Origin of the sequence: Xanthomonas citri pv. citri (assembly GCF_000961215.1) — a bacterium.
Taxonomy (GTDB): domain Bacteria; phylum Pseudomonadota; class Gammaproteobacteria; order Xanthomonadales; family Xanthomonadaceae; genus Xanthomonas; species Xanthomonas cissicola.
The window spans coordinates 3,743,054-3,800,724 of sequence record NZ_CP008998.1; the positions used below are offsets into that span (position 1 = coordinate 3,743,054).

The following is a 57,671-nucleotide window of genomic DNA, read 5'->3' on the forward strand; positions in this document are numbered from 1 at the left end:
CACCACTGCCAACGCGCTGAGCAGGGTGAGCGGCTCGAACAGGCTGGAACGCGCCATGCGCGAGGCCACCGGCCCACCGGCCGCAGCCAAACTATCGGCAACGAACACCGCATCGAACTTCGCGGCTTCGGCAATGCGCACCATCTCGCGGTAATGGTCGAACACCAGCGTGTCGGCACTGGCCTGCGGATGACGCCACGCCGCCACATGGTGGCCGGTGGCCATCAGGAATGCGCCCAGCGACAGCTGACGTGGCGCGCTCATCGCAGCGCACCGCGGACGGCAGCCATGTCACTGCTCACAGCAACATCAAGAAACATCACACCCATTCGTCAAAAATCCTTATGCACTTGCAGCCCGACATAACGCTGATCGTCGCGTGGCACCAATCGATAGACGTTGCCGGTCGCATTGGCCAGCAACGGTGCATACGCGCGGTCGCCGAGATTGCGACCCAGCACCGCCACCCGCCAGCCATGCAGATCGTCGGCCAACGCAATGCTGGCATTCCAGATTGCGTAAGGGCCCTGAATGGTTTGTGCGGTCTGGCTGAGGTCGTACTGCACGCTGTCCTGCCAGCTCACATCGCCGTTGAATTCCAGCGCCAGACTGCCGCGCAACGGCACGCGATAGGCCGCGCGCAGGTTGCCCTTCCAGTCCGGCGAGAACGGCAACGGCTTGCCATCCACGTTGCAATTGGCTGCCGCAGCTGCCGGGCAGGCGAAGCGCTGGATGCGTGCCTGCGTATAGGCCAGCGACGCCGCCAGGCTAAGCCGCTCGGTGGGCCGATACTCCAGATCCAGCTCCACACCCTGCGTGCGCACCTGCCCGGCGTTGATCAGGCGCGTCACCACCTGCCCGGCCACGGTGTCGAAGAAGTTGGCCTGGTAGTTGGCGTATTCGGTATGGAACAACGCCACGTTCGCACTGAGGCGATCGTCCAGGGCGCGCGCCTTCAGGCCCAGCTCCCACGCGTTGGAGGTTTCCGGCTTCAGCGCCGGCGTATCGCGCGGCTGCATGTTGAAGAACACGTTGTAGGCCGGGCCCTTGTAGCCGCGCGAATACGTGAGGTAGCCGGTGGTTCGCGCATCGACGTCGTACTGCAGCCCCGCACGGCCGGAGACGCCGTTTTCTGCGGTGCTCCCGCTGCTGGCGGTGGCGGGCTGGATACCGGTGACCGCGCTTGCAGAGGTGGACACGCGCTGGTGTTGATAGTCGAGCGTGTCGCGGGTGAAGCGCGCGCCGAGCAAGGCGCGCAGATCCGGACGCCAATGCCAGGTGGCCTCGCCGAACGCTGCATAGGTTTCGGCCCGGGTATCGTAATCGGCCACGCCCACGTTGCTTGCGGTCGGCGAGGTCACCGTGCGCTGGTAGGTTTCGTCGCTGCGCGCGTGCAGGTAGTACAGGCCGGCCACCGCTTCCACCGCACGGTCGCGCGGCGTCTCGATGCGCACTTCCTGCGAGTATTGCGTATACCCCAGATCGCCACGGTCGTGCGAGGACGGAAACGTTGCGCTGCGTTGCGCGGTGCGGTCGCCATCCTGGAATTGGGTGTTGTCCCACTGCCGCCAGGCGCTGATGGATGTCAGCACTGCATCGCCGAGCTGCTGATCCAGCTGCAGCGAGGCGCCCTTGTTGGTGTCTTCCAGATGCGTGCGGTAATCGCTGTTGATCTGCCGGTTGTCGTCCCTGGCGATGACCGGTGCCAGCGCCGCGGCGAAGTCGGCACGCGTGCTGTCCACCACCACACCGCTGGGCGCGTCGCTGTGCGATTGCAGGTAGTCGGCCAGCAGCGTCGCGTTCAAGCCAGGGTTCGGGCTCAGGTCCAGCCGCAAGCGCGCGCCGGCGCGGCGGTAGCCGTTGACGGTCTGGCCGTCGGCCACATTGCGCACGTTGCCGCCGTACTCGGCCCACAATGCCGACACGCTGGCCTTGAGCAGCTCCGGCACCAGCGTGCCGCCGACGCTGGCACGCAGGCGGTCTTCGTCGCCGCCACCGAAGTGCGAATAATCCACATACCCGCCGAATACCTCCGGCGCCGGCTTGCTGACGATATTGAGTACGCCGGCGGAAGCGTTCTTGCCGAACAAGGTGCCCTGCGGCCCGCGCAGTACTTCGATGCGCTCGACATCGAGCAGATCCAGCGTGGCCTGGCCCGGCCGGCCCAGCACCACGCCATCGATCACGGTGGCCACGCTGGGCTCCACGCCCGGCGAGGTCGAAATGGTGCCCACGCCGCGCAGGAACAACGAGGTGTCCTTGTTGGAAGCACCGGTGCGGAAGGTCAGGCTGGGCACCAGTGCCGGCAGGTCGGCCACGTTGTTGCGGTTCTCGCGCTCCAGCGTTTCGCCCTGCACCACGGACACCGCCACCGGCACTTGTTGCAAGGTGGTTTCGCGGCGCGTGGCGGTGACGGTCACCGCCCCCAGGGTCTGCGCCGTGCGCTCCGGTGCTGCGTCGGCATCGCCCGCTTCGTCGGCAACGGCCGGCATGCAGGCGCATGCCAGGCTCCATGCCAGCAACTGCGGGGTCCCCCACCATCGGGAAGCAGAAACGATGCCCGCCGGGCTCCGGTGTCGCGCAATCATTGACGTCCTTTTGTATGGGCTGGTTGGTGCGCAGCGTTGCTGCGGCCGGCATGCGCCGTAGGGTCGCCGCGCCGCGTGGTTTACGTAGCGCCAGCCAAGCCGGTCTCGACCGCGCAATGCAATACGGCATGCTGTTTGCCGGCGTCGCGAGCGTCAAATAACCAATGTTTAGGTGGTTATTCACTCCTGTGGCGGATCGCGCCTGGCCGGCAGCCGGATAGCCCGTCGCGCAGCCACGCTGCGCAAGCCCAGGCGAGTGGCGATAATGCGCGGATGGATGCACTCAAGCCCTGGCACCTCTACCTGCTGCTGTGTCGCAACGGCAGCTACTACGCCGGCATTACCAATGATCTGGAGCGGCGCTTCCAGGCGCATCTGCGCGGCACCGGCGCACGCTACACGCGCGCCAATCCGCCCGTGCAGATGCTCGCCAGCCACCCCTACCCGGACCGCGCCAGCGCATCACGCGCAGAGTGCGCACTCAAACGCCTGCCGCGTGCGCGCAAACTGGCCTGGCTGCAGGCGCAGCCGCGCACCGTCCACGAGTCACAACCTGCTGACGCGTCGATCACGCGCGTCTAGCCGGGAGTTTCCTACGCTGCGCTGCCCTTGATCGCGGAGCCGCGCATGCACTATCAACTGTATTACTGGACCGGCCTGCAGGGCCGCGGCGAGTTCGTGCGTTTGGCCCTGGAAGATGCTGGCGCCGCCTACACCGATGTGGCGCGGGTGCAAGGCGACGAGGTCATGAATGCGTTTCTGGAAGGGGAACACGCAGGTGCGCAGCCGTTCGCACCGCCTTTTCTAAAAGCGGGTGACATCGTGGTGGCGCAGGTCGCCGCGATCCTGCACTTCATCGGGCCGCAGCTGCAATTGGTGCGCGATTCGGAGCCGCAGCGCCTACAGGCGCTGCAATTGCAGCTGACCATTGCCGACCTGGTGGCCGAGGTGCACGACACGCACCACCCGATTGCGACTGGCCTGTATTACGAAGACCAGCAAGCCGAAGCGGCCAAGCGTGCGAAGGACCTGCGTGAGAACCGCCTGCCCAAATTCCTGGGCTATTTCGAGCAGGTACTGCAACACGCCGGGGGCACGCATGTGCTCGGCACGTATTCGTACGTAGACCTATCGCTATTCCAGCTGGTCAGCGGCCTGGAGTACATGTTCCCCAAGCGCATGGCGACGCTGGCAAAAAACGTTCCGGGGCTGAAGGCGCTGCAGCAGCGCGTGGCCCAACGGCCGCGTGTTGCGGCCTATCTGGCGTCCGAACGACGTGTGGCTTTCAACACAGATGGCATCTTCCGTCATTACCCGGAGCTGGATGCGGCATAGGCAGGGCGCCTTGGTCGCCTTGGTCGAGGGTAGTACGCGAGCGCCACATGAGGGTGTGTCGCGGGCCGTATTGCTGATTGCTGCTTCCGATCATGCAGTAAAACCGCCCGCCGTCGATCGCGCTGTGCAGCATGAGTCGATGTACCGACGTACTCACTTATGTGCGAAAGCCGCACGGCAGTCTGGCGTGCGGGCTTTGGCGTCAGAGGAGTGGGACGCCAGCGGCCTCAGCGCCCCTGCAGCAGGGCCGTGCGAATCCGCTGCAGTTGCGTTTTGACTGCTGTCGCCTGCGTCGGTCCCAGCCGCAGCAGCGCCTTCTGCCCCACCGACAGCGACTCCAGCGATGGGTCGACGAATCGGTAGCGGCCACGGTCATCGCGTTGCACGGCGATCGGCTGCGTCGGCTCGGGCGTGCGCAGCAGGTGGTCGATCACATCGACGACGCGGTCGTTGAAGTAACGATCCGGCGCGCCCAGATCCGCGTACGCCTGCTGAAACAGTGGGTAAAAGCGCACATAGCTGCGCGCCATGGCTTGCGCGTCCACGCCGGTGAACGCGGCTACGTAAGGTGCATAGCGCGCCGCATTGGCCTGATCGAGCACCTGATGATCGCCTTCGCCAGAGACCTGCAACTCGCCAGGCACCGGCTGCAACACCGAGGCACGGCGGCTGATACTGGGCTGGGTGAGATTGTCGATCATCACCACCACGCGTTCGATCAGGTGCTTGCGCAACACGATCGACAACGCGTCATCGTCCTGCACCAACGCCAGCAGCGCTTGCCACGCGGCAGCGTCGCTTTGCGCCAACGCAGGAATTGCAGCATCCGCCGCGTCGTCCGACGCTGCCGGCACCGGGTGACGTGGCTCGCTATTTACGGGCGTCGGCTGTGGGCTGACCGCGGCGGCCACAGCACTGGCGGTACGGCTGATGGGTGCAGGCAAGGTGCCCTGCGGATCGGGCGGGCCGCTGAACAACCACCACGCGGCGCCAGCCATCAATGGGACCGCCAACAACCACGGCCAGCGCGAGGATTTGCTTTGCATCGTGGAACTCCTGACATCGACAACATCCCAAGGTGTGACCGTGGGATGCTGCGGTGGTTCCATCGATTTACGGTGTCGCTCGTTTAGCCGCTTGAGTTGAGGCGTAGCGCGATACGCTCGCGATTTCCGGGAAACGCAGCGGCCGGCTCGCCGCTGTGTGTGGGACGTCCTACAGTTCGACCAGTTCAATTGGTCCTTGCCTGCCCGCTATCGCGGCACCTTGTGCAGCATGGATGCCGCCAAGGAGCTACAGGGACGGACTTGCAGCGTGTCCTGCGATGGTGGGCGGGCCAGGGCCCGACAGCGAACCGGAAGAACCTCCGCTGCGCGATCCACTTCACTTAGCCCGCGAAATCCAACCGCGCATTCACCCAGGCCGCGACAATGGCAGCGGCAACCTGTTCGGCCTGCCTGGCCGGCATGCGCTTTTCGCTTGCCAGCCAGGCGGCTGTCTCTGCGCGCACCTTGGGCAACAGCGCGCGCACGGCGTTGCGCTCGGCTACCGGCCAGTCGCTGTCCTCGCCGGACCACGCAGCAATCGCCTGATCCGGATCGTTGCCGTAGCGCTTGCGCAATTCCGGCTGCAGATACAATGCCGGCGACACGGCAGCGCGCAGCGCGATGATTTGCCACTCCGCGTAGCTGGCGTAGCGAATGGTGCCCGCGTCCTTGCTCAAGGCTTCGATCAGCCCTGCAAACCCGGCATCCAGCTGTTTCCAGCTCGGTCGCGCGAACAGCCCACCAGGCGGCTCGCAGATCGGCGCGAAACTGTCGCGTGTCGAGCCATAGAGCGGACCGAACGCGTCATAGGCCGGCTCGCCCACTGCAGCGAAGATGAAGCAATGCACATACGGCCGCTCGGAACGATCCTCGCGCTCGATCCACATGCGCAACAGGGTCAGCACACGCTGTTGCTGTTGCATGGCAGGCGCGCCATCCACATCGTCGAGCAAGGACGCCGCGAAATCGTCGGTCTTGCGTAGCGCCTTGCGTGCGCTTTCAAAACGCGCGTTCGCCAACGCCGCATCCACGCCTGCGGCAGGCACGAAGTGATGCAGATACGCCAGCCATGCCGATGCCAGCGGCGCGTCGTAGCCCTGCAATTGGCGCGCAGCGTCCGCTGGCGTTTTCGGGATGCTGGCGATGATGCGGTCCAGCGTTTGCTGCTGGGCGTCGAGTATCTTGCCCAGCGCATCGACCCTGGCCTTCAAACTGCGTCGCAGGCAGTCATCCACCTTGGCGTCCTGCGCGCAGGCATTGCGCTGGCGCAACCAGGCGCGTTGTTGATCGCGTACTGCCGTGAGCGAGTCACGCGGCGCGGTATCCAGCACGCCGCGATACGCCTCATCCAGTTGATCGTCCAGTTGACCGAGCGCAGGCACGGCGCACAGCCGCCTTTCCACCGGCGTACCCGCCTGCTTGCAGTCGAACGATGCCGACCATGCGGCGCCAGCGCTCAGCACTAACGCACCACCCACAATGCACCGCACAACCCGCATCCGACCAATCACTGCAACGCCTCCTTGCGCGCTGGCAGCAGCGACAGCAACAACAGCGTCGCCGCCAGGGTCACATAGGCACCGACGAACTGCCAGCTGATCACCCGCGCCAGGCCTTGCAGCGACCACGGCAGATAGATGCCGCCGCGCGGGTCCACCGAATGGATCAGGCCGAACAGGGTCAGCCCGGCAGCCACCAGCAGGAAGACCGCGCCGCGTCGCAAGCGGCCATCGATCATCGCCGCCACCGTGGCGATCCACAGCATCGCGGTGATGATGAAGCCATTGCCCAGCGCGAAGATGACTGCCAGCTCCGGCAGGCCGTGGCCATCGACCTTGGTGGTCAGCGCGACCAGCTGATCCGGCGCAATCCAGCCCGGCGCCTTGATGGTCAGCAGGTACGCGACCGACGGCAGAAAGCCCAGCACCATCGCGCCGGCGTGCTGCTTGGGCGTGGCCTGAAATGCCTGGGTGGTGATATCGATGGAGACATACACGATGATCGGCGCCAGCACGGCCAGCGGCAGCCATTGCACCAGGCCGCTGATCACGCCAAGCATGCCGCCGATCCCGACGAACACCCCGGTCAGCAGCGTATAACCGGAGCGCGCGCCCATGTGTTTGTACGCGGGCTGGCCGATGTACGGCGTGGTCTGCGCGACGCCGCCGCAGACGCCGGCCACCAGCGTGGCCAAGGCTTCCACCAGCAGGATGTCGCGGGTGCGGTAATCGTCGCCTGCCGCGCGCGCGCTCTCGCTGACGTTGATGCCGCCCACCACCATCAACAAGCCGAACGGCAACAGCAACGGCAGGTACGCCACCGTGGCCGGCAGGCCGTCGATAAAGCCCAGCGTCGGCAGCGGCAGCACGATCTGCGGCGGATTCCACGCCGGCAAGGCGAAGCCGGGGGCACCCCATCCCGCCAGGCCAAGCCCGTAATACAACGCGGTGCCGATCACGAACGCCACCAGCACGCCGGGCAATTTGGTCGGGAGGCGGCCCTTGGCGAGCAGCACGTACAGCAGCAGGCCCAGGGTGACGAAGCCGGCCACCGGCGAACGGAGCGTTTCCAGCAATGGCAGCAAGCCCATCAGCACCAGCGCGATACCGGCGATGGAACCGAGCAGGGCCGCACGCGGCAGCGCGCGCGTCACCGCTTCGCCTGCGAACGACAGCACCAGCTTGAGCAGGCCCATCACCACCAACGCGGCCATGCCGAGTTTCCAGGTGGCGATCGCGGCGGCCTGCGGGTCCAGCCCCTGCGCCTTGAAACCGGCAAATGCCGGGCCGAGCACCAGCAGCGCCATGCCGATGCTGGTGGGCGCGTCCAGGCCCAGCGGCATGGCGGTGACGTCGTCGCGCCCGGTGCGCGCGGCCAGCCGCCGCGCCATCAAGGTGTACAGCAGGTTGCCCACCAGCACACCGAATGCGGTGCCGGGGAACATGCGCGCGAATACCACCTCGGCCGGGAACTGGAAGATGCCGACCAAGGCCATCGCGATGAAGCCGAGGATGGACAGGTTGTCGACCACCAGGCCGAAGAAGCCATTGAGATCGCCAGCGACGAACCAGCGCGGCGGGGCCGCAGGACGCGAAGAAGGAGCCGACATGAGAACCAAGGAAGCGTGGGGGTCGGCCGATGTTAGCCGCTGCACTGCAGGGGCGACAGCGGCGCGGTGGATCAGAGCGTGTCGTGGCCAGAGGCCATCGGGCTGTCCGCGAGCAGGCAGCCCGGCGCCATCGCCCGCTACTGCATCGCCGCATCCACATCGATCCAGCCCACGCTGTCGCTGCGGCCGGCACTGCGATAACGCACCTGCAGCCGCGCGCCATCGGCGCTGACGTCCAGCGCATCGGCCTGATCGCCGCGCACCAGATAGCGTTTGGTGGCGGTGGCCGTCGGCGTGGCGTACAGCGGCAAACGCGTCACCTGTACGTGCAGTTGCACCGGCATGGGTTCCTCGAGCGTGGTGCCGATTTCGCTTGCCACCTTGACGCCACGCGGGTCGTACATCGGCCACACCGACAACGGCATGCCATCCTCGCTTCCCGACTCCAGCAAGGTCTGGATCTGCGGCGACTCGATCCGCTGCTGCGTCCGCCAAACGTACAACCGCCCGCCAGCGTCGTAGCGGTAGACATCGGCATACCACATCGGCCCACCGCGGCAGGAACTGGTCAGACTGCGCTGCTGTTGATCGGCAACCAGATTGAAGAATCCTTCGCACTGCACCGCCGGGCGCGTCGGTGCAGCGAGCGCATGAAAGCGGCGCCGTGCAGGATCGAACACAAAGACCCAGACCGCCTCGTTGACCTGACCCAGCATCGCCGACACCGCAAGATCCGGGCGCCCGTCGAAGTTGTAGTCGTCGCTGCGCAGCTGCACGCCGCCTTCGCCATCGTCCACATTCGCGTCGAACCACTGTTCGGCATCGCCGGGAGACAGCACCACATGCAGGCGCTGGCCGACCAAGGCGGCGGTCGCACGGGTCTGCGCATCCAGTGTTAAGCGAAGGCGTGTGTCGTCTGCCGCAGCGCCGAACGCCAGCCCGCCTGCCATCGCAATCAACAGTGCGCAAGCGGCGCGGATGGAAGGCAAATGCAACGAGGTGAAGCACATGCGCAGCTGGTTCGGAACAGTGGGCAAACACCCGCACCCCGGCTGCGCACGCGATGGGCGCCAATGCCGAAGGACGCGCGACAGACGCCGATCGACGCTGGTGAGCGTGGCGGCCGGCAACCGCACGGACCTGGCAGTGCGCAAGCCGGCCAGCCGACTCAGAACGAGACCTCCACCGGCTGCCGCGACCACGGCACCGACTGGTGCCCGGTGGCCTGCTTCCAGGCCAGCCGGATCGCTTCGATGTCGTTGCGCCGTTGCGGGGTGTCTTCGTGCAGGATCACCAGTACCTTGGTCCCCAGCCGGTTCGGCTCCTTGGCGCCGCGGAACAACCATTGGCCGTAGGCGTCGAACACGGTCAGGCCATCCGGAAAGCGCGGTGTCACTTCCTTGTCCAGAAACGCGCGCCACTGGGTTTCGTCGATGGTGCGAGTCTGTGGGCGGTCGGCCGGGCCGGATTCTTCGCCCACGCCGAAATACAACTCGCTGCGCACCCAACCCCGTGCCGCCGCTGGCCGCGCCGCATCGCCCTGCAGGCTGGCAGTGGTCGCGGTCGGCGTGACGCCGGGCGTGGTGGCGCAAGCGGTCAGCGCCAACATGGCGGCAAGCAGGCAAGACGGCAGCAACTTCATCGACTTCTCCACAAAAGATCGGGGGGCGGGCGCAGGATTGGGGGGCAGGCTCATGCAAGGCCGATATCAGCTCATGCTGTCGCGCACGCACTGTGCCATCTCGCACCGCCCTGAACAACGCGATAACATTTTTCCATCCGGATGAATGTGGACAATCCGCCCCCTTGCGCCCAGCCCGGCCGGATGCCGACCGCGCGGCGCGTTGCAGTTGCAGGAGAGAGAACAGCATGACCCGCCCCACCCTTTCGGTGATTGGCATGGCCATCGCCGCCGTGCTCAGCGCCAACGCGCAAGCCCAGCAGGCCGATGCCGGCGCCACCACCCTGGACACCGTGATCGTCACCGGTACCCGTGCCAGCGACCGCACCGTGCTGGAATCCACCGTACCGGTGGACGTGCTCACCGCCGAAGACATTCGCAAGGCCGGCGTGGTCAACGGCGAGCTTGGCAGCGCGCTGCAGGCGCTGCTGCCCTCCTTCAACTTCCCGCGTCAGTCCAACTCCGGTGGCGCCGACCATATCCGCGCCGCGCAGCTACGCGGGCTCTCACCCGACCAGGTGCTGGTACTGGTCAATGGCAAACGCCGCCACACCTCGGCGCTGGTCAACACCGACAGCAAGATCGGCAAGGGCACCACGCCGGTGGATTTCAATTCCATCCCGATCAACGCGATCAAGCGCATCGAAGTGCTGCGCGACGGTGCCGGCGCGCAATACGGCTCGGATGCGATTGCCGGCGTCATCAACGTGATCCTGGACGACAACCCCGAGCGCGGCGAACTGGAAGCCAGCTTCGGCGCCTATAACACCGATGTCGCGCCGATCGACCGCCGCGTTACCGACGGCCAGACCAGCTATGCCAGCGCCAAGGTGGGCACGCTGCTGGGCGACGACGGCGGCTTCTTCAAGGTTGGCCTGGAGCTGAAAAACCGCGAGGCGACCAACCGCGCCGGCTTCGACCAGATTCCCTCGTTCGAAGAACAGACCCCGGCCAATCTGGCGCTGCGGGGCCAGCGCAATTACGTGCTCGGCGATGGCGCCACCAAGGGTCTGAATGCCTGGCTCAACAGCAAGGTTCCGTTCAGCGCCAACGGCGAGTTCTACGCTTTCGGCACCTACAACCAGCGCGATACCGAAGGCGCCAATTACTTCCGTTATCCGGACAGCAGCGCCAACTGGCGCGAGATCTACCCCAACGGCTACCGCCCGATTTCCGAAGGCGAGAATCGCGACCTGCAACTCGTGGCCGGTGCCCGCGGGCAATGGGGCAATTGGGATTACGACGCCAGCGTCAACTACGGCCGCAACGACTTCACCTACCGGCTACGCAACTCGCTCAATGCATCGCTGGGGCCCGGCAGCACCACACGCTTCAAGACCGGCGACTTCGCCTTCGCGCAAACCGTGGGCAATTTCGACCTGACCCGCGTGCTCGACGCCGCCGGCGCTACCCATACCTTCGGTACCGGCGCCGAGTTCCGCCGCGAGCAATACCGCACCCACGCCGGCGACCCTGCCAGCTACGCGGCCGGCCCGTTCACCGATCGCCCCACCGGCTCGCAGGCCGGCGGCGGGCTCACTCCGCAGGACGAAGCCGACCTGTCGCGCAACGTGGCCAGCGCCTACGCCAACGTCTCCAGCCAGTTCGGCGACAAGTTTTCGACCGACCTGGCCGGCCGCTACGAGCATTACCAGGATTTCGGCAGCCAGTGGACCGGCAAACTGGCCGCGCGCTACGCGTTCGCACCGGCCTTTGCGCTGCGTGGCGCCATCTCAAACAACGTGCGTGCGCCTTCGCTCAGCCAGATCGGGTATGAAGCCACGTCCACCGGTTACGACGCCGCCGGCCGTCTGACCCAGGGTCGCCTGCTGTCGGTCAACAACCCCATCGCGCGCGGACTCGGCGCCACCGATCTGAAGCCGGAAAAGTCGGTCAATTACAGCCTGGGCTTCACCAGCAAGGTGGGCGATCACTTCGACGTGTCGCTGGACTTTTTCCAGATCGATATCGACGACCGCATCGCGCTGTCCGAAGACATCACCGGCGATGCGCTGACCAGCTTCGTGCAGCAGAACTACGGCGTCACCGGCGTGCAGAGCGCCAGCTATTTCCTCAACGCCGCCGACACCCGCACCCGCGGTGCCGAGCTGGTCGCCAACTGGCGCCAGTACGCCTTCGGCGGCGACCTGCTGCTGACCGGCACCTACAGCTACGCCAAGACCGAGCTGGAAAACATCATTGCCACCCCGGCCCAGTTGCTTGCATTGAACCCGGAGTACGTGCTGTTCGGCGTGGAAGAAAGCAACACGCTCACCGACGCCGCACCGCGCACCCGCGCCTCGCTTGCCGCGAACTGGAGCAACGAGCACTGGAACCTGCAGACACGCGTCAACCGCTACGGCAGCGCCACCCGCGTATTCGATTTCGGTGGCGGCTTCGTGCCGCGCCAGACCTACGGCGCCGAGTGGCAACTGGACCTGGAAGCCGAATACCACCTGGGCACGCAATGGACGCTGGCCATCGGCGGGCAGAACATTCTGGACAACTACTCGGACCGTTCCATCGACGACATCGCCTACTTCGGCAACCTGCCCTACGACGTGCTCTCGCCGATCGGCAGCAACGGCGCGTATTGGTATGGGCGGGTGCGGTACTCGTTCTGAGCAACGGCGTTGAGCCCCTCTCCCCTCGGGAGAGGGGTTGGGGTGAGGGTACGGGCGAAGCCTCGCGTCATAAGTCACTACAGGAGGCTTCGCCCTTACCCCCATCCTCCCCTGCGGGGCACCTTCTCTCCCATGAAGGAGGACAATGCCCCAGCGGGAGAAGGAGCAATCCCCGCCGTTCCATAACCTGAATCTCACACCCCATTGCGCACACTAGCGCAATGGCAGACGCGCAATCCCCCCTACCGTCGCCGCCATTGCTGGACGATGCCTGTGCATTGTTTCTGGACGTGGACGGCACCCTCATCGACTTTGCCGACCGCCCCGAGGCGGTGCAGCTATTGCCCGACGTGCGCGAGGCCATCGGCCTGCTGAGCGAGCGCCTCAAGGGCGCCGTCGCACTGGTCAGCGGCCGGCCACTCGCCCAGCTGGATGCCCTGTTCGCTCCCTTGCTGCTGCCGGCCGCCGGTCTGCACGGGCATGAGCTGCGCAGCGATCTCGCGGCACGCGCGGCAATGCCCCAAGACACGTCCCAGTGGCTGCACGGCCTGCATCAACGCGCCGCGGCGCTGACGCACCACCACCCCGGCGTGCTGGTCGAAGACAAGGGCGCCAGCGTGGCGCTGCACTGGCGCGCCCGGCCGCAGGCCGGCCCCGAGGTGCTCGCCTTCGCGCAGCAGGAAATCGCACAGCTTTCCGGCTATCGCCTGCAGCCTGGCGACCACGTGGTGGAATTCGTTCCCGAAGGCAGCAACAAGGGTCTGGCGGTCGAGCAGCTGATGCAGCACGGCACCTTCGCCGGTCGCACGCCGGTGTTCGTCGGCGACGACCTTACCGACGAATTCGGCTTCGACGCCGCCAACCGGCTCGGCGGCTGGAGCGTGCTCGTCGGCGATCGCGCGCAGACCAGCGCGCGCTTTCGCGTCGGCGGCACCCCCGACGTACACGCGTGGTTGCAACGCAACGCACGCAGCCGCTGAGCACAGCGCACCTGCTCTCATTCACTTCAACAGGATCGTTTGCACTCCATGACCGAGCCAAACCTGGATCTGGGCGTCATCGGCAACTGCAGTTTCGGTGCATTGGTCGATCGTCAGGCGCGCGTGGTGTGGAGTTGCCTGCCGGCATTCGACGGCGACCCGGCCTTTTGCACGCTGCTTTCGCCCAAGACCGAAGGCGGCGACTTCGCCGTGGAACTGGAAGATTTCGCCAGCAGCGAGCAGCACTACCTGCCCAATACCGCTGTGCTGCGCACGGTGTTGCGCGATCGCCACGGTGGCGAGCTGGAAGTCATCGACTTCGCGCCGCGCTGGCGCAACAACGGGCGCTTCTATCGGCCGGTCAGCATCATCCGCCAGATCCGGCCATTGAGCGGCAACCCGCGCATCATCGTGCGCGCGCGCCCGCTGGCCGACTGGGGCGGCCGCACGCCGGACACCACCTGGGGCAGCAATCACATCCGTTGGGTGTTGCCGGAATTCACCTTGCGCCTGACCACCGATGTGCCGGTGCGCTTCGTCCGCGACGGCTTGCCGTTCGTGCTCAGCCATCCGGTGAGTCTGGTGCTGGGCGTGGACGAATCGCTGACCCGCTCGCTCACCGGTTACGTGCAGGAAGCGCAGGAACGCACCGAAGAATACTGGCGCGAATGGGTGCGCTACCTGTCCATTCCACTGGACTGGCAGGAGGCGGTGATTCGCAGCGCGATCACGCTGAAGTTGTGCCAGTACGAAGACAGCGGCGCGATCATCGCGGCAATGACCACCTCGATTCCGGAAGCGCCCAACACGCCGCGCAACTGGGACTACCGCTATTGCTGGCTGCGCGATGCCGCCTTCGTGGTGCGTGCGCTCAACCGGCTCGGCGCAACCCGCACGATGGAGCAGTTCATCGGCTACATCTTCAATATCGCCACCACCGACGGCACCATGCAGCCGCTATACGGCATCGGCTTCGAATCGCAGCTGGAAGAACACGAAGTGGACACCATGGCCGGTTACCGCGGCATGGGTCCGGTGCGGCGCGGCAACCTGGCGTGGATCCAGCAGCAGCACGATGTCTATGGCAGCGTGGTGCTGGCGTCCACGCAGCTGTTCTTCGATCTGCGCCTGAAGGATCAAGGCGATGCGGATACCTTCCGCCGGCTTGAGCCGCTGGGCGAGCGTGCCTATGCATTGCATAACGTGCCCGATGCCGGCCTGTGGGAATTTCGCGGCCGCGCCGAAGTGCATACCTACACCGCCGCGATGTGCTGGGCGGCATGCGATCGCCTGTCCAAGATCGCCGACCGTCTGGTGCTGCCCGAGCGCAGCACCTACTGGCGCGAACGTGCCGACGGCATCCGCGAGCGCGTGTTGAACGAGGCCTGGAGCGAGGAGCGCGGTCATTTCACCGACACCCTCGGCGGCCATCGGCTGGATGCCTCGCTGTTGCTGCTGGCCGATATCGGCATCGTGGCCAATGACGACAGCCGCTTCGTGCGCACGGTCGAGGCGGTCGGTCGCGTGCTCAAGCACGGCGATGCGCTGTACCGCTACATCGCACCGGATGACTTCGGTGAGCCGGAAACCAGCTTCACCATCTGCACCTTCTGGTACATCGACGCACTGGCCGCGATCGGGCGCAAGGACGAGGCACGGGAATTGTTCGAGCGCATCCTTTCGCGCCGCAATCACCTCGGCTTGCTGTCGGAAGATCTATCGTTCGAGGACGGCGAAGCCTGGGGCAATTTCCCTCAGACCTATTCGCATGTTGGCTTGATCATCGCAGCGATGCGCTTGTCGCGGAGCTGGCAGGAGGCGTCATGAGTCGTTTGGTGGTGGTATCCAACCGCGTTGCGGTGCCCGGCGAGAACCGCGCCGGTGGCTTGGCGGTTGGCTTGTTGGCGGCGCTCAAGGAGCGCGGCGGTGTGTGGTTTGGCTGGAGCGGCAAGACCGTGCGCGGCGACAGCGGCGGCATGCACGAGCAGACCGAAGGCGACATCACCTTCGTCACCATGGACCTCAACAAGCGCGACATCGATTCGTACTACAACGGCTTCGCCAATCGCACGCTGTGGCCATTACTGCACTTCCGCCTGGACCTGGTCGATTACGACCGCGCCACGCGCGAAGGCTACATGCGCGTCAATCGGCTGTTTGCCGAAAAACTCGCGCCGCTGCTGAAAGACAGCGACACGCTGTGGATCCACGACTACCACATGATTCCGCTCGGCGCGATGCTGCGCGAGCTGGGCGTGGGCTGCAAGATGGGCTTCTTCCTGCACGTGCCGATGCCGTCGGCCGATCTGGTGCAGGCCATGCCCGATCATGCGCGTTTGTTCAGTACCTTCTACGCATACGACCTGGTCGGCTTCCAGACCCAGCGCGATGCCGAACGTTTCAAGGCCTATGTGCGCCTATTCGGCGGTGGCCGCATTCTGGAAGGCGATCTGGTGGAAGGCCCGGGTGGGCGCCGCTTCACCGCCTCTTCGTTCCCGATCGGGATCGATACCGACCTGATTGCCCACCAGGCCAAGGCCTCTGCCGGCAAGCAGGCGGTGCGTGATCTGCGCGAAAGCCTGCGTGGCCGTCAGTTGGCCATCGGTGTGGACCGCCTGGATTATTCCAAGGGATTGCCGGAGCGCTTTCAGGGTTTCGAGCGCTACCTGGAGCGGTATCCGGATCAATCCGGCAGCCTGACCTACCTGCAAATTGCGCCGGTTTCGCGCGGCGATGTCACCGAATACCGTCAATTGCGCAGCCAGCTCGAACAGATCGCCGGCCACATCAACGGCGGACATGCAGAGCCGGACTGGACGCCGCTGCGCTACGTCAACCAGAACTTCAGCCATGCCACGCTGACAGGCTTCTATCGTGCGGCCTCGGTGTGTCTGGTCACGCCATTGCGCGACGGCATGAACCTGGTTGCCAAGGAATTCGTGGCCGCGCAGGATCCGGCAGACCCGGGTGTGCTGGTGTTGTCGCTGTTTGCAGGTGCAGCCGACGAAATGAAGGAAGCGTTGCTGGTCAACCCGCACGATCTGGATGGCGTGGCCGACGCGATCGCCACAGCGGCAAGCATGCCGCTGGCAAGCCGCATCGAACGCTGGCACGCGATGATGGATCACCTGCGCAAGAACAACATCAACCACTGGCGCCAGCGCTATCTGCAAGCGCTCTCTGAGGTGTAGAGCGACGACCCGTCTCCTACCGGGACTTGTCCTCCTTCAGGCGGACAAGGTCCCCAACAGGCAGAGGACGACATGGCCGCCATCAGCGTGAAGTCTGCGGTTTCCAGAGCGTTTGGCTGCCCGGCGCCGACGCACCGAGCAGCTGCGCCCCCTGACCATGCGAACCCTGATTGCAGTGGGAAAAGACGTCGGAGGTCGACAGTGTGCAGGTGCTGTGCAGGTGCGATCGACGCGGCAGTAACCGGCCACAGCACGTGCGCCGCAACGCTCTGCCCTGCAATCGCGTGCGCGCTCGGCACAAGCGCATATCAACTTCGTCTGCAGGCAACGCACCGCACACTGCAAAGCGTTCAACATCCGCATGTTTCCAGTGTGCCAAACGTGCAGGTTGGAACGCTGGTTCCTATTCCGTCACGGACAAAGGGCGTCCGGGGGTCTAAAATATTCACATGATTAGCGCTGAGGACCCTGGGAGGGGCTGCGCGTTCATAGCGTTCGACGTGTGTATCTAGATCCGGCCCGCGTGATGGCGCCTGCGATCGCTCTCCCTCCACGACTCGCCACCGCTCGCTGGTGCCTGAGTCCTTCCTGACATCTCAAAATGACTGATCAATCCTCAAAACGTGGGCTAGGCACCTGGTTGCTGGTGGCCTATGCCGTGGTGATCGCCGTGCTTGGCGCGGTGCTCGCCTACCAGGGCGGCCGCCTGGTGGCCGTGGGCGGCTCCTGGTATTACCTGATCGCGGGTATTGCCCTGTTCCTGGCGGGCGTCCTGCTCGCGCTGGGCAAGCGCGCCGGGCTGTGGCTGTTTGGCGCCACGCTGGCCGGTACCATCGCCTGGGCGCTGTGGGAAGTGGGCCTGGATGGCTGGGGCTTGGTGCCGCGCCTGGCCATGATGTCGGTGCTGGGGCTGGTGCTGCTGCCGTTCTGGGGGGTGGCGCGTCGTCGCATGCAGCCGTTGTCCGGCCTGAGCTATGCGCTGGTGACCGGCGTGCTGCCAATCCTGGGCGCCGCGCTGATCCTGTGGCCGCTGCTGATGCCGCGCAATGTCGAGCTGGCCGATGCCTCCAAGTTGCCGGCCGACAGCGCCACGGCCTTCAGCCGCGGCACCGTGCCCAGCCCCGACGGCAACGTCGCGGCCAATCATGACGCCAGCAACTGGACCTCCTATGCGGGTTCCAACCTGTCCAACCACTACACGCCCGGCGCGCAGATCACGCCGGACAACGTGAAGAATCTCAAGGTGGCCTGGGAATTCCACACCGGCGACCTCAAGCCCAAGGACTCCAAGCTGGGCTACGCCTTCCAGAACACCCCGCTCAAGGTCGGCGACCTGCTCTACATCTGTACCCCCACCCAGAAAGTGATCGCGGTGGAAGCGGCCAACGGCAAGGAGCGCTGGCGCTTCGATCCGCAGACCAACCCAAAGGCGATGGCGGGCGTGGCTGCCACCACCTGCCGTGGCGTGTCGTACTACCAGGCGCCCGAAGGCACCGCCGAGTGCCCGACCCGGATCTTCTGGCCGATGGTCGATGGCCGCCTCGGCGCGCTGGATGCGCAGACCGGCAAGCTGTGCACCAGCTTCGGCAACAACGGCTATGTCGATCTGAATGCGGGCACCGGCAACACCAAGCCGGGCTTCGTCGGCCCCACCTCGCCGCCGGTGGTGATGCGTGGTGTGGTGATCCAGCCGACCGGCCAGGTCCGCGATGGTCAGGAAGGCGATGCGCCGTCCGGCGTGGTGCGTGGCTTCGATGCGCTCACCGGCCAGCTGCGCTGGGCCTGGGACCTGGGCAACCCGGCGATCACCGCCGAGCCGCCGGCCGGCCAGACCTACACGCGCTCAACCCCGAACGTATGGTCGCTGATGGCCGCCGACGACGAGCTGGGCCTGGTCTATCTGCCCACCGGCAATGCATCCGGCGACTTCTTCGGCAAGGGCCGCACCCCGCAGGACGAGGAATACACCGCCTCGCTGGTTGCGGTGGATGCCGCCACCGGCAAGGAACGCTGGCACTTCCGTACCGTCAACCACGACCTGTGGGACTACGACATCGGCCCGCAGCCGAACCTGGTCGATTGGCCGGTCGCTGGCGGCGGCACGCGTACTGCGGTGATCCAGGCCACCAAGTCCGGCCAGGTGTTCGTGCTGGACCGCGCCACCGGCGAGCCGATCATGCCGGTCAAGCAGATTCCGGTACCGCAGGGAACCGACCACGGCGACTGGACCGCCGCCACGCAACCGATCTCGCCGGGCATGCCCAACACCGTGGGCGCGCCGAGCCGTGAGTTCGAAAAAATCATCGAATCCGATGCCTGGGGCATGACTCCGTTCGACCAGTTGGTCTGCCGTATCCAGTTCAAGCAGCTGCGCTACGAAGGCATGTTCACCCCGCCCACCCTGCAGGGGTCGCTGGCCTTCACCGGCAACCACGGCGGCATCAACTGGGGCGGCGTTTCGGTGGACCTGCAGCGCGGCATCATGGTGATGAACAGCAATCGCCTGCCCTACACCTTGCAGGTGTATACCCGCCAGAAGATGGACGAGCTGGGCGTGGTGTCGGTGTTCGACGGCAAGAGCAAGACCCCCGGCTACATGGCGCAGAAGGGCCTGGCCTACGGCGCCCGCAAGGAGCCGTGGATGTCGCCGCTCAACACCCCGTGCGTGGCACCGCCGTGGGGCTACATCGCCGGTGTGGACCTGCGCACGCAGCAGGTGATCTGGCGTCGTCCGCTGGGCACCGGTTACGACCAGGGTCCGATGGCCATCCCGTCCAAGACCAAGTTCGAGATCGGCACGCCCAACAACAGCGGCTCGCTGGCCACCGCTGGCGGGGTGACCTTCATCGGCGCGACCCTGGACGACTTCATGCGCGGCTTCGACACCCTTACCGGCAAGCAGGTCTGGGAAACCCGCGTCCCCGCCGGGCCGCAGGCAGCGCCGATGAGCTACACCATCAACGGCAAGCAATACATCGTGGCCGCCGTCGGTGGACACGACCGCATGGAAACCAAGTCGGGCGACAGCGTCATTGCCTGGGCCCTGCCCGACGATGCGCAGGCCGCGCCTGCCAAGTAACGGCAGTGCTGGAAGCCTCATGCGGCCAGGCGGTGCGCTGATGCGCACAAGCCCATGCAGTCTGCACTGCATCGGCCGCTGCGCCTCACCCGCCCGGCAACGCTCTGGCGCATGGGCTACCTGCCGTCGGTCCAGGGCCGACGGATGCACCAGTCAAACCGGTCGTCGCGAGACGGCCGGTTTTTTTATGCGCGCGCTTCACTGTGCGGCGAAGGCACATCAGGTCGAAGCCGGCGATGTCAGCCGAGCGTATGACGCGCGGCCGAGGCGCACTGGCTCTCAAAGCTGAGTTTCAGACGTCCGAACCCAGGCCGAGCTCCGAAGCCGGCGATCCCACGCAACAGTCCAAGGACTGCGCGACTACAAATCCAGAGCGCACCCTGCCGACAACCGAACCAGCCCCACGCTCGGATGGATGTGTCCGTTCCAAATTGCAGGTCGCTGACATTGCCGGGCACTCGCGCAGGCATTTTTCACGCGAAATTTACAATCGAGTCGTCGTGGTGGGTCGTTTGATCGCACCCGGCGCGCTTACCCGGTGCACTGAAATCGCTTTCGTATCAATGACATCAGGCTATTTCGCGACCTGGTTGCCATATTCCGACGAACGGCGTCTTCACATCATCATGATTCGGACTCAGCCGCCGATACCCCAATTGCAGGCCATGGACTGCCGATGCCGCTCCCCCTTCTCAGATCACCCAGCTGGACTCAGCCTATGTCGCTTGCACACGATGCCGCCCCCGTCGTCCAACCGCCCGCCGGTCGGCACGTTGCGCGCGCCACCTGGACTGCATGGCTGCCCGCTGCTGCGCATATCGGGGTGCTGGCATTGCTCGCCTGCTACGCCGCCACGCTGGTACCCGGCGGCTTCCTGAGCGGGCTCGGACGCCTGCTGCCCGCCCTGTTGGTGCTGGGCGCGGCAAGCGCCGGGCTCTGGTGGTGGTCGCGCCGTCGTCACGACACGCAGTTGCAGCAGGCAATGCGTGCGGTGGTGGCGATCGGCGACGGACGCACCCAGCGTCTGGACCTGCGCAACGCCTCCGGCGACCTCGCACCGTTGCTGCACGCGCTGCAGGATGCCCAGGACAAGCTCGCCATCCGCATCGATGTGATGGAGCAAGGCCTGCGCCATGGCCAGTTCGTGATCAAGGCGCTGGACGATCTGGACACCATGATCCGCATCGCCGACGACGATGGCCAGGTGCTGTTCGCCAACCGCAAATTGCTCGCCATGCTCAAGCTGATCGAGCCGGATGTGCAGAGCTTCCGTCCCAGCTTCCATGCCGAAGGCTTCGTCGGCGGCAGCATCGGCGACATCTATCCCGACAGCCAGGCCGCGATCGACCGCATGCGCGCGTTGAATGCCTCCAAGGCCGTGCGTGCGCCGTTCTTCGGCCGCCAGATCGACTTCGTCTACAGCCCGATCATCGCCGCCGACGGCACCAAGCTCGGCACCATCGCGCAGTGGATGGACGTCACCGCGCAGGTCAACGCCGAGCAGGCACTGATCCAGATCATCGACGCCGCCTCCGCCGGCGATTTCAGCCGCCGCATGCAGATCGACGGCATGGACGGTGTGCTGCTGACCCTGGCGCAAGGCATCAACCGCATCTACGACTCGGTGGAAACCCATCTGGCCGCATTGGCGCGCGTGATCGGTGCACTGGCCGAAGGCGACCTCACCCAGCGCGTGGACGGCGATGCGCACGGTATCTTCGCGCGCTTGCGCGACGACACCAACCAGACCGTTACCCGCCTCACCGAGATCATCGGCGGCATCCAGGCCGCATCGGACACCATCCGCCAGGCCGCGGTGGAAATCGCCGCCGGCAACATGGATCTTTCCGAGCGCACCGAGCAACAGGCGGCCAATCTGGAAGAAACCGCAAGCTCGATGGAAGAGCTCACCTCCACCGTGAAGCAGAACGCCGAGAGCGCGCTGCAGGCCAATCGCCTGGTCGTCGGCACCGGCGACGTGGCGCAGAGCGGCGGGCAGGTGATGGACGAGGTGGTCGCCACCATGGGCCAGATCAGCACCGCCTCGCGCAAGATCGGCGAGATCATCGGTGTGATCGACGGCATCGCGTTCCAGACCAACATCCTGGCGCTCAACGCCGCGGTGGAAGCCGCGCGTGCCGGCGAACAGGGCCGCGGCTTTGCGGTGGTTGCCTCGGAAGTGCGCGCACTGGCGCGGCGCTCTGCCGATGCGGCCAAGGAGATCAAGACGCTCATCGCCGACTCCACCGACAAGGTGGAGCTGGGTTCGGGCCTGGTGCACCGCGCCGGCGCGACCATGCGCGAGATCGTCGGCTCGGTCAAACACGTCACCGACATCATGAGCGAGATCACCTCGGCCAGCGCCGAGCAGTCCAGCGGGATCGAGCAGGTCAACCGCACGGTCGCGCAGTTGGATGAAGTGACCCAACGCAACGCCGCGCTGGTGGAAGAAGCCACCGCCGCCGCGCGCAGCCTGGAAGAACAGGCGGTGGAACTGGCCGATGCGGTCTCGATCTTCCGCCTGCAGTCCGACGCCCGCCCCGGCGCCTCCAACATCGCGCGCGCCAGCTTCCACAACGCGGCATAAGCCCGGCATGCGTAGCCATTCGTAGGAGCGCGCCCGGGCGCGACCGGGCGTTCCCCGGAATGCTCCTTGCGCTCAGGCGCGCTCCTACGCGCCATTGGTCGGGATCGCCGGGTGCGCCAGCCAATCGCCGCGCACGACGCACGTGTAGTGCCTCAGTCCAGAAACCGCGCGTGTTGCTCGGGCGTGGGCAGCATGCAGTGATCGCTGCGGCCGAACCAGCGATAACGATTGCGTGCGATCAGCCGGTAGCCAAGATCGCGCACGCGACGTGGGACCAGGCGCAGCACCCCACTCAGCTGCCAGAGTCCGCCCAATCCCGCAAGCACGCGCACGATCGCGTCGCTGTCGGTCCAGGCACCGGTGGCGTCCACCAGTAGAAACGACAGGGGGTCGTCCGGGTCCAGACCGTGCTGCTGCAACAGTGCGCGCCCGGCTTGCCCTTGCATGGCAGCAAAGCGATAGCGCCCATGCCGATCGTGGCGCAGCAGGAATTTGACCCAGCCATTGCAGAGCAGGCACACGCCGTCGAAGACGATGGTGGCGCGCGCCGCAGGCGGCGAAACAGGTGATTGATCAGCGCGGTTCAAGCCAGCCCTCGTAACGAATGAACGGTCCTACCAGCGGCAACTGCACGTCCACCAGAAACCCGTAGCGGCCGCCGTCGGCATGCTCGCGGCAGCGCACCTGCCGGAACCAGCGTGCAGGCAAGCGAATCATCCCGAACGCCCACACGCGAGTAGCCTGCCAATACAACGATTGCGCATCGGCCTGCAGCGAAAATTCAAAGCGCACCGCACCCAGGTGTTCGCGCAAGTTTTCGCCATGGCGCCATAGCCGCGAATGCATCGGCATGCCGTCAAAGCGCCGATGCCAGCGCTCGCCGTGCGTGTCGGCCAGAAAGTCCACTTCCACCGCCACCTCGCCGCTACGCGGCAGACGGCTCAACAGCGCCAGCAACGGCACCAGCGCATGCCCACCACGCTGAATCTGGGCGCGCCCGGCGAAGCGCTGCCGCTGCCGCACCGAGTGCAGCGCGCGCACTGGCGCAGGCAGTTGCGCGAACGCGTCCTGCCCCAGCACCTGTGCGAACAGTGGCGTGTTCAGGGGACAATCCAGGCCAGTGTGGCCATGCGTCCGCTGCGGCGATCGCGACGGTGCGAGAAAAAACGTTGTGGATCGGAAATGGTGCACAACCCGCCGCCATGCACCGCATCGGCCGGCACGCCGGCCTGCTGCAGCCGCTGGCGTGCCAGCGCATACAGATCCACCCGCCAGTGCCCCGGGCGCGTGGCGACAAACGCGCGTTGCGCCTGTGCATCGTGCGCAACGAAGGCGTCGAACACGTCCTCGCCGATTTCATACACCTGCGGTCCCGCGGCCGGCCCCAGCCAGGCCACCAGTCGCTGCGGTGGCGTCCGCATTGCGGCCACGCTGCGCTCCAGCACGCCGTCGGCCAGCCCGCGCCAACCGGCATGCGCAGCAGCAACTTCGCTGCCATCGACGGCGGCGAACACAACCGGCAGGCAATCGGCCGTGAGGATTGCCAGTACCACGCCAGGCACCGACGTCACGGCAGCATCGGCGACCGGTTCGTGTGCGCCTGGTCGCTGGTCCGCCGCGCGGTCGGTGGAATCGGGCGCAGCGGACGGTGCATCCAGCCGCACCACGTCCACGCCATGGACCTGCCGCAGCCAATGCGGCGTGCTCGGCAGCTGCAGTGCCGCGGCCAGCAGCGCTCGGTTGCGCTCCACCTGCTCGGGCACATCGCCTTCGGCGCTGTTGCGGTTGCCAAGGTTGAGCGTGTCGAACGGCGGCAGCGAGCCGCCCAGACCGTGACGCAGCGTGGTCAGCGCACGGATGCGCGGCGGCACCGGCCAGTCGGCTGGCAGGATGAAGGGCGCAGCCATGGACATCTCAGCGGCGTGCCAGCTCGGCGGCGCGTGCACTGTCTTCGCGCAGCACGGTCATCAGGCGCTGCAGATCAGCCGGCACCGGCGCGCTGGCGCGGACCGGCTCGCCGCTGACCGGGTGCAGGAATTCCAGGGTTTCAGCGTGCAGCGCCTGGCGCTTGAAGGTGCGCAGTTCGTGCACCAGCTCATCGGTGGCGCCCTTGGGCAGCTTGAGCGCGCCGCCGTACAGCGGGTCGCCGACGATCGGCGATTTCAGGTGCGCCATGTGCACGCGGATCTGATGGGTACGCCCGGTTTCGAGCCGACATTCCAGCGCGGTGTGCGCACGGAAGCGCTCGCGCAGGCGGTAATGCGTGACCGCATCGCGGCCATCGTCGCGCACCGCCATCTTCAGGCGGTCGCGCGGGTGGCGATCGATCGGAGCATTGGCGGTGCCGCCGGAGACCAGCGCGCCCACCACCACGGCCAGATACTGGCGGTGCACCTCGCGCGCGGACAGCTGCTCCACCAGCGCGGTCTGCGCCTGCACGGTGCGCGCCACCACCATCACGCCGCTGGTGTCCTTGTCCAGGCGATGCACCACCCCGGCGCGCGGCACCGAGGCCAGCGCCGGGTCGCGGAACAGCAGCGCATTGACCAGGGTCCGGTCCGGATTGCCGGCGCCCGGATGCACCACCAGGCCGGCCGGCTTGTCGATCACCAGCACCTGCTCGTCTTCGTACAGCACGCTCAGCGGAATGTCCTGCGGCGCGGCGTGAGTCTGGGTTTCCAGCACCACCTGCACCTGCACGCTCTCGCCGCCGCGCAAGGTATCGCGCGGGCGCGCCATTTCGCCGTCCAGCAGCGCGTCACCGGACTTGATCCATTCCGACAGCCGCGAGCGCGAAAATTCCGGGAACAGCTCGGCCAGCACTGCGTCGAAACGGCGTCCGGCGGCGTTGTCGGGCACGATCGCCTGGCGGATGGACGGGTCGAGGGGTTCGGCAGATGGGTCGGACATGGACACGGGCACTCGGGCAAAAGCGGGAATTTGGGGGTCCGGGCGGCGGGAGTCAGTCGCCGGACAGGCCACTAGGCTATCATCGCGCTCTCGTTTTCCTGATGCGTCCTGCCCAGACCCATGATCCGACGGTCCACGTTTTCCGCGCCTGCGCGCCTGATTGCCCTCATGCTGGTCATGGCGTTCGTCGTCACCGGCTGCCACCGCGGCGCCAAGGACAAGAATCCCGACGAGGGCATGCCGGTCGAGCAGCTCTACGGCAAGGGTCATAACCTGATGGAGAAAGGCAACTGGGCCGGCGCCGAAGCCAGCTACAAGCGCCTGATCGCCCAGTACCCCTATGGCCCGTACACCGAGCAGGCGATGATCGAAACCGCCTACGCCCAGTACAAGGCCGGCAAGCACGACGACGCCGTCTCCAGCGTCGACCGCTTCATCCGTACCTACCCGACCCACCGCAACATCTCCTATCTGTACTACCTGCGCGGGCTGGCCAACAGCAACCGCGACACGGTGTTCCTGCGCCGCGTATGGTCGCTGGACCCGAGCCGCCGCGACCTGTCTTCGCCGCAGCAGGCCTACAACGATTTCAATACCGTCACCGATCGCTACCCGAACAGCCGTTACGCCGCCGACGCACGCAAGCGCATGATCGAGTTGCGCGACATCTTCGCCCAGCATGAATTGGACAACGCGCTGTACTACCTGCGCCGCGATGCCTGGGTGTCGGCCGCCGGTCGTGCCAACTACCTGCTCGAAACCTATCCGCAGAGCGCCTTCCAGTACGACGCGGTCGCGGTGCTGGCAGAGGCCTACACGCACCTGGGCAACAAGACCTTGGCAGCCGACGCACGCCGCGTGCTGGAGCTCAACGACCCGCAGCACCCGTGGCTGACCGGCAACTGGCCGAAATACCCGTGGGCCATCCGCAAGCTCAACCCGTTTGCCGGCGAAAAATCCGCCGCGACCGGGCAAAGCAATTCGCAGATGAATCGCGACTGAGATATCAGGCGCAGCGCATGACCGAAGAGAGGCCGCAAGGCCTCTTTTTTGTTGCGGCGACGATGACGGCAGCACGGCAAGTGCAGTACCGACGACGACACGGCGGCGATTGCCGCCGCCGACGCACCTGCAGCCTTCAGTCGCTTCCCCTGCGCGCAGACGCATTGCCGGAGTCGCGCGCGTGCATCCTGGAACCGGTCCCAGGTCACCAAATGCCTCCGGGTCCCCTGTCTATACTCATCCCCAACCAGCTCCGACTCCTGCGAGCGCCAGCCAAGGAAGCCGCATGTCTCGTACCATCATCGCTTTGCTGCTCATGCTCTCGCTGGCTGCCGTGACCGTCAGCGCCACCGCAGCCCCCATCGTCTACGGCGTCAACGCGCACGACAGCCGTCCCGGCTACGCCATGACCCAGGCCGAGGCACGCTTCAAACTGCTGGCAGCGCGCAACCTGCGCAGCTATCGGTTCGATGTCGACCCGCGCGACTACGCAACGCTGGATGCGCTAGTTCCCTTGGCGCGCAAGTACGGCATCACCCTGCGCCCGATGGTCTACCCGATGTCGCGCGAGATCGGCTACCAGCTGGCACGCCGCTATGCGGCAGACATCAAGATCTGGGAAATCGGCAACGAACAGGATCTGGTGCGCGCCGAAGCCGATACCCGCATCGCCGCAATGACCACGATGTATCTGGGCATGCGCCAGGCTTCCGACGAACTGGGCGCAGGCCTGCGCTTCACCATCAACATCACCGCCTGCAATAGCGACGATCGCAGCGCCAACGCGCGCTGCCCGGGCGATCGCAACGGCTCGCTGTGGTTTTTGGCAAAAGCCAAGGCGGCCGGCTTCAACTTCGACCACATCAGCTTCCACTACTACGCGTTCTACCAGGATGCCGGCTATTGGACGGACTTGTATCTGGGCCAGCTGCGCACTGCCGCACGTACCTACAACACCCCGGTGTTCTTCAACGAGCTGAACTGTGCGGAGATTTATACAGGCAGCACCACGGGGGGCACCGCAGGTGATCGGGGCTGTTACGACAGCCTGGCACAGCTGTTGCGCAACGTGCGTGACAACTACGCCGACGTGGTGGCCGAGGTGAATGTCTATGAATTACTGGACCAGGCCACCATCCAGGGGCCTGAAGGCCATTTTGGCCTGATGTACGACCTGGCCCGACCAAAACCGCCCCTGGATCTGCTCACGCGGTTCGCCCAGCCGCCGGCCACCGCAGCGGCAGCCACTGCGTCAGCCGAGTGACCGGATTAGCCGTTCGCACTACTGCCCGCGATATCCGTTGGTGATCGGATAGCGCCGTTCGCGACCGAATGCACGCCGCGACACCTTGGGCCCGGGCGCGGACTGATGGCGCTTCCACTCGTTGAGCCGTACCAGGCGCAGCACATGCTCGACGGTATCGGCCGCGTAGCCTGCCGCAACGATGTCGTCGCGCGACTGCTCCTGATCGACGTAGCGATACAGGATGCCGTCGAGCACATCGTACGGCGGCAGCGAATCCTGGTCGGTCTGGTTGTCGCGCAACTCGGCCGACGGCGGGCGCGAGATCACCGCTGGCGGAATCACCGGCGCGCCGCCGACGGTGTTGCGCCATTTCGCCAGGCCGAACACCTCCGTCTTGTACAGGTCCTTGAGCGGCGCGTAGCCACCGCACATGTCGCCATAGATGGTGGCGTAACCCACTGCGTATTCGCTCTTGTTACCGGTGGTCAGCACCAGTCCGCCGAACTTGTTCGACAGCGCCATCAGGATCACGCCACGGCTGCGCGACTGCAGGTTTTCTTCGGTGATGTCCGGCTGTGTGCCTTCGAACATCGGCCCCAGCGCGCCGAGCAGGCCTTCGAAAGCCGGCTCGATCGCGATGGTCTCCAGCTTCACGCCCAGCGCGCGACATTGCTCGTCGGCCAGGTCGTTGGACAGATTGGCGGTGTAGCGCGACGGCAACCGCACGGCGGTCACGTTGTCGCCGCCCAGCGCATCCACCGCCATCGCCAACACCAGTGCCGAGTCGATGCCGCCAGACAAGCCCAGCCAGACCTTGCTGAAGCCGTTCTTGCGGCAATAGTCCTGCAGCCCGCGCACCACCGCGCGCCAGGCCAGCGCGTCCATGCTCTCGTCGCCGTCATCCACCCACACCACCGGAGTGAAGCTGCGCTCGCCGGCCGCGTAGTCCACCACCAGCCACTGGTCCACGAAGGCTGCAGCGGCGGGGTGCACGGTGCCGTCGCCATCGGCCACCACCGAGGCGCCATCGAACACCAGTGCATCCTGCCCGCCCACGACGTTGAGATAGGCAATCGCCGCCCCGCTCTCGCGGGTGCGTTCGGCCAGCAATGCATCGCGTTGCGCATGCTTGCCGCGCTCGTAGGGCGAGGCGTTAGGCACCAGCACCAACTCCGCGCCCGCCCGTACCGTGTTGGCCAACGGCTCGGCGAACCAGAGGTCTTCGCAGATCACCACGCCCACCCGCACGCCCTTGACCGTGACCACGCAGTTCTCGCCATCCGGGTCCACGTCGAAATAACGACGCTCGTCGAACACCGCATAGTTGGGCAATTCGCGCTTGCGGTAGGTGGCTTCGATCCGCCCGTCGCGCAACACGCTGGCGGCGTTGTAGACCACGCTGCCCGCGCTTTGCGGCCAGCCGACCACTGCCACGATGCCGCGCGTGGCGGCCGCAATCCGTGCCAGCGCCTGTTCGCAATGAGCGAGGAATCCCGGCCTTAACAGCAAGTCTTCCGGTGGATACCCGCTGATCGCCAACTCGGGAAACAGCACGATGTCGGCCTCGAACTCGTCGCGCGCCGCTGCGATGTACTCGATGATGCGATCGGTGTTCTGCGCTACGCCGCCGACCGGGAAGTCGAACTGGGCCATGGCGATGCGGAGGGTCTGGGACATATCGGCAGCCTTTTGCAGATTCCTACCGAACGCCGGAAGGAGGAGGAGAAAAGCGGGCAACGCACAGCCGTTGCACAATCGCGTCGCAGACAGCATCGGTGCGCGCCAGCACTTCATTATTCCAGAAGCGCAGCAACTGGAAGCCTTTTCGGTGCAGGAAGGCCTCGCGCACGGCATCGGAGGGCGCCTCCAGATGTTGGCTGCCGTCAAGTTCTACGATGAGCGCACGTTCCAGGCAGGCGAAATCGGCGACATACGGGCCGACCGGACACTGCCTGCGGAACTTGAATCCCAACAGACGCCGATCACGCAGGCGGTACCAAAGCAAACGCTCGGCAGCGGTCTGATACGCCCAGGATTTCCTAGACATCTCAAGGCCATGGAAAATGGCTGATTCGGAGGTGTCCATGAGCAGTAAGCGGTATACGGATGAGTTCAAGATCGAGGCGGTCCGGCAAGTGACCGATCGTGGGTTCAAGGTGGCAGAGGTCGCCGAGCGACTGGGTGTCACCACGCACAGCCTGTACGCTTGGCTGCGCAAGTTCGGCAAGCCCGGCGTAGTACAGCGCGCTGAGGCGGACCAGAGCGCCGAAGTCCGGCGGCTGAAGATCGAGTTGCGCCGGGTGACGGAGGAGCGCGACATCCTAAAAAAGGCCGCCGCGTACTTTGCCAAGGGGTAAAGGCAAAGTACCTCTTCATGCAAGTCCACCGCGAAGAATTCAGGGTGTGCGCGATGTGCCGGGTTTTGCGGGTGAACCGGGCTGGATACTACGCGTGGCTAAAGTCGCCCGACAGTGAACGCGCCAAGGAAGACGAACGCCTGCTGGGGCTGATCAAGCACCACTGGTTGGCCAGCGGCAGTGTCTATGGGCATCGCAAGATTGCCAAGGATCTACGCGATCTGGGTGAGCGTTGCAGTCGCCATCGGGTGCATCGATTGATGCGCACCGAGGGACTGCGTGCCCAGGTGGGCTATGGCCGCAAGCCGCGCTTCCATGGCGGAACGCCGTGCAAGGCGGCAGCCAACCTGCTGGATCGACAGTTCGACGTGACCGAGCCGGACACGGCCTGGGCGAGCGACTTCACCTTCATCCGTACGCATGAAGGCTGGATGTACCTGGCTGTGGTGATCGATCTGTTTTCCAGGCAGGTCGTCGGCTGGGCGATGCGCGATCGAGCCGATACCGAGTTGGTCGTGCAGGCCTTGCTGTCGGCGGTGTGGCGGCGCAAACCCAGCGCTGGTTGCCTGGTTCATTCGGACCAGGGGTCTGTCTACACCAGCGATGACTGGCGCAGTTTCCTGGCGTCCCATGGCTTGGTGTGCAGCATGAGTCGGCGTGGCAACTGCCACGAGCGCGAAGCCTGCCCTTGGGGCACAACGCACCGGTGGAGAGCTTCTTTGGTCTGCTCAAACGCGAGCGGATCAGGCGGCGGATCTACCCCACCAAGGACGCCGCACGCGCCGAGGTGTTCGACTACATCGAGATGTTCTACAACCCACAACGCCGTCATGGTTCAACTGGCGACCTGTCCCCTGTAGAGTTTGAACGGCGCTACGCGCAACGAGGGTCTTGAGTGTCTACGGAACCCTGGGCGTATCAAGCCTCCTCTAGCGCGTGGCCGTACTGGTCGTGGACGTGGCCCCGCCGATCATGACGCCTGCGGCGGCATCGACCCCATAGCAGCCTCGCACACCGACCTCCCCACATCTCCCGGATCCACATTCCACTGAATAACGTGGTGTTTACACACACGGCAGCACATTTACCCACGAGGTCCAGGCACGTTGTTTAGTTTTCAGCTGCGCCCGATCACTAGGCACAATTTCGCTAGTCCAAAGAGTTTTTCGCTTGGCGAAAGCAGGTTTACGCTTTTCGTGAGAAGTTAGCAGCCCGCACTCTCAAGTAGGAGTTCTTATATGGGATGCTTCAACGTCACAGGTGCCAGTGGGAAAGCGAGCGAATATGTTGTCGAGCAACACGCTGGTCGGACCACGAATGAGCAAGCGACGCAAGAGTCGGCGACTCATCGGGAGACACAGGGTGTATTGCAAGGATTGAAGAGGCAAAGCTCGATTAGGAGTCAGCCCGATACTGAAGATGATGTGCAGTTTGCCGTGTCGCAAGCGCGAGCGGGAGGGCGCTTCCGTCCCGGTCCGCTACCTAAGCAGAAGGAACTGATCGCGCCCAAGCCCGGTAATGAATAGATAGCGCTCAAAAGTGCCCGCAGGAGTTTGTGAAAAATGCTTGGCTCGACGTCCCCCGCCCTGAGTACCGGCTGGGTTTAGAGTCTTGGACTGATGTGACCCACCCGCATGGTTGGGTCCATCACCGGTTACTGGCTCTGCTCGCACAGCTGATATGCGGCAGCGGCAATGCCTTCGGCAGCTGCGCTTGCTGCTTTCTTGCCGAAACCCAGTGCGCATGCCGATTTGATGGACATCTTCTTCAAAGCCTTGCTGCTCTGCTCTGCCCGCGACAAGCCAAGCTCTGAAGAGTTGGTCAATGTAGCCAGACTTTGCCGAACCCGTCTACGAAACGCATCGCTTACCACAGGTTGCGGTTGCCAGACTTCCTCAGGCGCGCAATGGAACTCCTGGGCTTTCAGTCTCTTGAGGTGTGTTTCAGTCAGGGGGAGGCAGTTTTCCAGAAGATACTGCGCGCCTGCGGCCGTCTTGGCGGCAATATCATCTCCGTCCTTGGCATTCAAGGCCAAGCGTTCTTGGGTGTGTTGAGCATTTGCCGCAAATCTGCTGTCGGACGCAAACACCGCCGGTCCTTGAGCCCAAGGGTCTAGGACGATGGTCTTGTGATGTCCGTCCGGCACGCGCGACTCAGCCCAGTCATGGCCCTGATGGTTGTGCTGGACATAGTGGACGCTTTCTTCTGGCTGAAGCTTCTGTACATGTCGCATGGTTGCTACGGCAGCATATCCGGCGCAATGACCGCCCTGGACGAATTCAGATACGACCGCATGCCCCAGCGTCGGATTCGTGAGCATTGACGCCGGCGGCGCGGCGCGCACCAGATCGACAAACACATCATGTGCGGCCTGCGCATGTTGACTGGATGCGTGATCGCTGACGGCAATGTCGGTGGCGACGTTGCCGCGTCCGTATGGGAAGCGCGCCCGTGTCTCCTGCATCGTGTTGTTCGCCTTGTGCAGCCGAGGGATGTCCTGGGGCTCGACCGGATCCCCGATGACGGCTTTGCTCAGCAAGTAGCCGGCGAGGGAGATATCAGGATCGGAGAGCGACCCACCACGACGCCGACGCTTGGGCAAATCGCTCAACAGCCCATTTACGACACCCACAAAGGATTGCCGCGTCTGCGGCGGAAGGGGAGGCGCGTCCTCTTGGCGCGGCGAGTGCGGGGCGTTGTTTGTCGTTGAGATAGTGCAACCCATTTTTGAGATTCCCGCACCATTATTGATGGCCTTGCAGTACTTGTAAGTGGGTGAAGAATTGCAGCCTCCGACGTACATCCCCGATCAGGCGGCCCGCAGACGGGCCAGCAGCGACGTACTGGCGTAACCGTCCTGCGGCAATTGCTGGCTACGCTGGAATGCACGGATTCCCTGGCGAGTTTGCGCCCCCAGCACACCGTCGATGCCGCCCACGTCGAATCCCTTGTCGGTCAGCCTCTGCTGCAGCTCGGTGATCTGGGCCGTGCTATTGAGCGGCGGATCGTCTTTGGGCCAGGGTTGCTTGACCCCGGCCCTGCCCGCATAGCCGTCTGCCAGCAAGCCGACCGCCAGGGCATAGGCGGTGGAATTGTTGTAGCGCAGAATGCTGCGGAAGTTATCGAACACTAGGAAGGCCGGGCCGCGGTATCCGGTGGGCAACAACACCGATGCCAACTGCTGCGCCAGTGCGGGCGCAATCGGCCTGCGGGGCGCCACGCCCAGGCGCTGCCATTCGGCGACGGTCTTCTTGATCGTCAGGTCGGCCTGCGCGTAGTCGAAGCCGGCTGACAGCTGGACTTCCTGGCCCCAGGGAACAGCGCTGGTCCAATTGTTCTGCTTGAGATAATTCGCCGCAGAGCCCAAAGCGTCTGCCTTGGAATTCCAGACATCCCGCTTCTGGTCGCCATCCTCGTCGACGGCGTAGTCGCGATAGGTGCTCGGAATGAATTGCGTCTGTCCCATGGCGCCGGCCCACGAACCCACCAGTTGCGAGCGATCAATGCTTTTTTCCGTCTGCAGGATCTGCAGGGCCGCAAGCAGCTGCGTGTTGCCATACGTGGTGCGCCGTCCCTCATGGGCCAGTGTCGCCAGGGAGCGAATGACATAAAAGTCCCCGATCTGCTTGCCGTACCCGCTTTCCATGCTCCAGATGGCGGTCAGAATGCCCGGATCCACACCGTAGTGCTGCCGCAACTTCTCGAAGAGGGCGTGCTGGCTGATCAGCAGCTGCTGTCCTTCCTGGATGGCCGAAGGTGTGACACGCGCGTCGAGATAGTCCCATAGATACTGGGTGAATTCGGGTTGCCGCTGATCCAGTTCATGCACCGCTGGATCGGGTGTGACACCAGCCAATGCGTTATCCAGCGTGGTGGCTCCAATGCCGGCGGCAAGCGCGCGTTGGCGGAAGTCTGCCAGCCACTGTTCGAAGCTCGCAGTGGGTGCGGGATCCTGCTGTTGCCCACCGGCGTCGGTTGCGGAGGATGCGGTTGTTTCGGGAGCAATGGCTTGCGCTGCTACGCTGGTTGCGGCCACACAGACGCTGACACCGAGCGTTAAACGCAAAAGGCGCGAAGGCATGATCATGAGATACCCGAGGTGGTGGTTGAGCGGCCACTCTAGCCCTCCTGTTCCCAGGATGTAATTATTGCAGCTATGCGTTTTTGACCGCGATGGGCAAGCAGGAATTCGCCCGGTAAAAAAACAGCTGATTGCGTCCTAACGCGTGGTCGCCGCAAGAATTCTCCGCGAAAAATCGATTGGCTCGACCTGCCGCTTGAGGTCCAAGGTGTAGTCACCGAACCGGTTGATATGGCTGGTCCGATATGGCGACAGGCCGGCTAGCACTTCCGTGCTGATGTTTGAGCCCTCGTCCCGCAGCTGCGCCAACACGCGGGTCATCTGCTCCACGTTGTGCAGGCTGACCAGGTTGGGCACCAACTGGTTGTAACGCACGATCTTGCGCTGTTCGTGCTGGACGTTCTCGGCGATGATCCCTTCACCGCCGAAGAAGGCCGATTTGACGAAGCCGTTGAACTCCTCGCTCTTGTTGGTGGCGGCGTGGATGGTCTTGCGCACTTCGACATCGTCGATGTAGCGCAACAGGAACAGTGTGCGTACCGCCTTGCCCAGTTCGCGAAATGCCCAGTACAGCTTGTTCTTGCGGCTGTAGGTGCCGAGCCGGCGCAGGATGGTGGAAGCGGTGATCTTGCCCAGTTTGATCGAGATGGCGACCCGCAGCATGTCGTGCACGTGGGTCTCGATGAGTGTCCAGTCGATGCTGTCCCCGAACAGCGCCTGGATATTCTCGTAGGTCCGACCTGGCTCCGGCCGGGAAAACACCAGGTCCTTGATGTTGCGGATGCGCGGCATGAGGTTGATGCCCAGCAGATGCGCCAGCCCGAATACCGGGAAGCTCTGCGCCTGGGTGTCGCCGTGTACGGTGTCGGGCTGGATGTCGGACCGGTTGGCCAGCATCCCGTCGAGGATGTAGACCGCTTCGTGTATGCCACACGGGATGAAGTGGCTGAACAACGCGATGTACTTGTCGGACACATGGTAGTAACCGATGCCACCATAGCCGCCGTAGCGAATGTGGTATTCCGACAGTAGGTTCTGCTCGTACACGTTCCACTTCGTGCCGTCGGCCGAGGCGCTCTTGCCACTGCCCCAGTAGCCGGGTAACTCGAACTTGTTGTACATGTTGATCACCTGGACGATCGCCTTGTCGAGCGTTTCATCGGTGACGTACTTCAAGTTCAACCACGAGATCTGGCGCCGGCTGAAGCCCTTGACCGAACGCGCGGTCTGGGTCGGCCCCAGATTGCAGCCGTAGCAGAACAAGGTGGTGATCACGCGCCGCAGCAGATCGTCGACTCGCGCGTCGGTGCCGGCGATCGGGCGGAAGTGCACGTGCAGGTCCAGCCAGCGGGTGGTGTCGACCAGGACATCGACGATGCTGGTCGGCGGCAGCCGGTCGGTGATCGCGCTGTCCACTGTGGCGATGGCCTGGGTCACCTGTGCGCCCTGCAGGCGCTTGAGCACCAGCCGCCCGTCGAGCATGCTGGCGTGCAGGTTGTCCGAGAACCGAGCGTCCATGGCATCGGCCAATGTCGTCAGTTCGGTGCGCAGACCCTGCACGAAGTCAGCCGCGTCGGTGGCGATGCCCGAGACCTCGCCGTAGGCGTCCAGTTCCTGCGCGAGTGTCGCCTCGTCGACTAGTTGCTCGCGGTAGTCGTCGTAACGCTCGCCGTGCGGGATGTACAGGTCGCCGGATTTGAGTTCGTCCTTGATCTGCGCGAGCACCGCCAGTTCGAAGTACTTGCGATGGATCCAGCCGGGGCTGGCGGCGGCCAAGGCTTTGGGCATCACATGCTTGCGCCAGGCTGACGATAACCACGTCAGGTCGGTTGTAGCCACGCCCAGGCTAGCGGCGTCGATCGTCTCGCGGCGCTGACTGCGCAGCGCCAGGACAGCGCCGATCATGCGCTCCATGCTGGGGTCCTGGCTGGCGGCACCCAGGCCCATGATTTCCAGGCAGTTGAACAGCAGCGGACGCAACGTCCCATAGGGTGCCAGCAGGAATGGCAGATAGTTGCGGCCGGCGTAGGCCACGTGCTCGTCGCACTCAGCCGTCAGCAGAGCGATGTCGGCGACCAGCACGCCCGCGATCGCGCCCACACGCTCGGTGTCTGTGCCCTCGACCTGATAGGCCTGCAGGATCTCCCGGAGCTGGCCGATCAGGGCATCGGCCCGTTTGCTGTGTTCGAGCTGATAAGCGATCAGCTTTTGCTGCGCGGTGTTCTCCAGGTTCTGGATCAGGCGGATGAACAGGTCGGCCGCATCGTCGAGCGTCTTGCGATACTGGGAGCGGATGAAGATCGCGGCCAGCGCATAGCGCTTGATCGGGACCAGTTCGGCCAACTCGGCGGCATCGAGTGCGCGGGCCATCGCCCGGAATTGCTTGAGCTTAGGCACCGAGACATCGATCGGTGGCAGCTGCTCGGCCAGGATGCGCAGGCGCTGGATGTGCCGCAGGTAATGGCGCACTTCCTTGTTGGTTGGGCGTTTGGGCTCGCGCTTGAGCCTGTGCCAATCATTGTGGTGGCTGCCTGGTGGTGTCAGCAGCAGGTTATCGATCAGCGTCCGCATGGTCGGTGACAACGCATCGGCGATCTGGCGGTAGTGCGCCTCGTGGACATGTTCGCGGGCGGCGATCGCGGTGCGTCCGAGCGTGCTGAAGGCCGGCAACTCAAAGCGGTGATGCACCAGCTCTTCAAGCATCACGTTCACGATATCGGGCACGATGTGCTTGGTCTGCGCAGCCGTTTCAGCCACGGTGCCGAGCCAGTCTCGCCCAGCCGCATCGAGCGGACAGACGTTGAGGAACGCCCGCAGTTGGGCCAGATGCACGTGCTTGGCGCCGGAGGCGTCGTAGCTCGCCAACCGGTCGGCGGGCACGCGGCGCATTCCCAGCGTCTGAGCGACATGCTGCACGATACGTTCGGGCACCTCGATCAGGGTCGTGAAATAACCCAGGCGCTGGAACAGCTTCAGGTGCAGCAGCAGGGCCAGCCGTGTGGCCGGGCCGGTAGCGATGTTCCGGACGCACTGCAGCTCCACCGCAGTAGGCGTGTAGATATCCTGGAGCTCTTTGGCGGTGGGATCGGGCTTGAGGCGCGGGTAGGCGGTTTCGTGCAGCGTCGTCATGCTCAGGTTTAGTCCCAATGGCGCTCGCCCGCTTCATCGCGCAAGGCGACGGCGAGGAAGCACTGGTGGTTGTCGGCGATGCGGTGCATCTCGTCGAGCAGCATTGCGATGGTTTCTTCAAAGGCAGCCTCGTCAACGGCCGCGATCGCCAACCGGTAGCGCGTGCCGTCGGTGTTGAGTCGCTGCGCCTGATGCGGTTGCAGGCAGATTTGCTCGATCAGCCGATGCGCTTTGGCCAGTCCGCGCACACGCGAGTTGAAGCGCGTCAGGGTGACAGTCGCTTCGACCGCCGTGGTCGGCACTGGATCGGGAGCCGGCGCCGCCAGGGCCAGCAGCGGTGGTGTGGCTGGCGGCAGGCTCGCCTCAATGCGCTGGCGGGCGAACGGATCGGCCCCGTCGAGGTAGCGCATCGCCGACTGCACGTCGCGCCAGCCGACGTACTCCATCAGCGCCTTGACATCCCAGCCGTTGGCGTTGGCCCAGCCGGCAAAGCCGCGCCGCAGCGAGTGGCCGCTGTAGTCGTTGGGAGAACTCAGCCCCGCCTCACGGAAGATCCGCCGTAGCAGATGCACCAGGCTGTTGGGGTGGAGTGGCGCGGCGGCAATCCCGCCCCACTGGTTGACCGCGCGAAACAGTGGCCCCTCGTGGAGGGCGGCTGCCGCGACCCAGGTCATGGTGGCAGCCACCGGGCACCAGCGCGACAGTGCCGGGACCTTGTAGGTGGTGCCGGCGTGCTGGCGATCGCTCTTGCTGTGCGGCAGGAAGCAGGTCATGCCTTCGCCGGCCACCAACTCCAAATCCTGAACCTGGAGGCGAACCAGTTCGTCGCCGCGGAAACCGCGCCAAAAGCCCAGCAGTACAAAGGCGCGATCGCGCAGGTGCCGGAGCCGACCGGCCGCATCGTCACGCGTTCCGGCCGCAGTTGCGGCGCCATCGAGCCAATCCACGACCTGACCCAACTGCGTGAGCTGTAGTGGCGTGGCTCGCTTTTCCTGACTCGGATGCACCGTTTGGATGCCCTTGAGCACCTTGCGTACGACGGGCGCCCGCGTGGGGTCGGCGAAACCGTGCGCCTGGTGTCACTGGGCCAGTGCTGCGAGCCGGTGCCTGAGTGTGTTGAGCGCGAGTTGCCCGGCGTAGGCGGCCAAGTAGCGCGCCACCTGCTCTGCGGTCGCCGGCAGATGACCACCCCACTCGACCTCGAAATGGCGGGTCGCCGCGGCGTAAGCGCGTTGGGTGTTGGGTCGGGTGGCGGCTTCCAGGTACTGCCCAACGCTGATCATCGGCTCCTCCAGTCGCCCGATGGGCTGGGGTGTAACGGCCCGCGTGCGAGCCTAGCCGAAAAATCGGGATTAGGCGGGATAATTCAACATTATCCCGCGTGAGCTCAACGCCTATCGACGGTCCGTTTTAATGCGTTGAGGAGTATGTAATTACATGGTATGTAATACGTTACGAAATATGTGGAGTGACGGATGGCACGGTCTGGGCTGTACAAAAGTGATGTGCAGCGTGCCCGCGATCGCCTGCGCGCCACGGGCAACGGGCAACGGGCAACGGGCAAGCATCCGTCTGTCGATGCGGTCCAGGTGGCGCTCGGCAATACCGGTTCCAAGACCACCATTCACCGTTACCTGAGAGAGTTGGAAGAGGAGGAAGGGCAAGGCGTTGGCGCGAAGATGGCCGTGAGCGAGGCGCTTCAAGACCTCATCGCCCGCCTCGCCGAGCGGTTTCACAGCGAGGCCGATACGGTCGTTGCGCAGGCCCAGGCGCGCTTCCAGGCGCAGCTGCAGGAACGCACCCAAGCGCTGGAGCAGGCCCGACACGAGGCCGGCTCACTCATAACGCAGCTGCAACGCTGCGAGACCGGCCTGCAGGCCGAACGCGAGGCGGGCGACGCTGCCAGGAGCGAAGTGGCCCGCCGCACCACCGAACTGGCCCAGCTTGAGGAGCGGATCTCAGGCCTGACTGTTCGCGTAGCCGAGCACGACGCCCATGCGAAATCGTTGGAACACAAGCACGAACACGCCAGGGAAGCCCTGGAGCACTACCGCACCTCGGTCAAGGACCAGCGCGAGCAGGAACAGCGCCGGCACGCGCACCAGGTGCAGGAACTGCAGGTCGCCCTACGGCAGGCCAACGAGGCGCTGACCGCCAAGAACCACGACCTGATGCAGCTCAACCGGGAAAACGGCCAGTGGCTGGAACGCCAGACCCGCCTGGAGCGGGAACTGGCGCAGGCACGCCAGCGGGCCGACGCCCAGCAACGCGAGCGCGACGCGCTGCGCCTGGCGGCCGCCGAGCACCAAGCCCTGCAGGTGCGCTGGACCGACGATGTCCACGCGCTGGAAGGCGTGCGCACCGAACTGTCGGCGGCGCGGACCGAACTGGTCGAAGAGCGCCAGCGCCGGGAACACGCCGAGGCGGACACCTTGCGGGCCACGGTGCGTCTGAGCACGTTGGAACAACTCCTGGCGCAGCTGCGGCCAGCGCACTCCGTTGGCGAACTCGAAAACGCCATCGCAGCCGGTGCAATGCCGGCAGGCAAATGATCAGCCGCTTGGCGAAGGCTCGGGAATCCTCCGCGTCAGTGCCTTCGTCGTCCCAGCCAGGATTTCGGTGAGGCGGAGCGAATCGGAAAGTTTCCCTCCAAACTTGCTCCTACAGTCACTGCAGGAGATCAAGATGGGGTTATGCACTTCAAAGCCGAGCGTGGTGGGTTCACCCGTAGCGGGTTCACCTGAGCATTATTTAACCCACACCGCAGAGCAGACCACGCCCTCTACGCCTTCATCCCCCGAGGCGCCCATGTCACCGAGCCTGCATGGCTTGGCGGCACTCGGGTCTCCTAGAGCGAGCTCGAGCCCTCGTCCATTAAGTCCACTGGTGGAGTTGAACACCAGCGATCTGATAAAGCAAAAAAAGCAACTTTGGCAGCGGGTCCAACACGATGGGGCGCAGTTCCGAAGCACACCTGAAGAGCGAAAACAGTTCAAGACTGCGCTCATAACTCTTTGGGGCGAACAATACCGCCCAGAGAGGCAGCAGCGGTGGAATGGGATGATGCAAAGAATGGCACAGATGAAGTGGAACCACCCAGAACTCAAATACATGGCAACCGAGGATCTCGTGGCGCTGCAGGCATGGACGACGGACGATTATGAGGTAGTACAGGATGTTCTGGAGAAAGAAGCGAGGCCCACTGCTCATGGCCTTGCATTTGCAAAATGCATCATTTCCGCCCTGCACTCGCTTCCCGAAGAATATTCATATCAAGGGACTGTCTTCACCGGCGAAGATCAGTTGCCGGACTGGGTATCGGAACGATACCAAGAAAGAAGCATCACCACGGACCGCCGATTTTTCGCGGCCTCAGAAACCAAGAATGCATCCTGGCAAGGAATGGCAGTCGAGTGGGAAAGCAATTCAACAACTGGAAAACGCATCTCCATGTTTTCGGAGCGTCCGAATGAGCAGGAAGTTCTCTTCCCTCCTGGCACCCGCTTTCAGGTAACACGAATTGAAGAGAACGAGACTCATCCCCGCCTGAAGATTTATCAAAGCCAGATCGCGTAGGCATTCTGAATCGCCCTGGGGGGTATTCACCAGAAGTACGGATGTGGGCGGTGTGGATGGCGTTCGAGCGGACTGAACTTCGCAGCAACAGGCTGCTGAAGAATCAGCTGCCACGCGAAACAGAAAACGGACGGCGCGACAAGGGATCTCAGAAGCGCGCTGCTGACAGGCAACGCGCTTGCCTGCCGCTTGCGGTCACTTTGTGCCAGTCGCAGCGCTGCGCCATGAGAGCAGCCGTAAGTCACCTGCTCACAGGCCCGGCAGGCGTACTGGAAGGTCGGCAGCGTATCGTGTAAAAGGCCTTTGCTGACAGCGAGTTAGCTCACTTTTGGCTGTTTTTTAAACGAATCCCTGCCGGCCTTCTACATTGCGGATTCTACTGGTACCTGCTCGGGAGAGTGATCGCGCGCCTGACGCGCTCACCATTGTCGAATCCGACGATCTCGCACCCGCTTCATCAGAACAATGGGATCGGGGTACAGCTCCGCATACCCATTGGCATCACTGGAGCGGTCAGCTGGCTCCGCCGAAAATTGGGCGCGCGCCGCCAACTCTTCGATCGTCTTCCACTCGACCTCGTAGGCGTCCCGGGTATATGGAACTCGCCGCCTAACGCGTTCCAGCAGCTCATAAAGCTGGGGAACGCACGCTGCAGCCCAGGGCGTCCGAAGCAGAGCTGGAAGTGCCCTGAAAGCGTCCTGGCTGCATTCCAGGTGCTTATAGTCGTCACCCTCCAGCTCAGCCCAGCGAACGTCTCCGACCAGGCCAAACAGCCCCCACAGATCCCCGCGATGGAGCAGCGTTTGCGAGTCGTGGGAGATCGCCACGCCATCTTGGTGCGGTAGCCTCCAACAGTGTCCATCCAAGAATCCAGGCTGCCTGAAATTCGCAGTCAGGGCAGTGAGGCGTGAGCGCGTCAGAGGCTCGTTGGACAGCAGTTGAAAGAGGGCCAAATCGAATACCCAGGCAGTACCCGATAGCACTCTTTCCATTGCCTGGGCCGAGGAACGGTTAGGCAAGTTGGTCCCCGCGCGCCACTTGCCCCCGAGCTTGGAAGCCGAGCGGTTTCGCTGGATGCAGATGCGTTCGAATTGAGTCCATTCCAGGCCGCTTAGCCATAGCGCGTGATCGAGCCATAGCCTTCCGCGCAAAGCTCGCCATGGCGTTTTCCGCTCCGGCTGTTGCCCGCTCCATTCCCGAAGAAGATCGTCCAGGGTCTTTCGCATGGGTCAAGTTTAGGGCGTTTTTCGCGGGCCAAGTTGACCCGCCGCGAGCCAACGATTTCAGCCGATACTCGAACCCACACGATACAGAGTGACCTGGCATGCAAATGGAATCTCCCGACACCACGACCCTCCGCGAACTCCAGCTCACGGCGCAGTTCGGCGGACTCCTCAGCACGTCTGATATTGCGCAGCTCCTGCGCTATCGCACGCCGCAGGCTGTGCGCAAGGCGCGGATCAGGGGTGCCCTGACCATCCCAATGCAGCAGCTCCCCGGTCGTCGGGGGCTTTATGCCACCGCCAGAGCGGTCGCCGTCTACCTCGAAGAGCTCGCTTCCAACACCACTTCGGCTCCCCAGGAGGCCCCTATCGACGTACCCGTCAACCAATAGTACCGAAAACCAGTAGGGCAGAAAGCACAAAGCCTAGGACCCTGGCAGGGGAACTAGGCTTCTTGTGGCAAGCAGTTTGAGAGCTGCGTAGCCATAGTGCCCCCCTCCCAAACCCATTGTCAACACGCCCGCAGGGCGTGAACGGGAGTGGCTTGCCCGGACCCTAGCAATGCCGTGGCCGCGGAGGGCGCTGCTCGCCCTCGGCCCGGCACTTCCGGACCAATTCTATGACTCAGCACTACCTTCGGAGCGCGGCCTACCGCGATTTCTCCATCCACTCGATCTACGGCATGTCGGACGATGATATCCATGCCATGTTCGCCCGCCTGCGCTGGAGCAGTGACTCCCACCAGGCATGCCCAGCCTGCGGTGCGTGGGCCCAGCACTACCGGCGGCCTGCGCGCCAGCAATGGCGATGCAAGGAGTGCGGCCGGGATTTCTCGGTAACGTCGGCCACCGCCTTTTCCAGCAGGAAGAAGTCCCTGCGCAGCATTCTCCTGGCGACCTTCTACTACGTCACAGGGGTGAAGGGTTTGGCTGGCCTTGGATTGAGCCGCATGGGTGACTATTCAAACAAGGCCGCGCACGTCGCCCTCGGAAAACTGCGAGAGGCGATCTTCCGGACCCAGGACTTCACACCGCTCACCGGCGTCGTTGAAATCGATGGCGGCTACTTCGGTGGAAAGCCTCGAAAGCCAAATCGTCGTGGACTCCGCAACGACCAGGCCATTGTCGATCGGATCGCCGGACGCCCGGCCAAACGCCCATGGCACGCCAGCGGCATGACACGGACGAACTGGGAGAAGCGGAAGAACAAGCGCGTAGTGATGATCTTCCGACAGCAAGGACGACCAGGCGAAGGTGCGGTGCGCAGCATTGCCGCCGTTGCCAGATCGGAGAACGACAAGGATGCCGCGAAGCTGATCGCGCGTTACGTCAGCTCCGAAGCAATCATCATGACCGACGAAAGTCCCGCCTACGCGACCGTTTCAGCGACACACACCCACTACGCTGTCAGGCATAGCCATGAGTACGTTTCGGCCGAGGGTGTCAACGAGAACCAAGCCGAGTCGTTCTTCAGCCGGCTCAGACGCTGGGAGTATGGGGTTTCGCACGGTGTGCGGCCGGCTTACCTGGCTGACTATGCGAACGAAATGGCGTGGCGCGAGGACGTACGCCGGTTCTCGATCAGAACACAGGTCGAAATGCTCCTGATAAAGGCCCTCACCGTGGGGCATTCGCGATGGTGGCGCGGCTACTACCAGGGGAAACGGCGCGGGACTGAGATTCTAATGAATCAGGGCATCCCGCCGTCATCGGCGTCGGGCGCGAGTGCCCAGTAACCCTCTACGTTAGTGCGCGGGCTGTTCCGCCGGATGACCCTTCCGGCGGAACAGTGAGCCTGCAGGCATTTGCGTACCCGCAGCCTGAGCTCCGCATACTGCACATTTCCGCCCACCGCCTTGCCCTGCGAGCCGACGAACAGCAGGACCTCAGTCGTAGACCGCCATTCACCCGCCGCCTCTCTCAGACAGGCCAGGACGTTTCGGCTGATATGGCCGCGCTGTAGCAGCGGACCCTCACTCGACATTCGTACCGGTCGGATAACCTCCGGCGGCACGCAGATGTCGTGAAGGCCAAGAATGCGGTCCAGTGCTTCAAGATCCCTGCGTGTCGCCTCGACGCTGCTGTCCAGATCGGCCGCAAGCTGACGAGCAGCGTCGGCCCTTCTCTGGATCTGGGCAATGTGGCCAGCGAGGCGGGCGCGCTTGTCGACTAGCCATTTAAGAGACGAAGGGGTCTTAGTCACCATGACCCCACCGTATCCCAGCAGCTACCGGATTTCCTTGGGCAAGTGCGCCCTCATGGCGCGCTCACACACTTGCGCGTGGGGCGTGCTTACTTCACCAGCGCAGCGATCGCCGCACCCAGATCGCCCGGCGAACGGACGGTCTTGACGCCAGCAGCTTCCATCGCCGCGAACTTGCCTTCGGCCGTGCCCTTGCCGCCCGATGCGATCGCACCAGCATGGCCCATGCGCTTGCCGGCCGGCGCCGAAGCACCGGCGATGAAGCCGACGACCGGCTTCTTGACGTGGTTCTTGATGTACTCGGCACCGGCTTCCTCGGCGTCGCCGCCGATTTCGCCGACCATGATGATGCCCTCGGTCTGCGGGTCTTCATTGAACAGCTTGAGACAGTCGACGAAGTTCAGGCCGTTGATCGGGTCGCCACCGATGCCGATGCAGGTGCTCTGGCCCAGGCCCACTTCGGTGGTCTGCTTGACCGCTTCATAGGTCAGCGTGCCCGAACGCGAGACGATGCCGATCTTGCCCGGCTTGTGGATGTGGCCCGGCATGATGCCGATCTTGCACTCGCCCGGGGTGATCACGCCGGGGCAGTTCGGCCCGATCAGCACGGTGTCCGGATGCGAACGGGTCAGCACGTTCTTGACGCGCAGCATGTCCAGCACCGGGATGCCTTCGGTGATGCACACGATGACCTTGATGCCGGCCGCAGCCGCTTCCAGGATCGCATCGGCCGCATACGGCGGCGGCACGTAGATCACCGAGGCGTCGGCGCCGGTGGCCTCGACCGCATCGGCGACGGTGTTGAACACCGGCAGATTGATATGGGTGGTGCCGCCCTTGCCGGGCGTCACGCCGCCGACGACCTGGGTGCCGTACTCGACCATCTGAGTGGCGTGGAAGGTGCCCTGCTGGCCGGTAAAGCCCTGCACGATCACCTTGGTGTTCTTGTTAATCAAAACGGACATGGATAATTCCTTCGGTGGCGTGGATCAGGCGGCGTTCTTGACAGCTTCAACGACTTTCTTGGCGCCGTCGTTGATGTTGTCGGCCGGGATGATGGCCATGCCGCTGTCGCGCAGCAGCTGCTTGCCTTCTTCCACGTTGGTGCCTTCCAGGCGCACCACGACCGGAACCTTGACGCCCACTTCCTTGACTGCGGCGATGATGCCTTCGGCGATCATGTCGCAGCGGACGATGCCGCCGAAGATGTTGACGAAGATGCCTTCGACCTTGTCCGAGGACAGGATCAGCTTGAACGCTTCGATGACGCGCTGCTTGTTCGCGCCGCCGCCCACGTCCAGGAAGTTCGCCGGCTCGCCGCCATTGAGCTTGATGACGTCCATGGTGGCCATGGCCAGGCCTGCGCCGTTGACCATGCACCCGATGTTGCCGTCCATGGTGACGTAGTTGATGTCCAGCTCCGAAGCGGTCACTTCGGTTTCGTCTTCCTGCGTCTTGTCGCGCATGGCGACCAGCTGCTTCTGACGGAACGCGGCGTTGTCGTCGCTGTCGAACTTGCCGTCCAGCGCGTACAGGTTGCCGTCGTCCAGGATCGCCAGCGGGTTGATTTCAACCAGCGCCAGGTCCTTTTCGTTGAACAGCTTGTACAGGTTCACCATGATGCTGGCGAACTGTCCGGCCTGCTTGGCGTTCAGGCCGAGCTTGAAGCCGAAATCGCGGCCGTGGTAGCCCTGCACGCCTTCGACGAAATCGACATTGAGCGCGTGGATCAGCTCCGGGGTTTCGGCCGCCACCTGCTCGATCTCCACGCCACCCTCGCTCGATGCGATGTAGGTGATGGTCTTGGTACCGCGGTCGACCAGGATCGACAGGTACAGCTCCTTGACGATCTCACCGGCGGTGGTGACCAGCACCAGGTTGATCGGCAGCTCGACGCCGGCGGTCTGGTAGGTGGACATCTTGGTGCCGAGCATCTTGGCGGCTGCGGCCTTCACATCGTCGGTGGTCTTGCAGAACTTGACGCCGCCAGCCTTACCGCGGCCGCCCGCGTGGATCTGCGCTTTCACCATCCAGGGGCCATTGCCCAGGGAATTGGCGACTTCAACCGCTTCGTCCGGGGTCGCCGCGACCTTGCCGGCCGGAACGGGGATGCCGTACTCGGCAAGCAGCTGTTTTGACTGGTATTCGTGGAAATTCATGCGTCACCGTGGGAAAAGGAAACGACCGCTGCGTGCAACGCAGACCGCCGGGGCGGCACGTCATGGGACGCGAACGGGCCGCCTATTGTGGCCGACCACGCCGTGCGGCGCAAAATTGCCCGGGATTGGCCGCCCGATCGCAGCGCTTGCGCGCAGGCCGACTCTGTGCGCAGGCGCTGCGCAGACCGCGCACCTGCCTATACTCGCGGCTCGCTCCAGCGGGGAATCGGCTTGGCATCCATCGCATCGCTCATCGCCCGGATCCAGTCCGCGCCGCAGCGCGAGCTGTACTTTTTCTCGCTGTACCGGGTACTGGTGGCCGGCCTGATCGCCGCGCTGGTGTTCAGCCCCTTGTCCGACGCCATCCCCGAGCCGCGCTACCCGCGCCTGGCCGCCGGCGTGGCGATCGGCTACCTGTGCATGGCGATCCCGCTGCTGTTCTGGGGCCGCGGCGAACGTCGCCTTACCCCCACCGTGCTGTGCGCGGTAGTGGCCGACATCCTTGCCGCCACCCTGGCCACGCACGCCCTGCCCGGCGCCAGCGCCGGCATTGCGATGATGCTGCTGTTCAACGTGGCGGCCGCCTCCATCCTGCTGCGACTGCGCTACGGCATGAGCATCGCGGTACTCGCCAGCGTCGCCATCCTGCTGGAATACCTGTGGACCCTGCTCGAAGGCGGCGGCGCCACCCGGCCGGTGGCGGAGCTTGCGATGTTTGCCACCAGCTACGTCGCGGTGGCCTTCATCTGCGAACAAATCGCCGCGCGCGCCCGTCGCAACCAGATGCTGGCCGAAGAACGCGGCGCCCAGGTCGCCAATCTGTACGAGATCAACGAGCTGATCATCCGGCGCATGCGCACCGGCGTGCTGGTGGTGGATACCCACAACCACATCTCGTTGGCCAACGAAGCGGCGCTGAGCTTGCTGGGCGATGGCGACCAACGCACCCCGTCCACCGATCTGTCGCTGGTGGCGCTCACCCCCGAACTGGCGCGCCGGCTGCAGCGCTGGCGTAGCGGCTGGCGCGAGGAAGAGGCGCCGCTGCAACTCGGCGCCGAACGCCCGGAAGTGCAACCGCGCTTCGTGCGCCTGCTTGCCGACAGCGACCTGGCACTGGTGTTCCTGGACGACGCCACGGTGGTGTCGCGACGTGCCGAATCGCTGACCCTGTCGGCCATGGGGCGCTTTTCGGCCAGCTTGGCGCACGAGATCCGCAACCCGCTGGCCGCAATCAGCTACGCCTCCCAATTGCTGGAAGAATCGCCGGACATCGGCGATGCCGACCGCCGCCTGCTGCAGATCATCCACCAGCAATGCCAGCGCACCAACGGCATCGTCGAGAGCGTCCTCGCGCTGGCGCGCCGGGAACGCGCCACCCCGGACAATCTGGACCTGGCCGCATTCGTGCGCCGCTTCGTGGTCGAATATCGCCAGACCTTGTCGATGGAAACCGACATCCTGGAGGCCAGCATCCAGGGGAGCTCCGTGCATGCGTTGGTCGACCCCAAGCACCTGCATCAGATCCTCACCGCGCTGGTGCACAACGCACTCAAGTACGGCCGGGTGATGGACGAACCGGCACGCGTCAAGCTGCACGTCGAACGCCTCGAGCGCAAGGCAGTGATCGATGTGATCGACCGCGGCCCAGGCATCCCCGACGCCGTGGCGGCACAACTGTTCCGCCCGTTCTACACCACCTCCGAGCATGGCACCGGCCTGGGCCTGTACATCGCCCAGGAACTCTGCCGCGCCAACCAGGCGCAACTGGACTACGTCTCGGTCCCGGGCGGCGGCGCGTGCTTCCGGATTTCGTTGCAAGGCCCCAACGGATTGCTCGGCAAGTGAGTGCTCGGCTGTCGGCTGAGCGGGATGCCTGATGTGGCGATACCCAGCAGAGCAGCGACTTGTTCGATCGCAGAACATCGCATTGGCGAAGACGCAAACGCCATGCGGCACCTGGCCTGCAGGTCTTGCGGGCTTACGCCAGCAAGGCTTTCGTAGGCAGATGCGTTTGGCAACGCAGCGCATCGACAGCCATCGCCGACTGGCATCGGCAGCTTGCAAACGCGCTGAAAGCCGCAGTGACGCGCCCGCGCAGCAGGTGAATCGTTGGCCCGCCACCTGCTCGACAATTGTCGACCATCATCACGCTGGGCTATCGTGCGTCCCATGAACGAACCCAAAAGCGCCCTGGTTGTCGATGACGAGCGTGATATCCGCGAGTTGCTTGTTCTCACCCTGGGCCGCATGGGCCTGCGCATCAGCACTGCTGCCAACCTGGCCGAAGCGCGCGAGTTGCTGGCCAACAATCCCTACGATCTGTGCCTGACCGACATGCGTTTGCCGGACGGCAACGGCATCGAACTGGTCACCGAAATCGCAAAACACTATCCGCAGACGCCGGTGGCGATGATCACCGCGTTCGGCAGCATGGACCTGGCCGTGGAAGCACTGAAAGCCGGCGCCTTCGATTTCGTCAGCAAGCCGGTCGACATCGGCGTACTGCGCGGCCTGGTCAAGCACGCGCTGGAATTGAACAACCGCGACCGCCCTGCTCCGCCACCGCCGCCACCGGAACAGGCCAGCCGCCTGCTCGGCGACTCCAGTGCCATGGAAATCCTGCGCGCCACCATCAGCAAGGTCGCGCGCAGCCAGGCGCCGGTCTACATCGTCGGCGAATCGGGCGTGGGCAAGGAGCTGGTCGCACGCACCATCCACGAACAAGGCGCACGTGCCGCCGGCCCGTTCGTGCCGGTCAACTGCGGCGCCATTCCCGCCGAGCTGATGGAAAGCGAATTCTTCGGCCACAAGAAAGGCAGCTTCACCGGCGCGCATGCCGACAAGCCCGGGCTGTTCCAGGCCGCGCATGGAGGCACGCTGTTTCTGGACGAAGTGGCCGAATTGCCGTTGCAGATGCAGGTCAAGCTGCTGCGCGCGATCCAGGAAAAGTCGGTGCGACCGGTCGGCGCATCCAGCGAATCGCTGGTGGATGTGCGCATCCTCTCGGCCACCCACAAGGACCTGGGCGACCTGGTCTCCGACGGCCGCTTTCGGCATGACCTGTACTACCGCATCAACGTGATCGAGTTGCGTGTGCCGCCGCTGCGCGAACGCGGTGGCGACCTGCCGCAGCTGGCCGCTGCCATCATCGCGCGCCTGGCGCACAGCCACGGCCGCCCCATTCCGCTGCTGACCCAATCCGCACTCGACGCCTTGAATCACTACGGCTTCCCCGGCAACGTGCGCGAACTGGGAAACATCCTCGAACGCGCCCTGGCCCTGGCCGAAGACGACCAGATCAGCGCTACCGACCTGCGCCTGCCCGCGCACGGGGGCCACCGGTTGGCCGCCCCCCCAGGAGGCGCCGCGGCCGAACCGCGCGAAGCCGTCGTCGACATCGACCCCGCCTCGGCCGCGCTGCCTTCCTACATCGAGCAACTGGAACGCGCCGCGATCCAGAAGGCGCTGGAAGAAAACCGCTGGAACAAGACCAAGACTGCTGCGCAGTTGGGCATCACGTTTCGGGCGCTGCGTTACAAGCTGAAGAAGCTGGGGATGGAGTAGAAGAGCAGGGAGTCGGGAGTGGGGAATCGGGAATCGTAAAAGCGCAGTTGCCGGCCTCGATGGCCTGTGTGGGAGACACTGCGATGGACTGGCTCATGCGTCAGCTCCCGGTAGTCGGCTGGAATGCTCGACGCAGTTGTCCAGACAAAACAGCCTGGAACGTATGGGTCCCCAAGCTGTTCCGGGTCCCCAAGCTGTTCCGGGTCCCCAAGCTGTTCCGGGTCACCAAGCTGTTCCGATTCCCTGATCCGACTCCCCGATTCCCAGCCCTTCGTCCTTGGTTACTCGAGTGATTTCCGCCAGGCTGGTCACCCCGTGCGCAGCTTTCATCAACGCCGACTGGCGCAAATCGCGAATACCGATCGCCTGCGCGGCCTCGGCGATCTGCATCGCCGTCCCGCCCTCTTCTCCCGCCTGCGGGAGATCGCGTTGCAGCTTTCTTCTCCCGCTTGCGGGAGATCGCGATGCAGCTTTCTTCTCCCGCTTGCGGGAGAAGGTGCCCGAAGGGCGGATGAGGGCGCTTAGTCCTTCGTCACACGATTGATCTCCGCCAGGCTGGTCACCCCGTGCGCAGCCTTCATCAACGCCGACTGCCGCAAATCGCGGATACCGATCGCCTGTGCGGCCTCGGCGATCTGCATCGCCGTGCCGCCCTCTTCTCCCGCTTGCGGGAGATCGCGTTGCAGCTTTCTTCTCCCGCCTGCGGGAGAAGGTGCCCGAAGGGCGGATGAGGGCGCTTAGTCCTTCGTCACACGATTGATCTCGGCCAGGCTGGTCACCCCGTGCGCAGCCTTCATCAACGCCGACTGCCGCAAATCGCGGATACCGATCGCCTGTGCGGCCTCGGCGATCTGCGTCGCCGTGCCGCCCTCTTCTCCCGCTTACCGAAGATCGCGTTGCAGCTTTCTTCTCCCGCTTGCGGGAGAAGGTGCCCGAAGGGCGGATGAGGGCGCTTAGTCCTTCGTCACACGATTGATCTCGGCCAGGCTGGTCACCCCATGCGCAGCCTTCATCAACGCCGACTGCCGCAAATCGCGGATACCGATCGCCTACGCGGCCTCGGCAATCTGCATCGCCGTCCCGCCCTCTTCTCCCGCCTGCGGGAGAAGGTGCCCGAAGGGCGGATGAGGGCGCTTAGTCCTTCGTCACACGATTGATCTCGGCCAGGCTGGTCACCCCATTCGCAGCCTTCATCAGCGCCGACTGCCGCAAATCGCGGATACCGATCGCCTGCGCGGCCTCGGCGATCTGCATCGCATTGCCGCCTTCCAGCACGATCGCGCCGATCTCGTCGGTCATCGGCATTACCTGGTAGATACCGGTACGCCCCTTGTAGCCTTCGGTGCACTCATCGCAACCGACCGCCTCATACAGCTCGATCCCGGCGGCAAGCTGGGCAGGCGTGAATCCTTCGGCCAGCAATGCGTTGTCAGGCAGCGTCGACTTGCGCTTGCAGTTGTTGCACAAGCGCCGCGCCAGCCGCTGCGCGATCACCAGCGTCACCGACGAGGTGATGTTGTAGGGCGCGATGCCCATGTTCATCAGACGTGCGATGGTCTGCGGCGCATCGTTGGTGTGCAACGTCGACAGCACCATGTGACCCGTCTGCGCCGCCTTGATCGCAATCTCGGCCGTCTCCAGGTCACGGATTTCGCCGACCATGATGATGTCCGGATCCTGGCGCAGGAACGAGCGCAAAGCCGCGGCGAAGGTCATGCCACGCTTGTTGTTCTGCTGCACCTGATTGACGCCAGGCAAGCGGATTTCGACCGGATCCTCCGCGGTGGAGATATTGCGCGTCTCGTCGTTGAGAATTCCCAGCGCGGTGTACAACGACACCGTCTTGCCCGAGCCGGTCGGCCCGGTCACCAGCACCATGCCATAGGGCTTGTGGATCGCTTCCAGGAACAGCTTCTGTTGGTCCGGCTCGTAGCCCAGCTTGTCGATGCCCAGCTTGGCCGCGCTGCCGTCCAGGATACGCAGCACCACCTTCTCGCCGAACAGGGTCGGCAAGGTGCTGACACGGAAGTCGATCTGCTTGGTCTTGGACAGGTTGAGCTTGATGCGCCCGTCCTGCGGCACCCGCTTCTCGGCGATATCCAGCTGCGACATCACCTTCAACCGCGCTGCGATGCGCTGGTTCAGCTTCACCGGCGCCTTGGCCACGTTCTTCAACAAGCCATCGATGCGCAAGCGCACCCGGTAGTCGTCTTCATACGGCTCGAAATGGATGTCCGAGGCTCCCCGCCTGATCGCATCCACCAGCACCTTGTTGACGAACTTCACCACCGGCGTGTCGTCGCCCTTGGCATCAACCCCGGAATCCCCGCCGGCGCCCATGTCCTCGTCGCCGGCCGAGACGTCCAGATCCCCCATGCCCTCCTCGTCGTCACCGAGCGCGGAGCCCAGCGCAGCATTGCTGGCCTGCCATTGCTCCAGGGTGCGACGGATCTGATCTTCATCCACAAGGATGGGCTCGACTACCAAGTTCGTATGAAACTTGATGTCATCCAGCGCCCGGGTCTGGGTCGGATTGCTCACCCCTACGAACAGCCGGTTGCCGCGCTTGAACAGCGGTAGCACTTGGTGCTTCTGAAGTAGCTCCTCACTTACCAGCTTGACCGCGTTTTGGCTGGCGTCGAACGCCGACACGTCCAACAGTGGCATGCCGAACTCGACCGCATTCGCAGCGGCGAGCTGGGAAGCAGTGACCAACTTCTTCTCAGCAAACCATTGCGGCAGAGGAACCTTTGCCGCAGATGCCTGATCCATCGCAGATCGCGCAACTGCTTCTTCGACCGCACCGTCTTGCACCAGACGACGCGCGATGCCCGTTATTCCAACCAAATTTGCGGTCACGACGCTATTCATCATTGTTCCCAATTGGCTCAAGTCAGACAAAAATACAGCGACCAAGCTCTAACACGAGACAAACTAACGGCAGGATGCCGGGGCAAAGCGATCTTTGTCTACCAAAGGTAAATCCGTGCTGCATGTCCAAATGCCATTTGCATCCCGGGCCCACGTGAGCTTGGCGCCATTGACACGCGGATTGCCGCGCAACGTGCAGTCGATAGCGTGTGCCTGAGCACCATTGGCATCAGGTGCTAGCACACTAATGCTACTGCATCGACTGGTAGCAGTCGCAGTCAAACCAATCGCGGAGGCCGAAGTTAGCGTGCTGCCCTCGCTGTCATTGACCAAAATCTCGTAGCGCGTCTTCCCGGGGCTGACTTCGGCCAAGCCGGCTGCCACCTGCGATTTGGCAACGTAGATCTGATATTGCGGGATCGCTATGGAAGCAAGCACCGCGATTATAGCGATCACAATCATCAATTCGATGAGTGTGAAGCCTTTAATCACCTTGTTGGCCAAGAACTCAATCCGCATATCAGCTCCCCTCAGCTGCGAATTCACTAGGACCCGTTACGATAAAGTCGGCGAAATGATCAAAAAAAACCCCGACCTAGGTCGGGGTTTTTAACGAAACGTTCAAATATTACTGGCAGGTAGCTGGAGCGAACTTTGCCTTATCAGCAGTCGCGATATCAGTCGAGCAGGTCCAGACGCCGTTGGTGTCACGAGCCCAAGTGATCTTCTTACCAACAATACGCGGACTGCCGGCCAGCGTGCAGCTCAGAGCGTTAGTCTGCTCACCAGTGGTAGCATCCGGAGCCAACACCGTAATCGCAGAACAGCGATTGGTGGTCGACGTAGCCTGCAAACCCACGGCATCGGCCGTCGTCAGCGTCGTACCCTTGCCTTCGTTCAAAAGAGTTTCGTATTGCGTTTTACCCGGGCTCAGCTCGGCCAGACCAGCAGTGACCTGCGACTTGGCAACATAGTTCTGATACTGGGGCAGCGCGATGGCGGCCAAGATTGCAATGATCGCGATGACGATCATGAGTTCGATCAGCGTGAAACCCTGTTGCTTCTTCATGGATATCCCCTAGAGTTGTTGATGTCTCCGCCCACGGGCCACTCCCTTTGGGCGCCGCGTAGCGGGTGCCACGTGCAGGGTCTTTGTAGCAGGAAGCGTGCCAGGTTCTTGCACTCTTCTCAAATTCCCCTGCGACGGATGATGCGGCACTTCTGTAGCCGCGCACAGAGGCAAACACAAGAACTGCGATCCACTTCCTGCGGAGCCCCGACTGGGCACTACGTGACGTAGAACGTCATGTCTTGCCACATCAGGGGGGGGTACTGTCAGTAACATGGAAAGCGGATGCCAGCCATACAGGAACCGGGTAACATTGCTCAGGTATCCGCCTGGGGATGGTGGATGGGGAATTCACATGTCAGCAGCACGTAGCGTAGTCAAGACGAAGACCGCCGCATCGGCGGAGCAGATGAGTCCGTTTGTCTGGGAGGGGACAGACAAGCGCGGCGTCAAGATGAAAGGCGAACAAACGGCCCGCAATGCAAATCTGCTGCGCGCCGAGTTACGGCGCCAGGGCATTACTCCTCTCGTCGTGAAAGTTAAGCCGAAACCACTATTCGGCGCTGCCGGAAAGAAAGTTTCCGCAAAAGACATTTCATTTTTCAGCCGACAGATGGCAACCATGATGAAGTCCGGCGTGCCGATTGTCGGCGCGCTGGAGATCATTGGCAGCGGCCAAAAGAATCCGCGCATGCGCACAATGGTCGGACAGATTAGGACAGATATCGAAGGGGGGGCATCGCTCTACGAAGCCGTAAGCAAGCACCCGGTGCAATTTGATGAGCTCTATCGGAATTTGGTCAAGGCAGGCGAAGGCGCAGGGGTACTGGAAACTGTGCTCGACACCGTCGCCACTTACAAAGAAAACCTTGAAGCCCTGAAAGGCAAGATCAAGAAGGCACTGTTCTACCCTGCCATGGTAATGGCAGTGGCGATGTTGGTCAGTGCAATCCTGCTTGTTTGGGTGGTTCCCCAATTTGAAGATGTCTTCAAGGGCTTTGGAGCGGAGCTGCCTGCGTTCACACAGATGATCGTCAACCTGTCTCGCTTTATGGTGTCTTGGTGGTGGCTGATGCTGTTCGCACTTGTTGGCGCTGCGATTGGGTCTGTTTTCGCATACAAGCGTTCACCAGCAATGCAACATGGCATGGACCGCCTGGTGCTAAAAGTGCCGATCATTGGTCAGATCATGCACAACAGCTCAATTGCAAGATTCGCCCGGACGACGGCGGTGACCTTCAAGGCCGGCGTACCGCTAGTCGAGGCGCTGGGCATCGTGGCCGGTGCTACAGGTAATTCGGTCTACGAAAAAGCAGTACTGCGCATGCGCGAAGACGTCTCCGTGGGCTACCCGGTCAACGTCGCGATGAAACAGGTCAACCTGTTTCCGCATATGGTGGTGCAGATGACCGCCATCGGTGAAGAAGCGGGCGCGCTGGATGCCATGCTGTTCAAGGTAGCGGAGTATTTCGAGCAGGAAGTCAACAACGCGGTCGATGCGCTCAGCAGCCTGATCGAACCCCTGATCATGGTGTTCATTGGTACCATCGTCGGCGGCATGGTCATCGGCATGTACCTGCCTATCTTCAAGCTCGCCTCGGTGGTTGGATAAGACGTAATGGCATTTCTCGACCAGCATCCCGGTCTCGGCTTTCCTGCCGCGGCCGGACTGGGACTGCTGATCGGCAGCTTCCTGAACGTGGTGATCCTGCGCTTGCCCAAGCGTATGGAGTGGCAATGGCGGCGGGATGCGCGCGAGATTTTGGAACTGCCCGATATCTACGAGCCGCCGCCGCCCGGGATCGTGGTGGAGCCGTCGCACGACCCGGTGACAGGCGACAAGCTCAAGTGGTGGGAAAACATTCCGGTCCTGAGCTGGGCGATGCTGCGCGGCAAGTCACGCTACAGCGGCAAGCCGATCTCCATCCAGTATCCACTGGTCGAGTTGCTCACCTCCATCCTGTGCGTCGCCAGCGTGTGGCGCTTCGGCTTTGGCTGGCAGGGCTTCGGCGCGATCGTGCTGAGCTGCTTTCTTGTGGCGATGTCGGGCATCGACCTGCGCCACAAGCTGCTGCCCGACCAGTTGACCCTGCCGTTGATGTGGTTGGGGCTCGTCGGATCGATGGACAACCTCTACATGCCGGCCAAGCCTGCTCTGCTGGGCGCGGCGGTCGGCTATGTGTCGCTATGGACGGTGTGGTGGTTGTTCAAGCAGCTCACCGGCAAGGAAGGCATGGGCCACGGCGACTTCAAGTTGCTGGCCGCGCTTGGCGCGTGGTGCGGGTTGAAAGGCATCCTGCCGATCATCCTGATCTCCTCGCTCGTCGGCGCCATCCTCGGCTCGATCTGGCTGGTGGCCAAGGGCCGCGACCGCGCCACCCCCATCCCGTTCGGCCCCTACCTGGCCATTGCTGGCTGGGTGGTGTTCTTTTGGGGCAACGACCTGGTGGACGGCTACCTGCACTTCGCAGGCCTGCGTTGACCCTGGCACGACGATGAGCGACTTCATCGTCGGCCTTACGGGCGGCATCGCCTCCGGCAAGAGCGCGCTGGCCGCCGAGTTCGAGAAGCTGGGTGTACCGGTTATCGATGCCGATGTGATTGCACGGCAGGTCGCGGAGCCGGGGCCGATCCTCGACGCCATTGCTGCGTACTTCGGGGATAGCGTTTTGCTCCCCGACGGAACCTTGAACCGACAAGCGCTACGCTACCGCGTCTTTGCAGACACCGCGCAACGGCAAGCGCTCGAAGCCATCACCCACCCGGCCATCCGCAGAGAACTGCAGCGCGCAGCGCTGGCTGCACAGGGCCCCTATGCAATTGTCGCAATCCCCCTGCTCGCCGAAGCCGGTGGGCGCGCCACCTATCCATGGCTAGATCGCATCCTCGTCGTCGATGTGCCAGTCGCCTTACAACACGAACGCCTGATGCAGCGGGATGGAGCGACGGCCGAACTGGCCGATCGCATGATTACTGCGCAGGCGACGCGGGAGAAGCGGCTGGCCATCGCCGATGAAGTCGTCTGCAATCACGGCGTCCTGAAGCAGTTGTCGCAGGCGGCACGCCGACTGGACGCGGACTATCGGGCACGCGCCAACCCTTAGGCCTTTGTGCATCGGCACTTGCTTATGCGCTATGCGTAATATATCGATCGCCTACCTGATCAGACATGGTTGTAGCCATCGCTGCAGAGCGCCGAGAGTGCACTGATGCGATCACAGAAAGCACTGCAATGCTCTCCATTAGCAGCCATGATTTACGATAAGCTCCCGCCTGCGCAGGCGCGACTACGATGACCTGCAGACATTCTCCAAGGAGTTGGACGCGATGCAGGACGTGCAGAAGCGAGCCCCGGGATACGGGAGCAAGTGGTTCGGGATGTTGTTGGCCATTGTGGTGACGTGCGTTTCCCTCGTTCCTACGATACAGATCGCCCACGCCTATGACTCGGGCGTCTGCAATGCAGGGACGCGCTTGTGCGATCAAGGCCAGGCTTATCTCAATGCCATCAAGGAAGGAAACGAAGCAATCTGCATTGGCGGCGGGATAAATACACACGCCAGCTTGGTACTCGACCTAGCCTATGATCAGCGCTACCAAGCGGTAGTTCAGTGCTACAGAGCGTTTGATAACTTTACCAGCGAATCTGGTTTAGGCGAAAGCTTTTATCCCCTAAAGTGCAGCGCCAGACCGACATTCACCCCTGCTGCTGGCAGTACTGGCAACCTATGCCAGGAAGGCTGCGAATATACGGTCAGCAACAACGGCGGCCAGCCGGTCGCAACGCCAAACGGGGCGGTCTGCTCGCCACCGCCACCGCTCGATCCCGGCAAGAACAATGGCTGTTGCGATGGGAGCACTGGTCCGACCACCGCCGGCAATCCGGCCAATGTGTTCACCGGAACCAAGCTCGAAACGGCGGCCGACTACCGTGCGCCAGCAGGGCATCTGGAATTCGTCCGGTATTACAGCAGTGCCGTCGGCCTGCAGCCCACCAGCGCGCTCGGCAACACCTGGCGCCATAGCTACATCCGGACCATCACCGTCACCGATGCATCGACA

At 63.9% G+C, this 57,671-nt stretch carries 42 protein-coding genes and 4 pseudogenes (2 of these 46 running past the window's edge); 21 read left to right on the top strand and 25 right to left on the bottom strand.

Annotated elements, in window-relative coordinates:
- Positions 1–264, bottom strand: partial view of an LLM class flavin-dependent oxidoreductase gene (locus tag AMD14_RS16625; RefSeq protein WP_011052101.1) — the beginning only. 1,065 nt of this gene lie to the left of the window's left edge; 264 of the gene's 1,329 nt are visible here — the first part of the coding sequence; it begins with the start codon at positions 262–264; the stop codon falls past the left edge of the window.
- A gap of 68 nt (positions 265–332) precedes the next feature.
- On the bottom strand, positions 333–2,492 hold the full coding sequence (locus AMD14_RS16630) for a TonB-dependent receptor (RefSeq protein WP_015463508.1): 2,160 nt from the start codon (positions 2,490–2,492) through the stop codon (positions 333–335).
- A 369-nt stretch (positions 2,493–2,861) separates the two neighbouring features.
- Between AMD14_RS16630 and AMD14_RS16635 the strand changes: the two genes are divergently transcribed.
- The gene (locus AMD14_RS16635; protein ID WP_005915765.1) at positions 2,862–3,170 is read left to right on the top strand and encodes a GIY-YIG nuclease family protein; all 309 of its coding nucleotides are present in this window, start codon (positions 2,862–2,864) and stop codon (positions 3,168–3,170) included.
- Between the two features lie 45 nt (positions 3,171–3,215).
- Positions 3,216–3,923: a glutathione S-transferase gene (locus tag AMD14_RS16640; protein ID WP_003488653.1), complete on the top strand. Its 708-nt coding sequence runs from the start codon at positions 3,216–3,218 to the stop codon at positions 3,921–3,923.
- Between the two features lie 227 nt (positions 3,924–4,150).
- Here AMD14_RS16640 and AMD14_RS16645 read toward each other — a convergent pair whose 3' ends face one another.
- From AMD14_RS16645 to AMD14_RS16665, 5 genes are all read right to left on the bottom strand, one after another.
- The gene (locus AMD14_RS16645) at positions 4,151–4,969 is read right to left on the bottom strand and encodes a DUF3014 domain-containing protein (RefSeq protein ID WP_015463509.1); all 819 of its coding nucleotides are present in this window, start codon (positions 4,967–4,969) and stop codon (positions 4,151–4,153) included.
- Positions 4,970–5,310: 341 nt separating this feature from the next.
- On the bottom strand, positions 5,311–6,477 hold the full coding sequence (locus tag AMD14_RS16650; RefSeq protein WP_040107788.1) for a lysozyme inhibitor LprI family protein: 1,167 nt from the start codon (positions 6,475–6,477) through the stop codon (positions 5,311–5,313).
- A complete protein-coding gene (locus AMD14_RS16655; RefSeq protein ID WP_003488646.1) occupies positions 6,477–8,078 on the bottom strand; it encodes a SulP family inorganic anion transporter in 1,602 nt (533 codons plus the stop codon). The genes AMD14_RS16650 and AMD14_RS16655 overlap by 1 nt, the downstream gene beginning before the upstream one ends.
- Positions 8,079–8,215: 137 nt before the next feature.
- Positions 8,216–9,280, bottom strand: a complete 1,065-nt coding sequence (locus tag AMD14_RS16660) for an XAC2610-related protein (RefSeq protein WP_040107656.1) — start codon at positions 9,278–9,280, stop codon at positions 8,216–8,218.
- Complete coding sequence (locus AMD14_RS16665; protein ID WP_015463512.1) at positions 9,247–9,720, bottom strand: DUF3574 domain-containing protein; 474 nt, start codon at positions 9,718–9,720, stop codon at positions 9,247–9,249. The genes AMD14_RS16660 and AMD14_RS16665 overlap by 34 nt, the downstream gene beginning before the upstream one ends.
- A 227-nt stretch (positions 9,721–9,947) precedes the next feature.
- Between AMD14_RS16665 and AMD14_RS16670 the strand changes: the two genes are divergently transcribed.
- The 6 genes from AMD14_RS16670 to AMD14_RS16695 all read left to right on the top strand — a co-directional run bounded on the left by AMD14_RS16670 (position 9,948) and on the right by AMD14_RS16695 (position 22,220).
- Positions 9,948–12,383 (top strand): TonB-dependent receptor plug domain-containing protein, encoded by a 2,436-nt coding sequence (locus AMD14_RS16670; RefSeq protein WP_011052107.1) that lies wholly within the window; start codon positions 9,948–9,950, stop codon positions 12,381–12,383.
- Between the two features lie 221 nt (positions 12,384–12,604).
- Complete coding sequence (gene otsB, locus AMD14_RS16675; RefSeq protein ID WP_005915781.1) at positions 12,605–13,363, top strand: trehalose-phosphatase; 759 nt, start codon at positions 12,605–12,607, stop codon at positions 13,361–13,363.
- Between the two features lie 48 nt (positions 13,364–13,411).
- The gene (locus AMD14_RS16680) at positions 13,412–15,190 is read left to right on the top strand and encodes a glycoside hydrolase family 15 protein (RefSeq protein WP_011052108.1); all 1,779 of its coding nucleotides are present in this window, start codon (positions 13,412–13,414) and stop codon (positions 15,188–15,190) included.
- Positions 15,187–16,554 carry an alpha,alpha-trehalose-phosphate synthase (UDP-forming) gene (otsA, locus tag AMD14_RS16685; protein WP_003488630.1) on the top strand — a complete coding sequence of 456 codons (1,368 nt, stop codon included), beginning with the start codon at positions 15,187–15,189 and terminating at the stop codon, positions 16,552–16,554. The genes AMD14_RS16680 and otsA overlap by 4 nt, the downstream gene beginning before the upstream one ends.
- 640 nt (positions 16,555–17,194) lie before the next feature.
- Complete coding sequence (locus AMD14_RS16690) at positions 17,195–19,633, top strand: glucose/quinate/shikimate family membrane-bound PQQ-dependent dehydrogenase (protein ID WP_171843862.1); 2,439 nt, start codon at positions 17,195–17,197, stop codon at positions 19,631–19,633.
- Positions 19,634–20,351: 718 nt separating this feature from the next.
- Positions 20,352–22,220, top strand: a complete 1,869-nt coding sequence (locus AMD14_RS16695) for a methyl-accepting chemotaxis protein (protein ID WP_015463513.1) — start codon at positions 20,352–20,354, stop codon at positions 22,218–22,220.
- Between the two features lie 152 nt (positions 22,221–22,372).
- Here AMD14_RS16695 and AMD14_RS16700 read toward each other — a convergent pair whose 3' ends face one another.
- Genes AMD14_RS16700 through rluD form a run of 4 tightly spaced genes read right to left on the bottom strand, consistent with a single transcriptional unit; the run spans position 22,373 to position 25,130 of the window.
- A complete protein-coding gene (locus tag AMD14_RS16700) occupies positions 22,373–22,807 on the bottom strand; it encodes a thiol-disulfide oxidoreductase DCC family protein (protein ID WP_011052111.1) in 435 nt (144 codons plus the stop codon).
- Positions 22,794–23,300, bottom strand: a complete 507-nt coding sequence (locus tag AMD14_RS16705; RefSeq protein WP_005915793.1) for a DUF4166 domain-containing protein — start codon at positions 23,298–23,300, stop codon at positions 22,794–22,796. Before AMD14_RS16705 ends, AMD14_RS16700 begins: the two co-directional genes overlap by 14 nt.
- A 20-nt stretch (positions 23,301–23,320) precedes the next feature.
- Complete coding sequence (gene pgeF / locus AMD14_RS16710) at positions 23,321–24,133, bottom strand: peptidoglycan editing factor PgeF (RefSeq protein WP_033482844.1); 813 nt, start codon at positions 24,131–24,133, stop codon at positions 23,321–23,323.
- Position 24,134: 1 nt separating this feature from the next.
- Positions 24,135–25,130 (bottom strand): 23S rRNA pseudouridine(1911/1915/1917) synthase RluD, encoded by a 996-nt coding sequence (rluD, locus tag AMD14_RS16715; protein ID WP_003488615.1) that lies wholly within the window; start codon positions 25,128–25,130, stop codon positions 24,135–24,137.
- A gap of 120 nt (positions 25,131–25,250) precedes the next feature.
- On the opposite strand from rluD, the gene AMD14_RS16720 reads away from it, so the two are divergent.
- The gene (locus AMD14_RS16720; protein ID WP_005915798.1) at positions 25,251–26,132 is read left to right on the top strand and encodes an outer membrane protein assembly factor BamD; all 882 of its coding nucleotides are present in this window, start codon (positions 25,251–25,253) and stop codon (positions 26,130–26,132) included.
- Between the two features lie 286 nt (positions 26,133–26,418).
- Positions 26,419–27,396: a hypothetical protein gene (locus tag AMD14_RS16725; RefSeq protein WP_015463514.1), complete on the top strand. Its 978-nt coding sequence runs from the start codon at positions 26,419–26,421 to the stop codon at positions 27,394–27,396.
- An 18-nt stretch (positions 27,397–27,414) separates the two neighbouring features.
- Here the strand turns inward: AMD14_RS16725 and AMD14_RS16730 are convergent, their stop codons facing one another.
- Positions 27,415–29,055, bottom strand: coding sequence for an NAD+ synthase (locus tag AMD14_RS16730; protein WP_005930977.1), 1,641 nt, complete (start codon positions 29,053–29,055; stop codon positions 27,415–27,417).
- Positions 29,056–29,077: 22 nt separating this feature from the next.
- Complete coding sequence (locus tag AMD14_RS16735; RefSeq protein WP_040107789.1) at positions 29,078–29,425, bottom strand: endonuclease domain-containing protein; 348 nt, start codon at positions 29,423–29,425, stop codon at positions 29,078–29,080.
- Between the two features lie 37 nt (positions 29,426–29,462).
- Between AMD14_RS16735 and AMD14_RS23810 the strand changes: the two are divergent.
- Positions 29,463–30,630, top strand: a pseudogene (locus AMD14_RS23810) (IS3 family transposase).
- A 759-nt stretch (positions 30,631–31,389) separates the two neighbouring features.
- Here AMD14_RS23810 and avrXacE2 read toward each other — a convergent pair.
- From avrXacE2 to AMD14_RS16770, 4 genes and pseudogenes are all read right to left on the bottom strand, one after another.
- The gene (gene avrXacE2, locus AMD14_RS16755) at positions 31,390–32,460 is read right to left on the bottom strand and encodes a type III secretion system effector avirulence protein AvrXacE2 (protein ID WP_011052114.1); all 1,071 of its coding nucleotides are present in this window, start codon (positions 32,458–32,460) and stop codon (positions 31,390–31,392) included.
- Positions 32,461–32,544: 84 nt separating this feature from the next.
- Entirely contained in the window at positions 32,545–33,822 is a 1,278-nt protein-coding gene (locus AMD14_RS16760) for a lytic murein transglycosylase (protein WP_011052115.1), read from the bottom strand.
- A gap of 132 nt (positions 33,823–33,954) precedes the next feature.
- Positions 33,955–36,945, bottom strand: coding sequence for a Tn3 family transposase (locus tag AMD14_RS16765; protein WP_045720676.1), 2,991 nt, complete (start codon positions 36,943–36,945; stop codon positions 33,955–33,957).
- A gap of 8 nt (positions 36,946–36,953) precedes the next feature.
- Positions 36,954–38,228 (bottom strand): annotated as a pseudogene (locus AMD14_RS16770) (site-specific integrase).
- 192 nt (positions 38,229–38,420) lie between these two features.
- Between AMD14_RS16770 and AMD14_RS16780 the strand changes: the two are divergent.
- From AMD14_RS16780 to AMD14_RS16800, 4 genes are all read left to right on the top strand, one after another.
- Positions 38,421–39,497 (top strand): DNA-binding protein, encoded by a 1,077-nt coding sequence (locus tag AMD14_RS16780; protein ID WP_011052118.1) that lies wholly within the window; start codon positions 38,421–38,423, stop codon positions 39,495–39,497.
- A gap of 133 nt (positions 39,498–39,630) precedes the next feature.
- Entirely contained in the window at positions 39,631–40,521 is an 891-nt protein-coding gene (xopAI, locus tag AMD14_RS16785; protein WP_011052119.1) for a type III secretion system effector XopAI, read from the top strand.
- Between the two features lie 1,330 nt (positions 40,522–41,851).
- Complete coding sequence (locus AMD14_RS16795; RefSeq protein WP_016849322.1) at positions 41,852–42,136, top strand: hypothetical protein; 285 nt, start codon at positions 41,852–41,854, stop codon at positions 42,134–42,136.
- A gap of 227 nt (positions 42,137–42,363) precedes the next feature.
- The gene (locus AMD14_RS16800; RefSeq protein WP_011052122.1) at positions 42,364–43,479 is read left to right on the top strand and encodes an IS1595 family transposase; all 1,116 of its coding nucleotides are present in this window, start codon (positions 42,364–42,366) and stop codon (positions 43,477–43,479) included.
- Here AMD14_RS16800 and AMD14_RS23820 read toward each other — a convergent pair.
- The 3 genes from AMD14_RS23820 to sucC form a co-directional block, all read right to left on the bottom strand.
- On the bottom strand, positions 43,434–43,949 hold the full coding sequence (locus AMD14_RS23820; protein WP_011052123.1) for a hypothetical protein: 516 nt from the start codon (positions 43,947–43,949) through the stop codon (positions 43,434–43,436). The two genes, AMD14_RS16800 and AMD14_RS23820, sit on opposite strands and share 46 nt — an antisense overlap.
- An 86-nt stretch (positions 43,950–44,035) precedes the next feature.
- Positions 44,036–44,911, bottom strand: a complete 876-nt coding sequence (sucD, locus tag AMD14_RS16805) for a succinate--CoA ligase subunit alpha (RefSeq protein ID WP_005921370.1) — start codon at positions 44,909–44,911, stop codon at positions 44,036–44,038.
- 24 nt (positions 44,912–44,935) lie between these two features.
- Positions 44,936–46,105: an ADP-forming succinate--CoA ligase subunit beta gene (gene sucC, locus AMD14_RS16810; protein ID WP_005915812.1), complete on the bottom strand. Its 1,170-nt coding sequence runs from the start codon at positions 46,103–46,105 to the stop codon at positions 44,936–44,938.
- Positions 46,106–46,336: 231 nt separating this feature from the next.
- On the opposite strand from sucC, the gene AMD14_RS16815 reads away from it, so the two are divergent.
- Both AMD14_RS16815 and AMD14_RS16820 read left to right on the top strand, forming a co-directional pair.
- The gene (locus tag AMD14_RS16815; protein WP_003488599.1) at positions 46,337–47,950 is read left to right on the top strand and encodes a sensor histidine kinase; all 1,614 of its coding nucleotides are present in this window, start codon (positions 46,337–46,339) and stop codon (positions 47,948–47,950) included.
- Positions 47,951–48,274: 324 nt separating this feature from the next.
- A complete protein-coding gene (locus AMD14_RS16820; protein ID WP_015463522.1) occupies positions 48,275–49,669 on the top strand; it encodes a sigma-54-dependent transcriptional regulator in 1,395 nt (464 codons plus the stop codon).
- Between the two features lie 222 nt (positions 49,670–49,891).
- Here the strand turns inward: AMD14_RS16820 and AMD14_RS16825 are convergent.
- From AMD14_RS16825 to AMD14_RS16845, 5 genes and pseudogenes are all read right to left on the bottom strand, one after another.
- A pseudogene (locus AMD14_RS16825) lies at positions 49,892–50,074 on the bottom strand (hypothetical protein); the annotation flags it as partial.
- A gap of 116 nt (positions 50,075–50,190) precedes the next feature.
- A complete protein-coding gene (locus AMD14_RS16830) occupies positions 50,191–50,310 on the bottom strand; it encodes a hypothetical protein (protein ID WP_005915819.1) in 120 nt (39 codons plus the stop codon).
- A gap of 493 nt (positions 50,311–50,803) precedes the next feature.
- Positions 50,804–52,540 carry a type IV-A pilus assembly ATPase PilB gene (gene pilB, locus AMD14_RS16835; protein WP_011052125.1) on the bottom strand — a complete coding sequence of 579 codons (1,737 nt, stop codon included), beginning with the start codon at positions 52,538–52,540 and terminating at the stop codon, positions 50,804–50,806.
- A gap of 63 nt (positions 52,541–52,603) precedes the next feature.
- Entirely contained in the window at positions 52,604–53,059 is a 456-nt protein-coding gene (locus AMD14_RS16840; RefSeq protein ID WP_015463526.1) for a pilin, read from the bottom strand.
- Positions 53,060–53,168: 109 nt separating this feature from the next.
- On the bottom strand, positions 53,169–53,609 hold the full coding sequence (locus tag AMD14_RS16845; RefSeq protein WP_011052127.1) for a pilin: 441 nt from the start codon (positions 53,607–53,609) through the stop codon (positions 53,169–53,171).
- A gap of 355 nt (positions 53,610–53,964) precedes the next feature.
- Here AMD14_RS16845 and AMD14_RS16850 point away from each other — a divergent pair, with 355 nt between their 5' ends.
- From AMD14_RS16850 to AMD14_RS16865, 4 genes and pseudogenes are all read left to right on the top strand, one after another.
- A complete protein-coding gene (locus tag AMD14_RS16850) occupies positions 53,965–55,221 on the top strand; it encodes a type II secretion system F family protein (RefSeq protein ID WP_040107659.1) in 1,257 nt (418 codons plus the stop codon).
- Between the two features lie 6 nt (positions 55,222–55,227).
- Positions 55,228–56,091, top strand: a complete 864-nt coding sequence (locus AMD14_RS16855; protein WP_003491180.1) for a prepilin peptidase — start codon at positions 55,228–55,230, stop codon at positions 56,089–56,091.
- 13 nt (positions 56,092–56,104) lie between these two features.
- Entirely contained in the window at positions 56,105–56,713 is a 609-nt protein-coding gene (coaE, locus tag AMD14_RS16860; protein WP_011052129.1) for a dephospho-CoA kinase, read from the top strand.
- A gap of 223 nt (positions 56,714–56,936) precedes the next feature.
- A pseudogene (locus tag AMD14_RS16865) lies at positions 56,937–57,671 on the top strand (RHS repeat-associated core domain-containing protein) (it continues 3,788 nt past the right edge of the window).

What these genes read in the sequence shown, in the direction of transcription:
- AMD14_RS23820 (WP_011052123.1), bottom strand. Translation starts at nt 43,949, where the DNA reads ATGGTGACTAAGACCCCTTCGTCTCTTAAATGGCTAGTCGACAAGCGC.
- AMD14_RS16655 (WP_003488646.1), bottom strand. Translation starts at nt 8,078, where the DNA reads ATGTCGGCTCCTTCTTCGCGTCCTGCGGCCCCGCCGCGCTGGTTCGTC.
- AMD14_RS16665 (WP_015463512.1), bottom strand. Translation starts at nt 9,720, where the DNA reads ATGAAGTTGCTGCCGTCTTGCCTGCTTGCCGCCATGTTGGCGCTGACC.
- AMD14_RS16670 (WP_011052107.1), top strand. Translation starts at nt 9,948, where the DNA reads ATGACCCGCCCCACCCTTTCGGTGATTGGCATGGCCATCGCCGCCGTG.
- pilB (WP_011052125.1), bottom strand. Translation starts at nt 52,540, where the DNA reads ATGAATAGCGTCGTGACCGCAAATTTGGTTGGAATAACGGGCATCGCG.
- AMD14_RS16780 (WP_011052118.1), top strand. Translation starts at nt 38,421, where the DNA reads ATGGCACGGTCTGGGCTGTACAAAAGTGATGTGCAGCGTGCCCGCGAT.
- otsA (WP_003488630.1), top strand. Translation starts at nt 15,187, where the DNA reads ATGAGTCGTTTGGTGGTGGTATCCAACCGCGTTGCGGTGCCCGGCGAG.
- avrXacE2 (WP_011052114.1), bottom strand. Translation starts at nt 32,460, where the DNA reads ATGGGTTGCACTATCTCAACGACAAACAACGCCCCGCACTCGCCGCGC.
- AMD14_RS16855 (WP_003491180.1), top strand. Translation starts at nt 55,228, where the DNA reads ATGGCATTTCTCGACCAGCATCCCGGTCTCGGCTTTCCTGCCGCGGCC.
- coaE (WP_011052129.1), top strand. Translation starts at nt 56,105, where the DNA reads ATGAGCGACTTCATCGTCGGCCTTACGGGCGGCATCGCCTCCGGCAAG.
- AMD14_RS16680 (WP_011052108.1), top strand. Translation starts at nt 13,412, where the DNA reads ATGACCGAGCCAAACCTGGATCTGGGCGTCATCGGCAACTGCAGTTTC.
- pgeF (WP_033482844.1), bottom strand. Translation starts at nt 24,133, where the DNA reads ATGTCCATGGCTGCGCCCTTCATCCTGCCAGCCGACTGGCCGGTGCCG.
- AMD14_RS16820 (WP_015463522.1), top strand. Translation starts at nt 48,275, where the DNA reads ATGAACGAACCCAAAAGCGCCCTGGTTGTCGATGACGAGCGTGATATC.
- AMD14_RS16765 (WP_045720676.1), bottom strand. Translation starts at nt 36,945, where the DNA reads ATGACGACGCTGCACGAAACCGCCTACCCGCGCCTCAAGCCCGATCCC.
- AMD14_RS16840 (WP_015463526.1), bottom strand. Translation starts at nt 53,059, where the DNA reads ATGCGGATTGAGTTCTTGGCCAACAAGGTGATTAAAGGCTTCACACTC.
- AMD14_RS16830 (WP_005915819.1), bottom strand. Translation starts at nt 50,310, where the DNA reads ATGCAGATCGCCGAGGCCGCACAGGCGATCGGTATCCGCGATTTGCGG.
- AMD14_RS16795 (WP_016849322.1), top strand. Translation starts at nt 41,852, where the DNA reads ATGGAATCTCCCGACACCACGACCCTCCGCGAACTCCAGCTCACGGCG.
- AMD14_RS16735 (WP_040107789.1), bottom strand. Translation starts at nt 29,425, where the DNA reads ATGTCTAGGAAATCCTGGGCGTATCAGACCGCTGCCGAGCGTTTGCTT.
- AMD14_RS16730 (WP_005930977.1), bottom strand. Translation starts at nt 29,055, where the DNA reads ATGTCCCAGACCCTCCGCATCGCCATGGCCCAGTTCGACTTCCCGGTC.
- AMD14_RS16640 (WP_003488653.1), top strand. Translation starts at nt 3,216, where the DNA reads ATGCACTATCAACTGTATTACTGGACCGGCCTGCAGGGCCGCGGCGAG.
- AMD14_RS16850 (WP_040107659.1), top strand. Translation starts at nt 53,965, where the DNA reads ATGTCAGCAGCACGTAGCGTAGTCAAGACGAAGACCGCCGCATCGGCG.
- rluD (WP_003488615.1), bottom strand. Translation starts at nt 25,130, where the DNA reads ATGTCCGACCCATCTGCCGAACCCCTCGACCCGTCCATCCGCCAGGCG.
- AMD14_RS16695 (WP_015463513.1), top strand. Translation starts at nt 20,352, where the DNA reads ATGTCGCTTGCACACGATGCCGCCCCCGTCGTCCAACCGCCCGCCGGT.
- sucC (WP_005915812.1), bottom strand. Translation starts at nt 46,105, where the DNA reads ATGAATTTCCACGAATACCAGTCAAAACAGCTGCTTGCCGAGTACGGC.
- AMD14_RS16845 (WP_011052127.1), bottom strand. Translation starts at nt 53,609, where the DNA reads ATGAAGAAGCAACAGGGTTTCACGCTGATCGAACTCATGATCGTCATC.
- AMD14_RS16720 (WP_005915798.1), top strand. Translation starts at nt 25,251, where the DNA reads ATGATCCGACGGTCCACGTTTTCCGCGCCTGCGCGCCTGATTGCCCTC.
- AMD14_RS16725 (WP_015463514.1), top strand. Translation starts at nt 26,419, where the DNA reads ATGTCTCGTACCATCATCGCTTTGCTGCTCATGCTCTCGCTGGCTGCC.
- otsB (WP_005915781.1), top strand. Translation starts at nt 12,605, where the DNA reads ATGGCAGACGCGCAATCCCCCCTACCGTCGCCGCCATTGCTGGACGAT.
- AMD14_RS16760 (WP_011052115.1), bottom strand. Translation starts at nt 33,822, where the DNA reads ATGATCATGCCTTCGCGCCTTTTGCGTTTAACGCTCGGTGTCAGCGTC.
- AMD14_RS16630 (WP_015463508.1), bottom strand. Translation starts at nt 2,492, where the DNA reads ATGCCGGCCGTTGCCGACGAAGCGGGCGATGCCGACGCAGCACCGGAG.
- AMD14_RS16635 (WP_005915765.1), top strand. Translation starts at nt 2,862, where the DNA reads ATGGATGCACTCAAGCCCTGGCACCTCTACCTGCTGCTGTGTCGCAAC.
- AMD14_RS16800 (WP_011052122.1), top strand. Translation starts at nt 42,364, where the DNA reads ATGACTCAGCACTACCTTCGGAGCGCGGCCTACCGCGATTTCTCCATC.
- AMD14_RS16645 (WP_015463509.1), bottom strand. Translation starts at nt 4,969, where the DNA reads ATGCAAAGCAAATCCTCGCGCTGGCCGTGGTTGTTGGCGGTCCCATTG.
- sucD (WP_005921370.1), bottom strand. Translation starts at nt 44,911, where the DNA reads ATGTCCGTTTTGATTAACAAGAACACCAAGGTGATCGTGCAGGGCTTT.
- xopAI (WP_011052119.1), top strand. Translation starts at nt 39,631, where the DNA reads ATGGGGTTATGCACTTCAAAGCCGAGCGTGGTGGGTTCACCCGTAGCG.